General features: G+C 43.4%; 64 protein-coding genes and 1 riboswitch (2 of these 65 cut by a window edge). Of the genes, 53 read left to right on the top strand and 11 right to left on the bottom strand.

Annotation, left to right across the window (positions count from 1 at the left end):
- The 3 genes from ispG to MHZ95_RS14045 all read right to left on the bottom strand — a co-directional run.
- Positions 1–372, bottom strand: partial view of a flavodoxin-dependent (E)-4-hydroxy-3-methylbut-2-enyl-diphosphate synthase gene (ispG, locus tag MHZ95_RS14055; protein WP_370643047.1) — the beginning only. Its footprint begins 750 nt before the window's first position; 372 of the gene's 1,122 nt are visible here — the first part of the coding sequence; the start codon lies at positions 370–372; the stop codon falls past the left edge of the window.
- Positions 373–523: 151 nt separating this feature from the next.
- Entirely contained in the window at positions 524–859 is a 336-nt protein-coding gene (locus MHZ95_RS14050; RefSeq protein WP_239391409.1) for a hypothetical protein, read from the bottom strand.
- A gap of 45 nt (positions 860–904) precedes the next feature.
- Positions 905–1,408: a DUF1189 family protein gene (locus MHZ95_RS14045; protein ID WP_239391408.1), complete on the bottom strand. Its 504-nt coding sequence runs from the start codon at positions 1,406–1,408 to the stop codon at positions 905–907.
- Between the two features lie 195 nt (positions 1,409–1,603).
- Here MHZ95_RS14045 and MHZ95_RS14040 point away from each other — a divergent pair, with 195 nt between their 5' ends.
- The 4 genes from MHZ95_RS14040 to MHZ95_RS14025 all read left to right on the top strand — a co-directional run bounded on the left by MHZ95_RS14040 (position 1,604) and on the right by MHZ95_RS14025 (position 6,703).
- Positions 1,604–3,235 (top strand): Na/Pi cotransporter family protein, encoded by a 1,632-nt coding sequence (locus MHZ95_RS14040; RefSeq protein ID WP_239391407.1) that lies wholly within the window; start codon positions 1,604–1,606, stop codon positions 3,233–3,235.
- A gap of 19 nt (positions 3,236–3,254) precedes the next feature.
- Entirely contained in the window at positions 3,255–3,737 is a 483-nt protein-coding gene (locus MHZ95_RS14035) for a DUF456 domain-containing protein (protein WP_239391406.1), read from the top strand.
- A gap of 108 nt (positions 3,738–3,845) precedes the next feature.
- The gene (gene sodA, locus MHZ95_RS14030; protein WP_239391405.1) at positions 3,846–4,448 is read left to right on the top strand and encodes a superoxide dismutase; all 603 of its coding nucleotides are present in this window, start codon (positions 3,846–3,848) and stop codon (positions 4,446–4,448) included.
- Positions 4,449–4,552: 104 nt separating this feature from the next.
- The gene (locus tag MHZ95_RS14025; RefSeq protein WP_239391404.1) at positions 4,553–6,703 is read left to right on the top strand and encodes a peptidoglycan D,D-transpeptidase FtsI family protein; all 2,151 of its coding nucleotides are present in this window, start codon (positions 4,553–4,555) and stop codon (positions 6,701–6,703) included.
- 47 nt (positions 6,704–6,750) lie between these two features.
- On the opposite strand, the gene MHZ95_RS14020 is transcribed toward MHZ95_RS14025, so the two are convergent.
- Both MHZ95_RS14020 and MHZ95_RS14015 read right to left on the bottom strand, forming a co-directional pair.
- Entirely contained in the window at positions 6,751–7,215 is a 465-nt protein-coding gene (locus MHZ95_RS14020) for a hypothetical protein (protein WP_239391403.1), read from the bottom strand.
- On the bottom strand, positions 7,212–7,574 hold the full coding sequence (locus MHZ95_RS14015) for a hypothetical protein (protein WP_239391402.1): 363 nt from the start codon (positions 7,572–7,574) through the stop codon (positions 7,212–7,214). Before MHZ95_RS14015 ends, MHZ95_RS14020 begins: the two co-directional genes overlap by 4 nt.
- Before the next feature lie 170 nt (positions 7,575–7,744).
- On the opposite strand from MHZ95_RS14015, the gene rpmG reads away from it, so the two are divergent.
- From rpmG to MHZ95_RS13990, 5 genes are all read left to right on the top strand, one after another.
- Entirely contained in the window at positions 7,745–7,894 is a 150-nt protein-coding gene (rpmG, locus tag MHZ95_RS14010) for a 50S ribosomal protein L33 (RefSeq protein ID WP_179391711.1), read from the top strand.
- A 61-nt stretch (positions 7,895–7,955) separates the two neighbouring features.
- Positions 7,956–8,522, top strand: a complete 567-nt coding sequence (locus MHZ95_RS14005; protein WP_239391401.1) for a 5-formyltetrahydrofolate cyclo-ligase — start codon at positions 7,956–7,958, stop codon at positions 8,520–8,522.
- A 13-nt stretch (positions 8,523–8,535) separates the two neighbouring features.
- Positions 8,536–8,724, top strand: coding sequence for a YqgQ family protein (locus tag MHZ95_RS14000; RefSeq protein WP_239391400.1), 189 nt, complete (start codon positions 8,536–8,538; stop codon positions 8,722–8,724).
- A gap of 150 nt (positions 8,725–8,874) precedes the next feature.
- Entirely contained in the window at positions 8,875–10,779 is a 1,905-nt protein-coding gene (locus tag MHZ95_RS13995; RefSeq protein WP_239391399.1) for an LTA synthase family protein, read from the top strand.
- 123 nt (positions 10,780–10,902) lie between these two features.
- Complete coding sequence (locus MHZ95_RS13990) at positions 10,903–12,000, top strand: YqgU-like beta propeller domain-containing protein (RefSeq protein ID WP_239391398.1); 1,098 nt, start codon at positions 10,903–10,905, stop codon at positions 11,998–12,000.
- Between the two features lie 88 nt (positions 12,001–12,088).
- On the opposite strand, the gene MHZ95_RS13985 is transcribed toward MHZ95_RS13990, so the two are convergent.
- Positions 12,089–12,265 (bottom strand): DUF2759 domain-containing protein, encoded by a 177-nt coding sequence (locus MHZ95_RS13985; RefSeq protein WP_239391397.1) that lies wholly within the window; start codon positions 12,263–12,265, stop codon positions 12,089–12,091.
- Between the two features lie 216 nt (positions 12,266–12,481).
- On the opposite strand from MHZ95_RS13985, the gene MHZ95_RS13980 reads away from it, so the two are divergent.
- A complete protein-coding gene (locus MHZ95_RS13980; RefSeq protein ID WP_239391396.1) occupies positions 12,482–13,120 on the top strand; it encodes an MBL fold metallo-hydrolase in 639 nt (212 codons plus the stop codon).
- A 65-nt stretch (positions 13,121–13,185) separates the two neighbouring features.
- Here MHZ95_RS13980 and MHZ95_RS13975 read toward each other — a convergent pair whose 3' ends face one another.
- On the bottom strand, positions 13,186–13,428 hold the full coding sequence (locus MHZ95_RS13975; protein ID WP_239391395.1) for a DUF2626 domain-containing protein: 243 nt from the start codon (positions 13,426–13,428) through the stop codon (positions 13,186–13,188).
- A 360-nt stretch (positions 13,429–13,788) separates the two neighbouring features.
- On the opposite strand from MHZ95_RS13975, the gene comGA reads away from it, so the two are divergent.
- The 12 genes from comGA (at position 13,789) to aroD (ending at position 23,897) form a co-directional block, all read left to right on the top strand.
- The gene (gene comGA / locus MHZ95_RS13970) at positions 13,789–14,793 is read left to right on the top strand and encodes a competence type IV pilus ATPase ComGA (protein WP_239391394.1); all 1,005 of its coding nucleotides are present in this window, start codon (positions 13,789–13,791) and stop codon (positions 14,791–14,793) included.
- Positions 14,786–15,841: a competence type IV pilus assembly protein ComGB gene (gene comGB / locus MHZ95_RS13965; protein ID WP_239391393.1), complete on the top strand. Its 1,056-nt coding sequence runs from the start codon at positions 14,786–14,788 to the stop codon at positions 15,839–15,841. The genes comGA and comGB overlap by 8 nt, the downstream gene beginning before the upstream one ends.
- A 15-nt stretch (positions 15,842–15,856) precedes the next feature.
- Positions 15,857–16,168, top strand: a complete 312-nt coding sequence (gene comGC / locus MHZ95_RS13960) for a competence type IV pilus major pilin ComGC (RefSeq protein ID WP_239391392.1) — start codon at positions 15,857–15,859, stop codon at positions 16,166–16,168.
- Position 16,169: 1 nt separating this feature from the next.
- Complete coding sequence (locus MHZ95_RS13955) at positions 16,170–16,604, top strand: prepilin-type N-terminal cleavage/methylation domain-containing protein (RefSeq protein ID WP_239391391.1); 435 nt, start codon at positions 16,170–16,172, stop codon at positions 16,602–16,604.
- Entirely contained in the window at positions 16,597–16,893 is a 297-nt protein-coding gene (locus MHZ95_RS13950; protein ID WP_239391390.1) for a hypothetical protein, read from the top strand. The genes MHZ95_RS13955 and MHZ95_RS13950 overlap by 8 nt, the downstream gene beginning before the upstream one ends.
- Positions 16,890–17,324 carry a competence type IV pilus minor pilin ComGF gene (gene comGF / locus MHZ95_RS13945; protein ID WP_239391389.1) on the top strand — a complete coding sequence of 145 codons (435 nt, stop codon included), beginning with the start codon at positions 16,890–16,892 and terminating at the stop codon, positions 17,322–17,324. The genes MHZ95_RS13950 and comGF overlap by 4 nt, the downstream gene beginning before the upstream one ends.
- Positions 17,325–17,515: 191 nt before the next feature.
- A complete protein-coding gene (locus MHZ95_RS13940; protein WP_239391388.1) occupies positions 17,516–18,031 on the top strand; it encodes a shikimate kinase in 516 nt (171 codons plus the stop codon).
- 226 nt (positions 18,032–18,257) lie between these two features.
- Positions 18,258–18,349, top strand: a riboswitch (glycine riboswitch).
- Positions 18,350–18,488: 139 nt separating this feature from the next.
- A complete protein-coding gene (gene gcvT, locus MHZ95_RS13935; protein WP_239391387.1) occupies positions 18,489–19,586 on the top strand; it encodes a glycine cleavage system aminomethyltransferase GcvT in 1,098 nt (365 codons plus the stop codon).
- Positions 19,587–19,614: 28 nt separating this feature from the next.
- On the top strand, positions 19,615–20,961 hold the full coding sequence (gene gcvPA, locus MHZ95_RS13930) for an aminomethyl-transferring glycine dehydrogenase subunit GcvPA (RefSeq protein WP_239391386.1): 1,347 nt from the start codon (positions 19,615–19,617) through the stop codon (positions 20,959–20,961).
- Positions 20,954–22,411 (top strand): aminomethyl-transferring glycine dehydrogenase subunit GcvPB, encoded by a 1,458-nt coding sequence (gcvPB, locus tag MHZ95_RS13925; RefSeq protein WP_239391385.1) that lies wholly within the window; start codon positions 20,954–20,956, stop codon positions 22,409–22,411. The genes gcvPA and gcvPB overlap by 8 nt, the downstream gene beginning before the upstream one ends.
- Positions 22,412–22,592: 181 nt before the next feature.
- Positions 22,593–23,003, top strand: a complete 411-nt coding sequence (locus MHZ95_RS13920) for a hypothetical protein (protein WP_239391384.1) — start codon at positions 22,593–22,595, stop codon at positions 23,001–23,003.
- A gap of 138 nt (positions 23,004–23,141) precedes the next feature.
- A complete protein-coding gene (aroD, locus tag MHZ95_RS13915) occupies positions 23,142–23,897 on the top strand; it encodes a type I 3-dehydroquinate dehydratase (RefSeq protein WP_239391383.1) in 756 nt (251 codons plus the stop codon).
- A 95-nt stretch (positions 23,898–23,992) separates the two neighbouring features.
- Here aroD and MHZ95_RS13910 read toward each other — a convergent pair whose 3' ends face one another.
- A complete protein-coding gene (locus tag MHZ95_RS13910) occupies positions 23,993–24,547 on the bottom strand; it encodes a shikimate kinase (RefSeq protein WP_239391382.1) in 555 nt (184 codons plus the stop codon).
- 146 nt (positions 24,548–24,693) lie between these two features.
- Between MHZ95_RS13910 and MHZ95_RS13905 the strand changes: the two genes are divergently transcribed.
- On the top strand, positions 24,694–25,956 hold the full coding sequence (locus MHZ95_RS13905) for an MFS transporter (RefSeq protein WP_370643043.1): 1,263 nt from the start codon (positions 24,694–24,696) through the stop codon (positions 25,954–25,956).
- Between the two features lie 43 nt (positions 25,957–25,999).
- Here MHZ95_RS13905 and MHZ95_RS13900 read toward each other — a convergent pair whose 3' ends face one another.
- Entirely contained in the window at positions 26,000–26,329 is a 330-nt protein-coding gene (locus tag MHZ95_RS13900; protein ID WP_239391489.1) for a rhodanese-like domain-containing protein, read from the bottom strand.
- A 378-nt stretch (positions 26,330–26,707) separates the two neighbouring features.
- On the opposite strand from MHZ95_RS13900, the gene MHZ95_RS13895 reads away from it, so the two are divergent.
- Entirely contained in the window at positions 26,708–27,544 is an 837-nt protein-coding gene (locus MHZ95_RS13895) for a lipoate--protein ligase family protein (RefSeq protein ID WP_239391381.1), read from the top strand.
- Between the two features lie 90 nt (positions 27,545–27,634).
- Here the strand turns inward: MHZ95_RS13895 and MHZ95_RS13890 are convergent, their stop codons facing one another.
- The gene (locus MHZ95_RS13890; RefSeq protein WP_239391380.1) at positions 27,635–28,612 is read right to left on the bottom strand and encodes a DUF1385 domain-containing protein; all 978 of its coding nucleotides are present in this window, start codon (positions 28,610–28,612) and stop codon (positions 27,635–27,637) included.
- 129 nt (positions 28,613–28,741) lie between these two features.
- Between MHZ95_RS13890 and MHZ95_RS13885 the strand changes: the two genes are divergently transcribed.
- The 23 genes from MHZ95_RS13885 to MHZ95_RS13775 all read left to right on the top strand — a co-directional run bounded on the left by MHZ95_RS13885 (position 28,742) and on the right by MHZ95_RS13775 (position 49,729).
- The gene (locus MHZ95_RS13885) at positions 28,742–29,170 is read left to right on the top strand and encodes a hypothetical protein (protein ID WP_239391379.1); all 429 of its coding nucleotides are present in this window, start codon (positions 28,742–28,744) and stop codon (positions 29,168–29,170) included.
- A 98-nt stretch (positions 29,171–29,268) separates the two neighbouring features.
- On the top strand, positions 29,269–30,327 hold the full coding sequence (locus MHZ95_RS13880) for a M24 family metallopeptidase (RefSeq protein WP_239391378.1): 1,059 nt from the start codon (positions 29,269–29,271) through the stop codon (positions 30,325–30,327).
- Between the two features lie 25 nt (positions 30,328–30,352).
- Entirely contained in the window at positions 30,353–30,910 is a 558-nt protein-coding gene (gene efp / locus MHZ95_RS13875; protein WP_239391377.1) for an elongation factor P, read from the top strand.
- A gap of 275 nt (positions 30,911–31,185) precedes the next feature.
- Complete coding sequence (locus MHZ95_RS13870; RefSeq protein WP_239391376.1) at positions 31,186–31,395, top strand: SpoIIIAC/SpoIIIAD family protein; 210 nt, start codon at positions 31,186–31,188, stop codon at positions 31,393–31,395.
- Positions 31,374–31,772 (top strand): hypothetical protein, encoded by a 399-nt coding sequence (locus MHZ95_RS13865; RefSeq protein ID WP_239391375.1) that lies wholly within the window; start codon positions 31,374–31,376, stop codon positions 31,770–31,772. Before MHZ95_RS13870 ends, MHZ95_RS13865 begins: the two co-directional genes overlap by 22 nt.
- Before the next feature lie 15 nt (positions 31,773–31,787).
- The gene (locus MHZ95_RS13860) at positions 31,788–32,687 is read left to right on the top strand and encodes a stage III sporulation protein AE (protein WP_239391374.1); all 900 of its coding nucleotides are present in this window, start codon (positions 31,788–31,790) and stop codon (positions 32,685–32,687) included.
- A 243-nt stretch (positions 32,688–32,930) separates the two neighbouring features.
- Positions 32,931–33,353: a hypothetical protein gene (locus MHZ95_RS13855; protein ID WP_239391373.1), complete on the top strand. Its 423-nt coding sequence runs from the start codon at positions 32,931–32,933 to the stop codon at positions 33,351–33,353.
- Entirely contained in the window at positions 33,340–33,891 is a 552-nt protein-coding gene (locus tag MHZ95_RS13850) for a SpoIIIAH-like family protein (protein WP_239391372.1), read from the top strand. The genes MHZ95_RS13855 and MHZ95_RS13850 overlap by 14 nt, the downstream gene beginning before the upstream one ends.
- Before the next feature lie 176 nt (positions 33,892–34,067).
- Positions 34,068–34,577: an acetyl-CoA carboxylase biotin carboxyl carrier protein gene (gene accB / locus MHZ95_RS13845; RefSeq protein WP_239391371.1), complete on the top strand. Its 510-nt coding sequence runs from the start codon at positions 34,068–34,070 to the stop codon at positions 34,575–34,577.
- 13 nt (positions 34,578–34,590) lie between these two features.
- Positions 34,591–35,937, top strand: a complete 1,347-nt coding sequence (gene accC, locus MHZ95_RS13840; protein WP_239391370.1) for an acetyl-CoA carboxylase biotin carboxylase subunit — start codon at positions 34,591–34,593, stop codon at positions 35,935–35,937.
- A 16-nt stretch (positions 35,938–35,953) separates the two neighbouring features.
- On the top strand, positions 35,954–36,349 hold the full coding sequence (locus MHZ95_RS13835; RefSeq protein ID WP_239391369.1) for an Asp23/Gls24 family envelope stress response protein: 396 nt from the start codon (positions 35,954–35,956) through the stop codon (positions 36,347–36,349).
- 114 nt (positions 36,350–36,463) lie between these two features.
- Positions 36,464–36,871, top strand: a complete 408-nt coding sequence (nusB, locus tag MHZ95_RS13830) for a transcription antitermination factor NusB (protein WP_239391368.1) — start codon at positions 36,464–36,466, stop codon at positions 36,869–36,871.
- A complete protein-coding gene (gene folD / locus MHZ95_RS13825; protein WP_239391367.1) occupies positions 36,868–37,740 on the top strand; it encodes a bifunctional methylenetetrahydrofolate dehydrogenase/methenyltetrahydrofolate cyclohydrolase FolD in 873 nt (290 codons plus the stop codon). Before nusB ends, folD begins: the two co-directional genes overlap by 4 nt.
- Before the next feature lie 453 nt (positions 37,741–38,193).
- Positions 38,194–39,549, top strand: a complete 1,356-nt coding sequence (gene xseA / locus MHZ95_RS13820) for an exodeoxyribonuclease VII large subunit (protein WP_239391366.1) — start codon at positions 38,194–38,196, stop codon at positions 39,547–39,549.
- Entirely contained in the window at positions 39,550–39,792 is a 243-nt protein-coding gene (locus MHZ95_RS13815; protein WP_370643041.1) for an exodeoxyribonuclease VII small subunit, read from the top strand.
- Positions 39,785–40,669, top strand: coding sequence for a polyprenyl synthetase family protein (locus tag MHZ95_RS13810; protein WP_239391365.1), 885 nt, complete (start codon positions 39,785–39,787; stop codon positions 40,667–40,669). The genes MHZ95_RS13815 and MHZ95_RS13810 overlap by 8 nt, the downstream gene beginning before the upstream one ends.
- 95 nt (positions 40,670–40,764) lie before the next feature.
- The gene (dxs, locus tag MHZ95_RS13805) at positions 40,765–42,666 is read left to right on the top strand and encodes a 1-deoxy-D-xylulose-5-phosphate synthase (RefSeq protein WP_239391364.1); all 1,902 of its coding nucleotides are present in this window, start codon (positions 40,765–40,767) and stop codon (positions 42,664–42,666) included.
- Positions 42,663–43,484, top strand: a complete 822-nt coding sequence (locus tag MHZ95_RS13800) for a TlyA family RNA methyltransferase (RefSeq protein WP_239391363.1) — start codon at positions 42,663–42,665, stop codon at positions 43,482–43,484. The genes dxs and MHZ95_RS13800 overlap by 4 nt, the downstream gene beginning before the upstream one ends.
- Before the next feature lie 84 nt (positions 43,485–43,568).
- Positions 43,569–44,018, top strand: coding sequence for a transcriptional regulator AhrC/ArgR (ahrC, locus tag MHZ95_RS13795; protein ID WP_239391362.1), 450 nt, complete (start codon positions 43,569–43,571; stop codon positions 44,016–44,018).
- Between the two features lie 15 nt (positions 44,019–44,033).
- A complete protein-coding gene (gene recN / locus MHZ95_RS13790; RefSeq protein WP_239391361.1) occupies positions 44,034–45,731 on the top strand; it encodes a DNA repair protein RecN in 1,698 nt (565 codons plus the stop codon).
- Positions 45,732–45,868: 137 nt separating this feature from the next.
- Positions 45,869–46,837, top strand: a complete 969-nt coding sequence (locus tag MHZ95_RS13785; RefSeq protein ID WP_239391360.1) for a SpoIVB peptidase S55 domain-containing protein — start codon at positions 45,869–45,871, stop codon at positions 46,835–46,837.
- 262 nt (positions 46,838–47,099) lie between these two features.
- Positions 47,100–47,891 (top strand): sporulation transcription factor Spo0A, encoded by a 792-nt coding sequence (gene spo0A, locus MHZ95_RS13780; RefSeq protein WP_239391359.1) that lies wholly within the window; start codon positions 47,100–47,102, stop codon positions 47,889–47,891.
- A 275-nt stretch (positions 47,892–48,166) separates the two neighbouring features.
- Complete coding sequence (locus MHZ95_RS13775) at positions 48,167–49,729, top strand: flagellar assembly protein A (RefSeq protein ID WP_239391358.1); 1,563 nt, start codon at positions 48,167–48,169, stop codon at positions 49,727–49,729.
- Between the two features lie 62 nt (positions 49,730–49,791).
- Here the strand turns inward: MHZ95_RS13775 and MHZ95_RS13770 are convergent, their stop codons facing one another.
- On the bottom strand, positions 49,792–50,028 hold the full coding sequence (locus tag MHZ95_RS13770) for a DUF2627 domain-containing protein (RefSeq protein ID WP_239391357.1): 237 nt from the start codon (positions 50,026–50,028) through the stop codon (positions 49,792–49,794).
- A gap of 127 nt (positions 50,029–50,155) precedes the next feature.
- Here MHZ95_RS13770 and MHZ95_RS13765 point away from each other — a divergent pair, with 127 nt between their 5' ends.
- The 6 genes from MHZ95_RS13765 to MHZ95_RS13740 form a co-directional block, all read left to right on the top strand.
- Complete coding sequence (locus MHZ95_RS13765; RefSeq protein WP_239391356.1) at positions 50,156–51,868, top strand: sigma 54-interacting transcriptional regulator; 1,713 nt, start codon at positions 50,156–50,158, stop codon at positions 51,866–51,868.
- 28 nt (positions 51,869–51,896) lie between these two features.
- Positions 51,897–52,802 (top strand): phosphate butyryltransferase, encoded by a 906-nt coding sequence (yqiS, locus tag MHZ95_RS13760; RefSeq protein ID WP_239391355.1) that lies wholly within the window; start codon positions 51,897–51,899, stop codon positions 52,800–52,802.
- A 31-nt stretch (positions 52,803–52,833) separates the two neighbouring features.
- Entirely contained in the window at positions 52,834–53,928 is a 1,095-nt protein-coding gene (locus MHZ95_RS13755) for a Leu/Phe/Val dehydrogenase (protein ID WP_239391354.1), read from the top strand.
- A gap of 226 nt (positions 53,929–54,154) precedes the next feature.
- A complete protein-coding gene (gene lpdA / locus MHZ95_RS13750) occupies positions 54,155–55,582 on the top strand; it encodes a dihydrolipoyl dehydrogenase (RefSeq protein WP_239391353.1) in 1,428 nt (475 codons plus the stop codon).
- A gap of 18 nt (positions 55,583–55,600) precedes the next feature.
- Positions 55,601–56,608 carry a thiamine pyrophosphate-dependent dehydrogenase E1 component subunit alpha gene (locus tag MHZ95_RS13745; RefSeq protein ID WP_239391352.1) on the top strand — a complete coding sequence of 336 codons (1,008 nt, stop codon included), beginning with the start codon at positions 55,601–55,603 and terminating at the stop codon, positions 56,606–56,608.
- Positions 56,608–57,152 carry the 5' portion of an alpha-ketoacid dehydrogenase subunit beta gene (locus MHZ95_RS13740; RefSeq protein ID WP_239391351.1) on the top strand. It continues 439 nt past the right edge of the window, so 545 of the gene's 984 nt are visible here — the first part of the coding sequence; it begins with the start codon at positions 56,608–56,610; the stop codon falls past the right edge of the window. Before MHZ95_RS13745 ends, MHZ95_RS13740 begins: the two co-directional genes overlap by 1 nt.

The following is a 57,152-nucleotide window of genomic DNA, read 5'->3' as shown; positions in this document are numbered from 1 at the left end:
TTTTGCAGCATTGACGACTGCTTCCACTTTAGCTTGTCTTCCTATATTTCCTGGATTGATGCGGATTTTATCTGCGCCTTGCTCAATGGCAATTAACGCTAATTTATAGTCAAAATGAATATCGACGACAAGCGGGATATTGATTCGCTTCTTAATCTCGCCGATCGAATAAGCAGCACGTTCATCAGGACATGCAACCCGGACAATTTGGCATCCGGCCTCTTCTAAGCGTAAAATCTCTTCAACTGTCGCTTCCACGTCATGGGTTTTCGTTGTTGTCATACTTTGGATGAATAGTTCGTCGCTACCCCCAATTGTCAAATTACCGACACGGACAGGACGTGTTTTCGATCTGTGAATCATTTCAGTCATTTCTTTCTCTCCTTAAGTGGCGATAGCCTAATAACTATATCTATTTTAGCAATCAATCGTGTGTAAATACAAGGGACACCCCTTCAATATCTGGAGGAGGCATTTTCCAACCACATCGTGTGAGGGTAGGAAAATATTATTTCAGACTTCTTCATTCGTTCGCACATGAATTGTCATTTGGCTGTGAAAGGGGCAATTTTACTTTCTCACCGCCTATCAATGCCTGGTTTTGAAGATGCGGATTTAAGGAATAGAAAGAAGACAATCTTTCTATAAAGCTCGTAGAAGGATCCGGATAGAGGGCGAAAAGAGACTCGATCGTATCTCCTTCTACTGTCGTAACCGGGATAATTGCAATGTCCGTTTGTTCGACACAAGATTGTTTTTCGTTCGAGAACGAGGCGAGTGGTATAGTGCCTTCCACCAAATCCATTCTTAGGAAGTGAAATGTTACGAATAATAGAACTGCGAGTAGTAGTATTCTCATGGAAATCCCTCCTTCCGACACTATATGTGCGGAAAGAGGAAATATTCATTTCGGCAATTTGGGGTAATATTTAACCGCCGCTGCAATATAGGCTATATGTACTCCGGAAGTGAGCCATGTACTATAGCTATCCCAAGAAGGGAAAAAGTCCAAACAGATGGTCAGTAAAATAGGCACCGTCATCGCGATGGCGGAGGTTCGCCACATATGGCGATATTCGCCACGCCTTTTCATGATTTTCAATAGGAGAATACCGACGTATGCAAAAATACTAACACGTACAAAAATATAAAACGTGCTAATGACCAATTGAAGAATAAAAGCAATTGGATGAATGATCCAACCAATCGTTTCCCCATGCTTCAATAGTTCCGGTGTGGATTCAAACAGCACCGTATCCAAGGCGAGATAACGGATGAAGGAAATAACGGTGAATAAGGCTATAAAGAAGAAAGTATAGCGAAAGACTTTTCCGATTGATAATAACCGAAAAGCAGCCATTTTTTTCGGTTCATGGAATGCCGCTTTGAAAATTTGGTGAAACTCCAAGATATGACCTCCTTCGTCAAGTAATAGTTTATCATTTTCCGATTGGGGAGAGCGATCATTCTTGACGGAATGATGACTTTTTACATGTTAGTTGTTACAGGAGTGTAAAGATTTACGTGTTTCTATTTACAAAAGCAATACAATATCGACATAATTGAAGCGCTATACATAAAGATGTTGGAGGTTGACAATTAAATGGAAGTTAACTGGCAGGAAATGTTGTTCCAGTTTCTTGGCGGGCTTGGTATATTCTTGTTCGCAATCAAGTACATGGGGGACGGTTTACAAAAAGCGGCAGGTGATCGTCTTCGTTCTATCCTAGACCGCTTTACGACAAATCCATTCATGGGCGTCCTTGTCGGTATCATCGTGACAGTTTTGATCCAATCGAGTTCAGGAACAACAGTCATTACGGTAGGACTTGTTAGTGCCGGCTTCATGACGCTACGTCAAGCAATCGGTGTGATCATGGGAGCAAACATCGGAACGACTGTCACTGCTTTTATCATCGGCCTTGATGTAGGTGCTTATGCCCTGCCGATCATGGCGGTCGGTGCATTCCTTATTTTCTTCATTCGAAAAAGCAGTGTAAAGAATTTCGGGGAAGTTATCTTCGGTTTCGGGGGTCTATTCCTGGGGCTTGAACTGATGAGTGGCGGAATGAAACCGCTGCGAGAGCTAGAGGCATTTACGGATCTTACAATTTCAATGAGTGATCAACCGTTGCTCGGTGTAGTGGTTGGGACAGTCTTTACTTTGATTGTCCAAAGTTCAAGTGCGACAGTAGGGATTTTACAAGGGCTTTATGCTGAAAATCTGGTTGATCTGCAGGCGTCCCTTCCAATTCTTTTCGGTGATAATATCGGAACGACTATTACTGCAATTCTTGCTTCAATCGGAGCATCAGTTGCTGCAAAACGTGCAGCGGCTACGCATGTATTATTCAATGTTGTCGGCACCGTTATTTTCACACTCTTATTAATTCCTTTCACGGCGTATGTCGAATGGATTTCGGGTATCCTGGCACTTGAAAATAAAATGCAAATTGCCTTTGCGCATGGTTCGTTCAACGTGGCCAATACGATTATCCAGTTTCCGTTGATCGGTGTCTGGGCATGGTTAGTAACAAAACTGATTCCAGGTGAGGACGTCACAATCGAATATAAGCCAAAGCATTTGGACAGGCACTTCATCGATCAATCACCTGCAGTTGCAATCGGCCAAGCAAAAGAGGAAATAGTTCGCATGGGCGAATTCGGTGTGCAAGGTTTGCAAGAGTCATTCGAATATTTGAAAACAGGTAATAAAAAACATGCGGAAACAGCTTATCAAATCGAAGACGCGATTAATAACTTAGATCGAAAAATTACAGATTATCTTGTAGAGATTTCTTCAGTCAGCATTTCACCGGTTGAATCTGCACGTCACGTGATGCTAATGGATTCAGTACGTGATATCGAACGAATCGGAGATCATTTCGAAAATATTGTCGAATTGCTTGACACTAAAGAGACGAATCGTGTGAAATTGACAGACGGTGCAGTGGAAGATTTGACCCAAATGTTCACATTAACGATTGAAACTGTCCAGAAAGCAGTGGACGCACTCAATCAGAATGATATGGAACTGGCGAGAGTCGTAGCTGAAAAAGAAGTGTTAATCGATAAGTTGGAACGTAAATTCAGGAAGAATCATATTTTGCGATTAAATGAAGGACGCTGTACTGCCCAATCAGGAATGATCTTCGTCGATATCGTGTCGAATTTGGAGCGGGTAGGCGACCATGCGGTAAACATAGCGGAAGCGATCCTCGGTAACAGGGCATAAAACGAAAGGGGAAATTACGATGGAAGTGGTTGGCTGGATTGTTGCTGTTGTCATGTTTATCATTGCTTTTGCCGGACTTATCTATCCAATTATCCCATCGGCTCTTTTCATCTTAGGAGGATTTCTTCTTTATGGTTGGATTGATACCTTTAGCGGGATGAATGGCTGGTTTTGGACGATCCAAATCCTGTTCATCATTTTGCTGTTCGGTGCGGATACATTGTCGAATCTTGTCGGGGTCAAAAATTTCGGCGGCTCTAAAGCGGGAATGTGGGGAAGCACAATTGGTCTTCTTTTAGGGCCTTTTGTCATCCCGGTTGCCGGGATATTGATCGGTCCTTTTCTTGGAGCGATAATTGCAGAGCTGGTCGTTTCCCGAGCAGGGGTGAAGCAGGCATTAAAAACCGGGCTCGGTTCTCTGGTTGGATTTCTCACTTCTGTCGTCACAAAGGGGATAGTGATGGCTGTGATGATCTTCGTCTTTTTCTTTTTCGTCAAGTGACCCTTTTCAACTTCATTGATAATAGTCCATTTTATTTGAACGTTTTTAGCAATTTTGATAATGTTAAAGACGTATCATATTTATGAATCTTCGAGGAGGAAAAAGACAATGGCTTACGAACTACCGGAATTACCATATGCATACGATGCATTGGAACCACATTTTGACAAAGAAACGATGAATATCCACCACACAAAACACCACAACACGTATGTAACAAACTTGAACAATGCACTAGCAGGCAACGAAGAGTTGCTTAGCAAATCAGTTGAAGATCTAATTGCGGATTTAGATGCTGTTCCAGAATCAGCTCGTACAGCAGTTCGCAATAACGGTGGCGGCCATGCTAACCATTCCCTATTCTGGCAATTGCTATCCCCTAATGGTGGCGGACAACCTTCCGGAGCTCTTGCTGAAGCGATCGATAAGAAATTTGGAAGCTTCGATGCATTCAAAGAAGAGTTCGCAAAAGCAGGCGCAACTCGCTTCGGTTCAGGCTGGGCTTGGCTGGTATTGAATAACGGTGAACTTGAAATCACTTCAACACCTAACCAAGATTCCCCAATTATGGAAGGGAAAAAGCCACTTCTTGGCTTGGACGTTTGGGAGCATGCATACTACTTGCATTACCAAAACCGTCGCCCTGATTATATTGCAGCATTCTGGAATGTTGTCAACTGGGAAGAAGTCGCAAAACGCTTCGCTGAATAATTTCATAAATAAGGAACAAAGCACATACTTTGTACGTCAAAGTATGTGCTTTTGCGTTATGGGATGTTATAATTCTACATGTTGAATGGAGAAGGGAGGAAACGATGAAAAAACAAATGCATAAAGCAGATCAGGCAAAAATAAAACAGCGGAAACATATTGCATTCCGGATGAACTTTCTGTTTTTTGTCATTTTCATTCTCTTTTCTACGTTGATTCTTCGCCTCGGTTACTTGCAGATCGTTAAGGGGGAGGAATACGTCCTCCTATTGGAACGAACGGAGGAAGTCGCTGTGAATACGAGCGTCCCGAGAGGGCGTCTATTTGATCGGACAGGACGGGTACTCGTAGACAATGAACCTAAGAATGCTATTACATATACAAAGACAACATCGACATCCTCAAAAGAAATGCTGGAAATCGCCCAAAAGCTAGCGGAATTGATCGAGCAAGATACGAAACGCATCACAATCGGGGATAAACGAGATTTTTGGATATTGACGCATGCTGAGGAAGCGAAGGAGAAGGTAACTGCAGAAGAGATTTCGGAAATCAAAAGTGACGGTTCTTTATCGAATAAAGAAAAGGAAAGAAAAATCAATCAACTCACAAGAGAAAGAGTGACGGAAGAAGAACTCAATTCGTTTACAGCCGATGAACTCGAAGTGCTCGCAATCTATCGGGAGATGATGTCGGGTTATGCATATTCCCCACAAATCGTGAAAAGTGGCGATGTGACGGAAGAGGAATTTGCAGCTGTATCTGAACGATTGAGCGAATTGCCGGGCGTTGATACAACGACCGATTGGGAACGCGTCAAACTATCGACGAACACGATTTTAGGATCAACGACAAGCCCGACAGAAGGTATTCCAAAGTCCCATCTCAATTATTATTTGGCAAGGGATTATTCGAGAAATGATCGTGTCGGAAGAAGCTATATCGAACAATACTATGAAGAATTGCTTAAAGGGCAAAAAACGATCATGAAGAATATCAAAGACCGGAGCGGTCGGGTCGTTGAAACGAAAGTGGTCCGGGAGGGGGAACCCGGGAAGGACCTTGTATTGACCCTTGATATGGAATTGCAAGAAGCACTCGAAGACATGGTGACAGAAAAACTGTTGGCATTGAAAGCGGGTCCTAATTCTTCTGAGCTTGATAGGGCTTTTCTTGTGATGATGAATCCGAATAACGGAGAAGTGCTGGCACTTGTCGGTAAACAGCTCGTCAGAAATAGAGAGACTGGTAAACTTGAAGTATGGGATTACGCCTATGGAACTTTCACCGCATTGCATGAAGCCGGTTCGGTTGTGAAAATGGCAACGGTATTAACGGGTTATAAAGAAAATGCCATACGTATCGGTGAAGTGAAAATTGACGAACCGCTCAAAATCGGGTCGCAATTTAAAAGATCATTGTTTAACCAACATTCGAGAGTAGCGATTACTGATATCGAAGCACTCGGCAGATCTTCAAACGTTTATATGTGGAAGATTGCGATGACCATTGCCAATGCCAATTACAGATATGGAGAGGCATTGAGTATTGATAAAAGCGCATTTGATACATTCCGGCAATCTTTTGCGTCATTTGGCTTAGGGACGAAAACAGGCATCGATTTGCCGAGCGAATCGCCAGGACTGATCGGGACAGATACGTTAACAGGTTTTTTACTGGATTTAACAGTCGGACAGTATGACACGTATACAACGCTTCAACTTGCACAATATGTATCTACGATTGCCAATGGCGGGTATCGGATTGCACCTAAAGTGCTAAAGGAAATCCGTGAACCTTCCGAGGATGGTGAAATCCTCGGTCCGTTGATCGAAGAAACAGACGTGAAGATTTTGAATCGTATTCAAAACACACAAGCGGAAATTGAACAGGTGAAACGCGGTATGCATTATGTCTATTACGGGGCCAGAGGGACTGCAAGAAATCTCTTCGCTGGAAGGGAATTTGAAGCAGCTGGAAAAACCGGAACAGCACAGGCATTCAGTTCTGGTAAAGCGACAATCAATCTATCACATGTCGGCTTTGCGCCTTATGAAAACCCGGAAATTGCCTATGCAATTATCATCCCGAACATCTCCACTAATCCAAGAAAATATCCATATGCTCAAAATGAGATTATTCAAGGTGCAGTGGATAAGTACTTTGAGTTGAAGAAGAAGAGGGCTCAAGAGGAGAACACTTCTGCTGTAACACAACCGATTCAACATGTAGAAGAAACAGAAGACAATCAATAAAAAAACAGCATCAAACGACAAGTCAATCGTCGTTTTGATGCTGTTTTTTATTTTGGTTTCGTAATTTTTCTTGCGATGGCGGAATGATCCATTGATGAGTCGATCTCATGGTCGCCGATTTGAATCTTATTGGCCAATCCGTTTCGGGTTAGATAAGCATTAAATTCATCTGCATTTTCTACCATTCCCGCTCTTTCCAATGCCGCTGCCACAACTGTTGAGTTGGCACCAGGCTCGATTGTCAGGACATAATGGCTGGATGATGATGCCGGGTCTTCACTGGGTAAGCTGCCATTCGCTTCTCTTTTTTGTTTTGTATCAACGGATGAGGTGGTTTGTGCGACAGCTAGCTCTTGTTTTGCAGTCGCCAGCTCACTTTGAAGTTGGGCAATCTGCTCTTTCATTTGCCTGACATCCGTGCCAGCACTCTCTTCATCGCTAGTTGTCATATACAAAATTCCGCCTGCAAGAAGGCAACCGATACCGATTGCTCGCAATAGATTTCGAATCATCCACTAACACCTCTCGATTGAAGGACTGCAATGACCTCTGCCTCCGATAAAGATGAGCGCTTGGCGATATCGCGGGTGGAATAGCCTTGCGCATGCAAGGAGAGAATCTGATTGACAATGATTTCGTGAACAGGTTTTGTCGGATTTTTACTTTTAATGGGGATTGTTGTCGGTTGAACGCCGATCATCAATTCTTCTTCTACCACTTTTAATCTTTTTTTCAGGCCGCTTGTTTCCTGATGAAGACTAATCGAAACTTTTTCCAATTCCTCTTCGTATTTTTTGGAAGGATTTCCTGCAAAAAAAGAGGCTATTACGCATATAAGTCCAATAATGAGGAGGATTATCGAAATATCCATGTCACCACTCCTTAGAAAAAATCAATACATATCCATTTTATCACACATAAATTAGGAAAGAAATTTCAATGTTACTACTGGACATCTAGTGTTGATATGGTACAATTGAAAAGTCGTATAAATCATGCTCATAATACATTTACTATTCCTGATGAGTGGGAGGGACAATCATGCGCGTAAACATTACACTTGCTTGCACAGAATGCGGTGAGCGCAACTATATTTCAAAGAAAAACAAGCGTAACAATCCAGAACGTATTGAGATGAAAAAATATTGCTCACGTGAAAAGAAACAAACTTTGCACCGTGAAACGAAATAATCGCTCAGGCCAAAACCATCATTGGTTTTGGTTTTTTCATTTCGAGATGGAGGGATAAAGGGTGGATAAAGATTTTTTTAGGAATCAAGTGTTGGATACGTTGAATAGTATGGAGCGAGCCCAGCATGAGAAATGGTCGACTTGTATCGCCGAGAGAGTCGTTGCGTCGGAAGAATTCCGCAGCGCTGAAACGATAGGCATTACGCTATCGCGTTTTCCTGAAATTGAGACCCGCAACATTATCGAATCCGCATGGCAAGCAGGAAAGCGAGTTGCAGTTCCGAAATGCATCCATTCTACGCGTGAAATGGATTTTCGCCTCATTCAAACTTATGAACAACTGGAAACCGTCTATTTAGATCTATTGGAGCCGATTGTCGGAGAAACGGCAGCTATCAAGAAAGAGTCGATTGACTTACAAATCGTCCCAGGGGTTGTTTTTTCAAATGAAGGCTATCGGATCGGTTTTGGCGGAGGGTATTATGACCGTTATTTACGAGATTACAAAGGCGACACGCTGTCATTGGCATTTGAATGCCAGACAGGATATGAGGTTCCGATTGAAATACATGACATTCCTGTAAGGAAGATTTACACTGAACAAAGGGAAATTCTTTGTGTTAAATAGGGGGTCCCATGTTATGAATGATTATTTTGATGTCCTTCAATTGTTGAAGCGTTTTGGTATTTATATTTATACTGGAAATCGAAAGGCGGATATTGAAATGATTCAAACTGAAGTGAAGGATCTATATGATACTGGTTTATTGATGCAGGAGGATTATTTACGGGCAATAGCGGTTTTACGAAAAGAATTGTCAAAGCTGTGAGAAAAGGCCCTTTTTAGGTACTTCAAAAGTCCCTTTTCCCTCATTTTTGAAACTTTTTAGGACTAAGTCCGTCTATACTAGAGGACGGTAAGAAGTGGGAGCCGTCTATTCATAGAAATACATGAATTGAATTTGAAAGGAAGAGATGGGATGAAGAAAGCAACTTGGCCAAAACATTCCGTACTCGTCATTGCAATTGTCGCAACCTGGTTGACAACCTATGTAGGGTATAAAACAAGTTTCAGTATGAAAATCGATAATCTGATGCAGGAATTCATACTTTTTTTGAATCCGCTCAGTTTCCTATTATTTGTTTATGGTGTTGCGCTATTCATGAAGAGTACGAAAAAACGGAATATCTATTTCATGATGATTTCGCTTATCACGTCAATCATCATGTTTAGTAATGCAGTATTTTACCGGTTTTTTAATGATTTCATTACATTGCCGGTTTTATTCCAGACAAGTAATTTCGGAGATCTATCGTCTTCGATTACCGCGAATTTACATGTAACGGATATTTTCTTTTTTACGGATGTTTTGATCATATATTTAGCGATCCGATTCATACCGGAACGTGAAGGATCAGAACAGCCTAAAAAAATTGCACGGAAGCTCTATTTTGTCATGACAGCTGCAGTGATGATGGTCAATCTTAGCTTGGCTGAAATACAAAGACCTCAATTATTAACACGCAGTTTTGATAGAGAACTTCTCGTTAAGAACATTGGGACGTATAATTACCATATTTACGATTTGTTCATTCAATCGAAATCCCACGCACAGCGGGCACTTGCGGATGGCAGTGAACTTGTCGAAGTCGGCAACTATATCAATGCCAACTATGCTGCTCCCGATCCGACTAAATACGGAATTGCGAAAGGCCGCAATATTATTGCGATCTCTTTGGAGTCATTGCAGTCCTTTGTGATCAATCAGGAAATGGACGGTCATGTCATAACGCCGTTTCTCAATGAATTGACGAAGGATCCTGACACTTTTTACTTCACTAATTTTTATCATCAAACGGGGCTTGGAAAAACATCGGATTCAGAATTCATCCTTGAGAATTCATTGTTCCCGAGAAACGGCAGTGCGGTGTTCTTCACGCATAGCGGAAACACTTATCAGTCCATGGCAAGCAAATTAGGTGATGCAGGTTATTTCACAAATGTCATGCATGCGAACAATCGAAGTTTCTGGAACCGTGATATCATGTACGGTGCTCTTGGAATCGATAAGTTTTACGACCTCGAAAGTTATGAAGTAGGGGAAGGCCAAGCGGTTAACTGGGGTATGAAAGACATTCCGTTTTTTGACCAATCAGTCGAGTTGATGAAAGAAATGCCACAACCGTTTTATTCTAGATTGATTACCTTGACGAATCATCATCCGTTCGATCTGGATGAGGAAGATAAGCTAATTCCGGCGTACAATTCCAATTCAAATACGTTGAATAAGTATTTCCAATCGGTGAGATACATGGATGAAGCGATAAAAGTCCTTTTTGAGGATTTGAAAGAGAGCGGGCTGTACGATAATTCGATTATCATCATGTACGGAGATCATTACGGCATTTCAGAAAATCATAATAAAGCGATGGGTATGTATTTGGATAAGAAAATCACCCCTTATGACAATGCGAAATTGCAAAGGGTACCTCTATTCATCCACATCCCGGGATATGGTCAAGGTGAGACGATTGACGAAGTTGCAGGTCAAATCGATTTAAGACCGACAATCCTTCACTTAATGGGAATTGATACGAAAGACGATATGCAACTTGGAGCAGATTTATTTTCTCCGGATCATGAACCTTTCGTTATCTTCCGAGATGGCCGTTTTGTAACGGATAAGGCCGTCTACACAACAGATGTCTGCTATGATACTGAAACGGGCGAGGAAATCGATGCGGAAGTTTGTCAACCGTTTATCGAACGTTCGATGACAAGTCTGGATTATTCAGATATGATTATTAACGGGGATCTACTAAGGTTCAAAGAAGAACAAGAACAAGAACAGAAACCCGGATCCAATGAGCAATTGAAAAAATGAGAACGGTCTGCACGGATTTTTTCCGTGCAGCCTTTTTTACGAATGATTGAACCAAAATGAATTGATGCAATACAATCCCAGCAGTCCAACGCATGACATAATAATGGGAAAGGAGGAGGAGCGGTGAGAAAGAAACTATTCGCCTTCAGTGTAGCAGCTCTTTTGTTGACGGGTTGTACAGAGAAGCCGAATGATTTGACTGAAAAACCTGTCGACTTTGACAAGGAGACACCTCGTGAACCAATCGTTAAAAAAAGGGATGAAACGTTCGTGGCCGATCCCGCAACATTCCATTTCACAGCGGATTGGTTGTCGGACTCTGCAATTTTATTTGTTGAAAAGGATGAAGATCGTTACCTGGTGAAAAGTTTTGACTTTAACACTGGTAAAACGGAAACACTTCACGAAGAGTCAGCGATTATCATCGAGCTCCTCATCCACCCCTCAAAAAAATTTATTTTACTACATACGAGTGATAATCCCGCTTCGGCCAAGGTGAAAATATTGACAACGGATGGCGTCTTGCAAAATGAAATCGAAGTTGCATCTACCGAACTGGCGATCGAATGGAATGATTTAGATCCCTCGCTTGTCCTACTGACGGCATTCCATCAAGATTGGACGTACGATTTGTTCTTATTCAACGGGGAAGAAGGGGACTTTGGATTACTTGAAATCGAAGATCCATTTCCTAAATGGTATGGAGACAAACAAATTGCCATTGGTGATGTTGAAAATCATATTTTAGATGGCGGGCAAATCCGTACATATCAACCCTTGAACGGAGCTTGGGATAGACTTGATCTCGAAGGAGTCATTTATTTTGATACATTTGAGGATTCCTTATTGACAATGCAAATGGCTGACGGTGAAACAGCTGTTTATCGTATTTGGGACTTGGAAGGCCGTTTGCGTTCTGAATGGACCCTTCCTGCCATTAGCAACTACTCTGAGTGGGTCATTCCTCAAATGGAATGGCTTTCCGACAACTCCCTTGTTCTTTTTGCACCGACACAGGCTGGGCAATTGGATGAGTTGACTGCACCGATTCGTCTTGTGAAAGTGGTCGATGGTACAATCGAAGAGATTGATGCAAATCATGAGCCGGGCTTTATACGATGCTCACCGTCGGGTCAAGCTTGTCTGACGGGTATATCGCTAGAAACGATCGTAGATATGAAGGAAGGTAAGAAGAACAACTGGCTCCGTTTCCCTGAATAAGAGCCGACGTATGCGATTTGGCAAAAATAAAACAACCTTTGTGCGCAATGACACAAAGGTTGTTTTGATTCAGGCTTGTAGTCTTGACTTAAAGACTTGGTGGATACCCTTGGAAAACGATTGTTGCAATGGTAAAGCCTCCAAAAACGACTGCAGCTCCAAGGTTGAATATGATACTAACAATATTTCGCTCTTTGAATGCTTGGACTGTACCTACTACGGCTAAAATTGCAACAAGTCCGAAGATGACCATCAATAAGTTCATTGAGAATACACTCCTTTCAGAGGTTTGTCCAAAAAAGTCGGTGGTGCCATGCATAAGCGAAGCGCATTTAGCTAGATGACCTACTTCTTTGTCCGATGATTTAGCAATATTCCTCTTCTATTGTACTGTTAACCATCTGCTTTGTCGAGGTATATTCATGACGATTATTTGAATTTGTTCGGTATATTGCGTAAACTGTTCGTAGGAGGTGGAGGTATGCTAACAATTCATACATATCCGCTCGGACCGATCCAGACCAATTGTTACATTGTGAACGATCATGAAGGAAATTGTCTGATCTTTGATCCGGGCGACGAGGCTGAACGTATTATTCGTCATATCGACGAGAAGGAGTTGCGTCCTGTCGCGATTTTACTGACACATGCTCATTTTGATCATATCGGAGCAGTGGATGGTGTGCGAGATCAATTTGGCATTCCTGTCTATATTCATGAGAAAGAGCGTGAATGGCTGTCGAATCCGGCATTGAACGGTTCGGCAAAATATGCCGGATTGCCGAATATTCAAAATCGAGAAGCCGATTTTAATCTGCGGCAAGAAGGAAAGATGACAATCGGATCTTTTGAGTTTGAAGTGCGCCATACGCCAGGACATTCGCCAGGAAGTGTGTCCTATATTTTTGAAGATTCGGGATTTGCGGTTGTGGGCGATACATTATTTAAACAAAGTGTTGGAAGAACCGATTTACAAGGCGGCAATACGTCTGTCCTTTTGTCATCGATTCATGATAAATTGCTGATGTTGAATGATGAAACGATCATCTACCCTGGTCATGGACCTGCAACGACAGTAGAAGATGAAAAAGACGCAAATCCGTTTTTAAATGGATTTTGATCTCAACATATAAGGCATACAAAAAAACAGCCCGTTAACAGGCTGTTTTTTTGTATGTACGCTTATTAATGGCCAGCACCCGGAACGTGTATAAACGTCGTGTAGTAGCTGAATCCGACCATGAAGATCATCAGATACGCTCCAAATAAGTACATATACATACGTTCTGTAAGATTCAGATATCCGAGTAGTAGGAAGAAAACTGTGTTAGCGACAAAAAGAATAGCCGCCGGCAACATATCCCCAATGTAAAACATTACCGCGAATATGCCTGTCCAGAAGCCCATCAGCTTGAACATGTTATCCATGTGTCCATCCCTCCTTAATTAAAACATTACAATAAGCTCCCATTCATTATAATAGATAACAACTCAAGATGTAAACTCCAATCGCGTTTTCATTGTGACAAAGCGGTGTATATGATGGAATCTTCTTTCAAAAATGAAATTTGACTGCAAATTGCAAGGTATATGCGGAATATGACGCTTTTTTACGAAAGAACAATTCGGCTTTGAGGAAAAGTATTCCAATTGGTTTCCTCAAGCCGTATACTTTGTCCTAAGACGAGGGCAAACCCATTTATTCGCAATGGATGGAAAGCGGTCTTCCATCGATGGTGCAAAATAATGATTGCCATCTGTCCTTATAGAAAAGAGGGATGTTGAGTGATGAGCACTGAAAATATGATTGAACGTAAAAGTTTTCAGTTATTGGAAAAAGCGATCCTGCAAGAAGCGACGGATATTCATCTTGTGCCCTTAGCGGAAAGCTACGAAGTATCCTTTAAAAAAGAGTCCAAGCTTGAACGGTCCGGAACACTCCCCCCACAGTTAGCGGGCCGTATGATTTCCTTTTACAAATATTTATCCTCCCTAGACATCAGCGACCGACGTAAACCCCAAAGCGGTTCTTTTCACAAACAAATGCATGGCCAAAACTATTCCTTCCGTGTCTCGACGATTCCTTCTATCCATATGAGAGAAAGTGTGGTCATCCGATTGCAAAGGCATGATCGGATTATTTCACTCGATGAACTTTCCATCGAAAAAAGATGGGCTGAAGATTTGCGTCGAGCAGCATCTGAGCAACAAGGACTCGTTTTATTGACAGGTCCAACTGGATGTGGGAAAACCACAACGATTTATGCTCTGACGGCGCATTGTGCCCATCATCTTGAGCGGCATGTCATAACATTGGAAGACCCTGTTGAAAACAACCATTCTCATCTATTGCAAATACAAGTGAATGAACAAGCGGGAATCTCTTATTCAGCAGGTTTAAAAGCTATTTTACGGCATTCACCTGATGTTATCATGATCGGGGAAATTCGGGATCGGGAAACCGCCCAGACCGCTGTGCAAGCGTCGCTGACCGGACATCTAGTTTTTTCCACAGTGCATTCAAAGGATCCGATTGGCTGCATTTATCGGATGATGGATTTCGGGATTTCACCGGAGGAACTGCGTCAAACAATTGTTTGTATTTCAGCGCAACGTTTGATCCGTACAGCGAGTGGAAAAATGGGAGCAGTCTTTGAAATTATGCAAGGAGAAAAACTCGATCAAATGATGGAAGCAATTATTCAAGGAGAGCGGATTGAAATTCCGACAGAAGATAAGGTGGAAGCGCTTGTTCGTAAATACTGTTTAGCTCATGTGATGCACGATGAATAGTCTATTCCGCAAATTTTACGAACGTAAAGCATCAACACTGCAAAATAAGCCCGTTTTTTTGGAACGATTAGCTGAACTTTTGCAGGAAGGTTACACATTCAATGAAGGAATGACACTGTTATTACCTCATCATATCAACAAATTCAAGCCCGTTTTACTGGCGGTTGAAGACGATTTGAAAAGTGGCTTTGGTGTGACAGCTATACTCCGGCGGTTAGGGTTTTCAGACCAATCGCTATTACCGGTAGCAATTGCGGAAGTCGATGGCCAGCTTGTCCGTGCATTGAAAGGAATGGCAGATCGTTTAAAAAAGAAAGAAGCGAAGCAAAAAAAACTGAAAAAATTGCTCATTTATCCTACCATTCTATTTCTTTTCATTTTAACCTTGTTACTCGCCTTTCGTTCGTTCTTTTTACCACATATGGAGATGCTAACTGCCTCCAGAATGGAAAGCACAACAGGCTTTGCGAAGATGCTTCCCGCGCTGGTGACGAAAATACCGGATTTTTCGCTAGCTGTTATTTTTTTCGGTGTTTGTACTTTCGTTATGGGCAATATCATTCTTAAAAAGTTGAAGCCGGCAGAAAAAGTCAGGTTGTTGCTTTTAATCCCTGTTGTCAGAACAATGTACATTTTATGCATCACCCGCGATTTTTCGGGAGAATTAGGGAGCTTACTGGATTCGGGACTCTCCATGCAAAATGCACTTGCTGTGTTGATAAATCAACAAGTGGATGGGGTCCTCACTGAGATCGCCAGCAATGTAAAGACCCACGTCGTATTCGGTGAACCGTTTCATATAGCGACCCAGTTGACTGTTGGATTGACAGAACAATTGTCGGCATTTGCCAAGCATGGGGAGGATAGCGGTCACTTAGCAAAAGAACTTCTGATCTATAGTCGACATCTCGAACAGACAATCGATGAAAAATTGAACAAAGGACTGGCGATGTTACAGCCGATGTTATTCTGCATCATCGCTATCTGCATTTTGGCAGCATACTTAGCTTTATTACTGCCTGTATACGGCTTGATGGACAATCTATGAAGGAGGAGAATCCGGATGAAATGGATAAAAAATGCTAATGGATTTACACTGATCGAAATGATGATCGTTTTGTTGATTATTTCCATATTAATTCTCATCGCAATTCCAAATGTGACCAAACATTCCAAATCAATTGATGAAAAAGGCTGTTCCGCTTATGTGAAAATGGTTCAAGGACAAGTGGAGGCTTATAAAATGGACGAAAAACGTTTGCCGACGAACGTCGATGAATTATCGGAAGCAGGCTATTTGCCAGAGGAAGCAAGATGTCCAAATGGAAGTGAGCTATCTATTGATTCTGACGGAACTGTCACGGCGGATGAATAAGGTGAGAAGGAAAGAAGGTGGATTCACATTTCTGGAGTTGTTGATGGTATTAGCCGTTATTGTGATTATGACTGCGATCATTTTACCATTCAGTGACAAGTGGATTCGCACGACTTCCGAAAAGGATGCGATTCAGGCACTGATCGCATCCATCCAAAATTTACAGGCTTATTCAATGGCTAATCATGTTGTGACAAAATTGGAGTTTCAACATTCGGGATCTGAATATTTTACGTCGGTCATCGGGAAACCCGAGTTTTCCAGAACCCGCTTTCCTGATGGAATGCGATTGGCATCGTCGAGTCGTTTGAAGTCGGTCGAATTTCATGCCAACGGCGATATCATTCATTCCGGGACGCTTACCCTTTTGACCAGCACAGGACAGACGGAAATCCGTTTACAATTTCAGCGTGGAAGGATGATTATTTATGAATGAAGAGGGGTATTCCTGGCCGGAAGCGATCCTCACTTTATCGGTGATCATGATGGTCTTTTATACACTGTTGCCGCTCGCTACAGCAATGACGATAAGGCTCCATTTGAACAAATTGGAGATGTATGCAGCTGAAACTGCGCTGCAAGGTGCGATTTCCTTTCATGCATATGGTTTGATAGAAGGGAGCCGACAATTCGAAGAGGTGGATTATCAGTGGGTAATCGAAGGGCAGGCCGTCTGTGTTTCCTATCTCGTGAACGAAGAAAAAAAGATGAAATGCGTACAATGAGAAAATTGAAAGATCATGGCTATACATTTATGGAAAGCATATTTCAATTACTCCTATTAACTGTATTTGTTCATTTTTTGTTGCTTTTTTTCAGTTGGAAAGGAGCAATAGAAGAACAGTATTCGGATTATACTACGAGGGAATGGGAATTGTTTTCGGCGGAATTACAGCAAATGCTCACTGAAGTAAGTGAAATCCATTTACCGTTTAGTAGTTCGATGAAATTTAAAAATGAACGAGGAATCATTACAATTGAAAAAAGTGGAACAGTTATCCGAAAAAGAGTTGGCGGGGAAGGACATGTACCTCTTTTGACAAATGTCCGCTCGGCATCTTTTACATTTGATGGCGTAGAGCTGACGGTCGCCGTGACCTTTGTGGATCACTCTGTAAAAAGAAGGGGGTTTGTAGTTGGGCTTTATCCGATGTGAACAGGGCGTTATGCTTATTGCAGCGATTATTTTATTATTTTTTGTCAGTCTCTTTCTTTTCACCCTCGTTTCATGGCATGATAGTCTACAAAGAAACTACGATTCGCTTGCAACGTATTACGAAAATGAAACGGTGAGAATAATGAAACGGGACAGGTGAAAAATGCTTGTCCTGCCAGATGGGTGATGACATGAAGAAAGTATATTTAATCGGTTTTATGGGATGTGGTAAAAGCGCAATCGGTAAACGGCTTAGTTTCGCAACGAAGATGCCCTATTATGATATGGATCATGAAATCGAAAAAAAAATGGGGATGACGATATCGGAAATCTTCGCAACCTACGGGGAGGAAGCTTTTCGGGAAATGGAGACGGAATTTCTGCGGACATTCCGCGATGAGTATTGTATTATTGCGACGGGCGGCGGAGTGCCTATGCGGAAAGAAAACAGGGAAATTATGCGAAGAACCGGTCTCGTCTTTTTCCTCAATGCTCCATTCCGTGATGTTTGGAGACGCATTGCGACATTAAAAAAACGGCCGATTGTCCAAGCGTCGACTCGTGCACAACTCGAAAAACTGTTTTATGTACGAAAACCGCTTTATCTGTATTGTGCCCATTTCAAGGTGGAAACGGAAAAAAGGTCTATACATGACATTACGGATTATATTGCGTTCCAAATCAACAGGTTTAAAGGAGGAAAATAACCTGATATGAAAAACTGTTGTTGAATTTCCACTTAGAACAACTATCTACCCAGGTTGTATAATTACATTGAAACACGAACGATGATCACATTTTTATTAATAACATTCGTGAAAACAACAATCAATTAAAAGGTATTGCGCTTGTTGAAATGAAATGTTAAGATATAAGCGAAAGGGCATTATTTATTCGAATCTTACTTAAATTCATTTCAATTGAATAGCGCGGATGATTGTATGGGGAGAGCACGCACTGGCGTCGCCGAAGGAGCAAGTAACAACAGTTATGAATCTCTCAGGCAAAAAGACTCATACATGACGCATCTCTGGAGAGTGTCATTCAAAATGGCCACCAACGAGGAAAGCCGTAAGGTAAACTTTCAGGTACAAGGACAGAGGTTCTCGATTTTAAAGGGGGCCGTTGTCTTTTTTTTATTGACAAATGAAGGGAGAAAGTCTAATGACTGAAAATTTGAAACGTACGGTACTATTTGACAGTTATGCGAAGTATGGCGGGAAAACAATTGATTTTGGAGGATGGGATCTACCTGTCCAATTTTCAAGCATTAAAGCAGAACATGAAGCAGTTCGTACAAAAGCAGGCTTGTTTGATGTATCCCACATGGGAGAAGTAGTTGTAAGTGGAGAAGGTGCGCTTGCTTACTTGCAAAAGCTTGTGACGAATGATGTATCCAAGCTGAAGGACGGGCAAGCCCAATATACGGCAATGTGCTATGAAGATGGTGGTACGGTTGATGACCTTCTCATTTATAAACGTGGGGATAACGATTATTTGCTAGTTGTCAACGCATCAAATATTGAGAAAGACCTTGAATGGATGCATCAGCATAAAACGGCAGACGTCAAGATTGAAGATCAATCTTCAGATTATGCCCTGCTTGCATTACAAGGACCTGCGGCACAAGAAATCCTTCAAAAGCTGACAGCAGAACTACTTGCGGAGATCAAGTTCTTCCGTTTCAAAGAAAACGTCGAGGTCAGTGGACATCATGTACTCATTTCACGTACGGGTTATACAGGTGAGGACGGTTTTGAAATTTACGGTTCACCTGAGGCAATCACTGCCCTTTGGCCGGCAATTCTTGAAGCAGGTGAAAACGAGGGGATCGTGCCGGCAGGTCTTGGTGCACGTGATACACTGCGTTTTGAAGCGGGTTTACCACTATACGGCCAAGAATTATCACAAGCGATTTCACCACTTGAAGCAGGTCTCGGCTTTGTTGTTAAGTTAAATAAAGAAGAGGATTTCCTAGGGAAAGAAGCACTTGCTGCCCAAAAAGAAAATGGCATCCCTCGTAAATTGGTCGGTATCGAGATGATCGACAAAGGGATTCCGCGCACAGGCTATAAAGTGTTCCTTGATGACGAGGAAATCGGTGAAGTGACAACAGGTACACAATCTCCGACATTGAAAAAGAATATCGGTTTTGCTCTCCTGAAAAGTGAACATACTGCGCAAGGAACTGAAGTGGAAATCGAAATTCGCAATAAGCGGTTAAAAGCAGTAATCGTCGCAACACCATTTTACAAACGATAATTAAATGAGGAAAAGGGGATAAGTGGACATGAGGCATCGTTACATTCCAATGACTGAAACCGATCAAGCCGAAATGATGAAAACAATCGGAATTTCATCCATCGATGAACTTTTTGCGGATATTCCTGAAAAAGTTCGGTTTAAAGGTGAATACAATATTAAAAAAGCGAAGTCTGAAACTTCTTTAGTAAAGGAACTTTCAAAACTGGCAGCGAAAAATGCGGATGCACGTACATATGCGTCATTCCTTGGCGCTGGTGTGTATGATCATTATAAGCCGATCATCGTTGACCACGTCATTTCACGTTCTGAGTTCTATACGGCTTATACACCGTATCAGCCGGAAATTTCACAAGGTGAATTACAGGCGATTTTTGAATTCCAAACGATGATTTGTGAATTGACAGGCATGGATCTTGCAAACTCATCCATGTATGATGGCGGGACAGCACTTGCGGAGGCAGGTACACTTTCAGCTGGTCACACACGCCGCAAAAAATTGCTCGTTTCTGAGACGGTGCATCCAGAATCCCGTGACGTTGTCCTATCTTATGCTGCCGGCCAAGCGATTGAAGTTGTAACGATTCCTCAAAAAGATGGCGTTACAGATATTGCGAAGCTGGAAGAATTGATGGACGAAGATACGGCGGCGGTTCTTGTCCAATATCCGAATTTCTTCGGTCAAATTGAAGATATCAAAAAAATCAGTGAAATCGCACATGATAATGGAGGACTTTTCGTAGTTTCTTCCAATCCACTCGCTTTAGGGGTGCTTACACCTCCAGGAAAGCTTGGCGCAGATATCACAGTTGGTGATGCACAGCCATTCGGTATTCCAGAAGCTTTCGGCGGACCGCATTGTGGGTATTTCGCTGTGACGAAAAAATTGATGCGTAAAGTACCGGGACGACTGGTCGGCGAGACGACAGACGATGAAGGACGCCGCGGTTATGTGTTGACATTGCAAGCGCGCGAACAACATATCCGCCGGGATAAAGCGACATCCAACATCTGTTCGAACCAAGCGTTGAATGCTCTTGCCGCTTCTGTTGCAATGACAGCACTTGGGAAAGTCGGAACGCAAGAAATCGCGTATCAAAATATCGTGAAAACCCGTTATGCGAAGGAAGCTTTTGAAAAAGCGGGCTTTGACGTGAAGTTTGGTAGCGCTCATTTTAATGAAATCGTGGTCGATTGTAAGAAACCTGTAAAAGAAGTGAATGATCAGCTTTTCGCAAAAGGGATCATCGGCGGTTATGACCTTAGCCTGACGTATCCTGAACTTGCGAATCATGCGCTTATCGCTGTGACAGAACAACGTACAAAAGAGGAAATCGATGCACTTGTGCAGGAAATGGAGGCCCTTCATGCATAAAGATAATCAGCCACTCATTTTTGAACTGACAAGAGAAGGACGGATCGGCTATAGCCTTCCTGACTTGGATGTTCCTGACTTGGAACTTTCTAGCTTGTTGCCAGACGGTTTTATCCGTGAAGAAGCTGCGGAACTTCCGGAAGTTTCTGAGCTTGATATTATGCGTCATTATACGGCCCTTTCGAACCGTAACCATGGGATTGACTCTGGATTTTATCCACTTGGATCTTGTACGATGAAATATAATCCGAAAATCAACGAATCGGTTGCACGCTACCCTGGCTTTGCAAATATCCATCCGTTGCAGGATGAATCAACTGTCCAAGGTGCAATGGAAGTCATGTATGATTTACAGGAACATCTTGTTGAAATTACAGGGATGGACGAAGTGACACTACAACCTGCTGCGGGAGCGCATGGCGAGTGGACAGCTTTGATGATGATTCGTGCGTTCCATGAAGCAAATGGTGACTTTAATCGTACGAAAGTGCTTGTGCCGGACTCTGCACATGGAACAAACCCAGCATCCGCAACGGTTGCAGGTTTCGATACGGTTACAGTTAAATCAGGAGAAAATGGTCTCGTTGATCTGGAAGACTTGAAAAAGCAAGTTGGACCGGATACAGCTGCCTTGATGCTGACGAACCCGAATACACTTGGTCTTTTCGAAGAAGAAATTCTTGAAATGGCAGCCATTGTCCACGAAGCAGGCGGCAAGCTGTACTATGATGGCGCGAACTTGAACGCGGTAATGTCAAAAGCGCGTCCTGGCGATATGGGCTTTGATGCGGTGCATTTGAACTTGCACAAAACTTTTACAGGTCCGCACGGTGGCGGTGGACCAGGTTCTGGTCCGGTTGGAGTGAAAAAGGATCTTGTTCCATTCCTTCCAAAACCGGTTCTTGTGAAAGAAGAGGATACGTACACGTTTGAATACGATCGTCCACAATCCATCGGTCGTGTTAAACCGTTCTACGGAAACTTCGGTATTTACTTACGCGCTTACACATATATTCGCTCAATGGGGCCAGATGGCTTGAAAGCTGTTACGGAAAATGCTGTCCTCAATGCCAATTATATGATGCGTAGATTGGAGCCTTATTTCGATCTGCCGTACAACCGTCATTGTAAACATGAATTCGTTCTTTCGGGCCGCCGTCAAAAGAAACTTGGCGTCCGTACACTTGATATGGCTAAACGTTTGCTTGATTTCGGGTATCATCCACCGACAATCTACTTCCCGCTTAACGTTGAGGAAGGGATGATGATCGAGCCTACGGAAACTGAGTCGAAAGAAACACTGGATGCATTTTGCGATGCGCTGATTCAAATTGCGAAAGAAGCAGAAGAGAATCCGGAAATTGTACAAAATGCTCCACATACGACGGTTGTCAATCGTTTGGACGAAACAAAAGCAGCACGTCAACCGGTTCTTCGTTATACGAAATAATTAAAAAGTACATCGCTATCAAAGCGATGTACTTTTTCCTACTATCGTTTGACGAAAAATTAGGTATTATAGGAAAATGAGTAGTTTTCTAAGGTATAGAAATCTTTACTTGTGCAAACTTTTAATGGAAGTGACTTTTTCCTTTCTTTCATACATATGATGAAAGAAAAGGAGTGGAAAAATGAAACAATCAAAAATATCCTTACTTATTTTGTGCATTGTCGGCATTTTTCTATTCGTGTACGGTACAGCTGGGGTTTTACGTCTTCTACTGGGCAAATTCTTATTGGGAGGAGGATTTGCCGATGTAAACTACGCGACACTTGCGCTCTTATGTGCAGTGCCATTCATCCTCTATATTGTAGTCACAAGCAATACGCTTGAAACGATGAGAGAGCTGATTTTAACGAGCGGTGCATTTTTCGTCATCATTTTTATTTATGTCAATGCGATGCTTGTGAATTCGTTGATAGAGATGCATCCTGAAATGGTCACACGCTTGCTAACGGTATTTCCAGCGGCTTCCTTCCTCCTCGTTTTCGTCTTAAGTTTTTCCCAAAAAAGAAATATATGGTGGAAAGAAAAGAAGTGATCTGAGAGGTTTAACAATGAGCAGCGCATTGCTTCATTATCTGAAAAGCAATGCGCTTTTTCATTATTTCAATACATTGCAAGATTCTTCTATGATACAATTTATTTAAGATTGAAATGATTGAAGGAGTTGTCGGAAATGGTCACGGAGCTATTCAAAGATAAAAAGGCACCTTATATTTGTACACCGTTAGTTGGAAAAAATCGAGAAGCATTATTACATGAACTTGAAATGATACTCCCGAAAAAACCGGATCTCATCGAATGGCGGGCGGATTTTTATGAAGATATTGCAGACACACATTCGGTTTTGTTAACGGCAAAAGCGATTGGTGAAGCGATAGAGCTTCCGTTTCTTTTTACGATCCGATCTGAAAAAGAAGGCGGTGAGCGAATTTCATTGACTGAAGAGGATATAGTGGATTTGCTTTGTGAAATTTGCCGAAATAGCGATGTTGATTTGATTGATTTTGAAGTGTCCAATGAACCTGGATATATTCGAACATTACGGAAAATAGCGTCTGAAAATGGAAAAAAACTGATTCTTTCTTATCATAACTTTGAATGTACGCCCCATCATACAGAAATTATGAAGCGGCTCATTATGGCAGAAGTATACGGAGCAGATTTTGCAAAGGCGGCCGTCATGCCGAAAAATAAAGAAGATGTTCTACGGTTATTGACGTTAACAAAAGAAATGGATGATCGCTTGCAGATTCCGATCATTACGATGTCAATGGGGAGTCTCGGTGCTTTGAGCAGGGTGAACGGCTGGATGTATGGATCGGTTATGACATTCGGGGTAGGGGGACAAAGTTCGGCCCCTGGACAAATTCCAATCGAAAAACTGAAGCAGCTGATTGACTTGTCTCAAGAAACACTGGTTGACTGGTAATTAGATCTTTTCATACATAAGCAATCTAAACTGTATTTTCTATTTCATATAGAAGACGAAAAATGTACCGGATAGGCTTCCGGTACATTCTAAAATCATTGCGGTTCGTAGATATCCCAAGCTAGTTTAAGCGATTCGACGATATGGTCGGCAATCTGTTCGGGGGACTGATCATTCACCGATAAGGTTGAGTGATTCAGCGAATAAGCCCCCTGTCTTTCATAGAAAAGTTTTTCAATTTCAGCCAGATCCCGATTTTGTAAGATCGGACGACTATCGATTAAAATATCGAGTCGCTCTTTCCATTGTTCCCACGATACATCGAGATAAAAGACGGTGCAATTTGCGAGACAGGCTTCCCGTACTTCGGGCTGCATGAACGCCCCGCCACCGATCGAGATGATTTTTAGTTTTTGTTCGCAATAAGATTGGATTAAATTTTTTTCATGCTCACGAAAGACGGTTTCACCATGGACTTTAAAAATATCAGTCGTCGGCATGCCGAATTCTTTTTCAATCTCTTCGTCAATGTCAACGAAGCTTCGGTATAACTTTTGGGCGACAAGGCTACCGATCGTCGTTTTCCCAACGCCCATAAATCCCATTAGGACAATGCTCTGTTGCCTCACCGGCACTTCTCTAAGTCTCACATTAAACACTCTTTCTAAGGTAATAGTATTTAAAGTATAGTTCAGTTTCAGAATCTTGTAAACACTATTTAGAAAGGCTTGTTTTTGTTTAACGCGGATGACAGGTTCAGTGAAAAGTGAGGGGTATATTCTTAAAAAAGGAAATCATGTTTTGCACCTTAGAAGGAGGTTCCACTGTGTACAGTAAAGCCACATCGGTCATTTATACGAATTTTTTCCTGCTTGGTATGGTCAATGTCATCCTCATTTCGAATATGGGTTCATTAACCAATCAATGGAGTACAGATAGCGCAGGAATTAGTTATATCATTTCGGCAATTGGTATCGGAAAATTGCTCACTTATGCTTATTTAGGTCGCTTGTCCGATCGGATCGGAAGAAAGCCGTTAATTATTTTTGCATCATTTACGCTGGGAATTTTTCTTGTTGGCATCCCGCTAGCACCGAGTTTTCAAGTTGCGTTTATCCTTGCCCTTCTAGCTGGTGTGGGGAACTCGGCATTGGATGCGGGGGCTTATCCGGCTTTGGCTGAAGCTTACCCAAAGGCGACAGGGTCTGCAAGCATTCTTGTTAAAGCCTTCATGGCGACGGGTACGGCAATTTTGCCTTTGATGATTTTATTTATCGCAAAACAGGAATTGTTTTACGGGACTACTTTTTTTGTTCTGGCTGCCGTTTATTTTCTTGCGACATTTTTGCTCATTCCAGCTTCCTTTCCAAATCATCGGATGAAACGCCCTGCTAAGATGGACGATGACCAAGAAGAGGGAAAGAAGTTTGTTTCTGAACCGCAGTTCAATAAAGAAGGACTAGCTCTCGTCTTGATTGGCTTTACATCTACCGCTTTGTTTACGGTGGCGCAAATCTGGTTGCCCTCCTACGGTGAAGAGGTCCTTGGGATGTCGACGGAAAGTGCCATTAAATTATTAAGTTATTACAGTGTCGGTGGAATAGTTTCCGTATTGACATTAGCGGTGCTAATGAAAAAGTTTTTACGACCAGTCACCATTATTGTCATCTATCCCATCATCACGTTTTTTGCGATCTTGACGATTTTAACGGTTAAGATTGAAAGTGTCACCATCGTTGCAGCGTTTTTCATCGGACTTTCAACTGCAGGAATCTTCCAGCTAGCAATCGCTATTGCGGCCGAATTATTTTGGTTGAAGAAAGGAAGGGTGACGGGACTCATTGCGACGGCAGCTGGGCTTGCTTCTGTTGTCATGCCGCTTGCGACAGGGTTGCTTTCTAAAACGGGCAATATTTCGAATATTTTTATATTTGATGCGTTTATAGCAGTTACTGGATTTTTCGCTGCTTGTTATGTGTTTGTTCGATATGGAAAAATCATTGGGAAGCATACTGATCGTTTGATTCAGCCGAAATCTTCCACATCTATTGAGAAATGAAAAAAGTTCTTCCTTCTGATCAAATCAGAGGGAAGAACTTTTTTCATTTGCTTTTCACTTTACCTGTCCAGAGACGGAAACCGCCTTGTAGGTGGAATAGTTGATCATATCCTTTTTTTCTTAAGAACAGTGCTGCACGCGCACTTTTTCCGCCGTTTTGGTCATACAAGTAAACAGGCTTGTCCGGCCGGATTTCCTTGAAACGTTGGCGGAATTGGGAGTAAGGAATGTTTCGTGCCCCTAGAATATGACCGGCATCAAAATCTTTCGGTTCACGCACGTCAACGAGCTGCGCTTTCCGATACCCTTCGATAAATTGCGCTTGTGTCAAGTTAGTGACCGCTTTTCGTAAACGTAACATTGTAACGACCATGTATACAATCAGTATAAGTATAATGGCTCCTAAAACATAGTAATTCGAACTCAAAACGACTTTCCCCTTTCTCTCTACTCACCCATTATATAAGATTGGATAGCAGTTGTTCAATACGAAACCCTCTACAATCATCGAAATGGACGATAAAGGGATACGAAGCATAACCTAGCAAAGTTCTATTGAAGAATGATAAAATGAAGTGCATGGATAAAGTGAAACTTCAATCAGTGGGGGTTTTCCCATCCCCCACTGATTGTTAGTTGAACCAATCGGGCTTTTACGGGCAGTTGATCTCCCACCTATCCTTATCGTTTTACCTAAGTCTTGAGGTGGGAGTCTTACTGCCCGTTAATGCGGGAAAAAGGAGGAGTTTGAATGAGTAAAACGGTCTGGCATTTCATCAACTCTGGGAAATGCAGCGCTTCGTTTAATATGGCGTTGGATGAAGCCTTACTCGAGTGGCATAGTCAAGGGGAAATTGGACCGGTTTTGCGGTTCTATGAATGGGAGCCGGCGACACTCTCCATCGGTTACTTTCAAAGTGTTGAAAAAGAGATCGATATGGATGTTGTGAAGCAGCTTGGACTCGGTTTCGTCAGACGACCGACAGGAGGAAGAGGCGTTCTCCATGAGCATGAACTTACATATAGCGTCATCGTTAGCGAAGAGTATCCGGATATGCCGGAAACGGTCACAGAAGCGTATCGGGTCATATCGGGTGGTCTCTTGGAAGGTTTCCGTAATCTTGGATTGAATGCAGAATTTTCCGTCCCGGAAACCGTAAAACAAAATGCGGATTTGAGAAATCCGAAATCGGGCGTCTGTTTTGATGCGCCGAGCTGGTATGAACTTGTCGTTGAAGGGAAGAAAGTGGCAGGAAGTGCCCAGACACGGCAAAAAGGCGTTATTTTGCAACACGGGGCTATTTTGTTAAGCCTTGATGAGGACAAGCTTGTTTCATTATTTAAATTCAAGTCGGAGAGACTGCGCGAACGAACGCGTTTAGCCTTGCCTAAGAAGGCGGTAGCCATTGATCGGCTCACGGATAGGGCGATTTCAATTGCCGAATGTGCAGATGCTTTTGCAAAAGGCTTCGAGGACGCGCTCGATATGCAATTGGAACCTTTAACATTAACAAAAGAACAACTTGAGAAGGTTAAAGAAATTGAAGAGCGGAAATATGCTAATGACGAGTGGACGTTCAGAAAATAATTTCTAATACTTCTGATTGCTTACAGAATGACCGGAAGGAAAATCCGGAGATGGAAAACGGAAGGCACCGTATCTGGCGCCTTCCGTTTTTTAATTGACGGGGACGGATTCAGGATCCGTTTCTGTTTTTTCGATGACCGGCATCACTTCAACGCCGTACTTTTCAATTTCCAATAGCTTTTCAAAAGAAGCGATGGCTACTTCAACTTGTTTATCATCCGGCTCTTTCGTGGTCAGAAGTTGCAACCATAACCCCGGATAGCCTAAATATTTTAGTACAGGGATGTTCCGCAGTGAGTTCGTCAATTGCAGTACTTCAAACGAGACGCCTAAGACGACCGGAATGAGAAGAATACGGTTCACGATACGTAGCCAAAATGGATCAGTAGGGACTAGAAAATAAATGAACATCCCGACGATAACCGTGAAGAGGATGAAACTGCTACCACAACGGTAATGGAGCCGTGATTGCGATTGGACATTTTCAACTGTCATCGGCAAACCGTTCTCGTATGCATTGATCACTTTATGCTCGGCCCCATGATATTGGAAAACACGTTTAATGAGCGGAGTCATCGAAATGAGTGAAATATAGGTCAATAACAAAATGAGTTTGAATAGACTTTCCAGTAAAATTTGACCTGTCTTTCCAGGGACGATAAATTGAAGTGCACCGGCAAGAAAGACGGGTACGAGGGTGAAGATGAATTTGCCAAAAAGAAAAGAAAGGACACCGACCACAGCAACACCAAGAATCATAGCTAATTTGGAGGTCTCTTCCGTTTCCTCTTTCTTCTCTTCGCCGGGCTCTACATCGTAGCGGTCACTTGAAAACGTTAAATGGCGAGATCCGATGCCAGCCGATTCGATTAAAGCGACAATCCCCCTAACGAAAGGAATCTTTTTCAACTTTGCTCGGGTTTTATTCTTTTCTTTTGGAAGATGAAAATAATCAATTGAATCATCTTTTCGGCGAATCGCCGTAACTGTATGCTCTTTTCCGCCGAACATGACCCCTTCGACAAGCGCTTGTCCTCCGTATGTAGGAGGTTGTTGTCTTTTTTGCATATTGTTACCCACACTTTCTTTTCTGTCAGCTAAAATCGTATCCCCATTATACTAAAAAACAGCAATTCGCTCCACTAAGATGTTTAAAATGATTGGAAACGCCCGACACTGCCAGCAGGAGGGGTTTTTATGTTCAAGAGCACATTGTTTTGGACTGCAATTTGTAGTTCCTTATTTACGACATTGTCGTTGAAATTCTTTCACATATTTAATTTTATAGAGTGGTCACCCGTCGGATGGGCGGAAAAATGGCGATCGTTTGCCCATTTGCATGTTTTCATCCAATGGTTGTTGCTGTTCGTGGGCCTTACTTTGTTATATGCACTGATTTATATTGGGGTGTCGTTCACAACGTCCATACCGCCGTCTGTCACTGCGCTCATCATTGCCATCATTGGTGTGTTGGCGATCGAATGGTCGATCCATTCACCGTCGACTCCATCTGCAGCGATCGGGTCTGTGTCGATGCCGTTGCTCGCATTGCTCGCCATTGTATTGAGGTTTATAACCGGGACAGCGGTTTATATGAGGAAAAATTCGGTTGAAGCGATAAAATGAGTTGCGACAATGGACCGATATGATAAAATAGGAAAGAAAACAGTGCTGGCAAGATGCGGTTGTGAAGTTCCTTCTTCATAGAAAAGGGGTATGAGACTATGAAACTGAAAAAAATTCGTAAACTGTTGCTAGAGAAAGAGATCGATGCACTTCTTATTTCAAACCCATTCAATCGTCGCTATATGACAGGTTTTACGGGGACAGCGGGCCTTGTCCTTATTTCGTCCGATGATGCTGTTTTTATCACGGACTTCCGTTATGTAGAACAAGCTGAAAAGGAGATTGATGGGTTCCGCATTGTCCAGCATACGAAAACAATTATTGAAGAAGTCGCGGAACAAGCAAAAAGCATGGGGCTCAAAACGATCGGTTTTGAAAAAGACGATATGACATACGGTCATTATGAACTGTATCGGAAACAACTGGAAGCTGAACTGAAACCGGTATCTGGCATCGTTGAGAAATTGCGGATGGTGAAAACGGAAGAGGAACTAACTGTTTTGAAGCAGGCCGCAAAAATTGCAGATGATGCCTTTGCCCATATTTGTACGTTTATCAGACCGGGTGTCACTGAACTTCAAGTGTCGAACGAATTGGAAATGTATATGCGCAGTCAAGGGGCAACGTCCTCATCCTTTTCGACGATTGTTGCATCTGGTTTACGGGGAGGGCTTCCGCACGGTGTCGCTACGAACAAAGTGATCGAAACAGGAGAACTCGTCACGCTCGATTTCGGGGCGTTATATAATGGCTATATTTCGGACATTACACGCACGGTCGCTGTTGGGCAACCTTCGGCGAAATTGAGAGAAATTTACGAAGTGACACTGGCTGCACAAAAACTTGCATTAAAAGAGATTAAACCGGGTATGACAGGTATAGAAGCAGATGCTATAGCTCGTGATTACATTCTATCCAAAGGCTACGGCGATGCGTTCGGTCACTCGACAGGACATGGAATCGGTTTGGAAGTACATGAAGGTCCCGCCCTTTCTTTCCGTTCGGAAACCGTTCTTGAACCGAATATGGTTGTTACGGTCGAACCAGGGATCTATCTCGCTGAAATCGGTGGCGTGCGCATTGAAGACGACATTATCATAACAGAAAATGGGAATGAACGTATCACGCATTCACCGAAAGAACTCATTATTTTATAATTTAATTACAATTGGAGGAAACAACATGATTTCAGTGAACGAATTTAAAACAGGCTTAACGATTGAAGTAGATGGTGACATTTGGCGTGTAATGGATTTCCAACACGTTAAGCCAGGAAAAGGGGCTGCGTTTGTCCGCTCTAAACTACGTAATTTACGTTCTGGCAACGTCAATGAAAAAACATTCCGTGCCGGAGAAAAAGTTGCAAAAGCACAAATTGATAATCGCCGCATGCAATACCTTTATGCAAATGGGGACGATCATGTATTTATGGACAATGAATCTTACGAGCAAATCGAACTTTCAGCGAAGCAAATTGAAGATGAACTGATGTATTTGAAAGAAAATATGGAAGTACATATTATGAAATACGGTGAGGAAGTTCTCGGAGTGGAATTGCCGGTAACTGTAACGTTAGAAGTGGCTGAAACGGAGCCAGGTATTAAAGGCGATACGGCTAGCGGTGGTTCAAAACCTGCAAAAATGGAAACAGGGCTCGTCGTCCAAGTACCTTTCTTCGTTAATACGGGTGATAAACTCATCATCAATACAGAAGAAGGCGAATACGTATCACGGGCTTAATAATAAGAACAGATCTGTAGAAAATACGATAGAAATTTTTAGAACCTTACTACCCTAATCGGGGTGGTAAGGTTTTTTTCATTACTTAACTTGATTCAAGTTAAGCCTCCGGCGGATGTCACAGATTTTGGAGGGAGTTAATTGCGCTTATCTAAGTGCCTTAATTTCTGCAAAAAGCGCAGAAATACGGCAAATCGAACCCTTCGCTGTTCGATTCGCTTTTGTTCTATAGACTCTCATTGGGACATAGGATATCTCAATGGGGGGAGTACCGGATGGAATTGAATGATCTATTGCGAATTGCCGGTATCGGATTAGTCATTGGTTTACTGCATATTTTCTTTGAGCAAACCGGCAAAAAAGAGTTTTCGTTTTTCCTGTTTTTTATCGCTTATATTTACATCACTGCTGAAATGCTTCGATTTCTGAAAATATTTTTTACGGAAATCGCAGAATTTTTCCAATGGTTGTCAATGACAGTCTAATGGTGTTGCTGCTACAGATGGTTGTCGTCTTTCTTATTCTCCTCATCATCACATTTGCAGTACCCAAATTGCAGCCGTTATTGTATGTCGCTATTTTTTTCTTTGTTTTATTTCAATTGCTGAGTATGGTTGTCTTCCCTTTTACGAGGACAATCATCGGCCTATTTGAAGCACTTCCGGATCCGTTTGCCAAACTGCTAATTGGCAGTGCAATCCTATTCTTTATTTCCGAATTGATTGCCAAACATATAGAAGAGGCCGGTTTTGCTTCATTGGCGGCAATGTCTCATTTTATCGTGAAGATTGCTATTTTAGGTTTATGGCTTCATCAGACAGCAGCATTGATCGAAATCTTATCCTCACTCATTACAAAATGATCGGATGGAACCTCCATGATTTCTTTTATTGAAATGGTCCTTGGTACTGTATTATCCAGTTTTGTCGTTGTCATCCTTTCAACATTCCTGGCACTGCTCGTCGATTTTCTTTTTCCTTCGTTTTCAAAGTGGACGAGAATGATGTTAATCTTCATCGTCATCGCAGTCGTCTTACAACCGGCATTTACACAATTGACGCTGATTCGGGATATCGCAAATCAGATTTCACTGTCGTTCGTATCCATTTATCCAATCTTGACGGCTGCGATGATTGCGGCGGGTGGTGCATTCGGGATGTTGAATTTTCAGCCGGCGATGCTATTGTTTGCCAACGGTGCAATTGTTCTAACGGAAAGCTTGCTGATCCCGCTATTGACCGCCGCCCTTATTTTTGATTTGGTTTCTAGAATTCTACCTGCCGTCCCATTCACCAAAATGGCGGATTTAATAAGGACAGCCCTTCTCGGAACAGTTTCAGCTGTTGTCGCCGCCTATTCCATTTTCATAACGGTGGGAGGGACGATGTCTTGGGCTCTTTCTGGTTTGGCAAGTGAACCGATCAAAGAATTGATCCGCCAAAACGTGCCGCTCATCGGTTCTTTTATGACGGACAGCATGGGTACGTTAGGTCGTTATTCGTCCGGAGCAGGCGTTTTTGCGGGGGGATGGATGATTACGACCATTTGGACGGTGGCACTCGTCCCTTCTTTAAAAACATTGTTAACCGCTTTTTTCTATAGATGGACTGCGGCGCTTATTGAACCATTCGCGGATAAAGATATTACAGGCATTATCGATGATATTGGTAAAACGCTGTTTGTGTTATGTGCCATATCGTTTTTGATCGCCTTTGCATTTATATACACAGCCTTGTTTTCAATCATTCTGATTAAGCTAATTACGACGATGAAGTGAGGGATACGTATGGAATCTTTCTAATGGGAGTCATATTGATCACTTTATTATCATCCACGATGCTATTGCTGTTCCCTGATCGTACGGAGGAGAATTTATTGCCTTTGATCAAACTTGCCGTGGGAATCTGGATTATCAAATCGATTTACACTTTTTTTGGTCATAGCCTCTTTTGACGCTGCATAAAATGAATCATTGATGACAGGTCATTCAACCGGCTCAATAAACGGAAATGGTGATGAGATGCAAAAACCAACGAAGAAAATTCAAATGATCCTTCTCGGTACAATTACAGTCATGGTCATCATTTTCATCAATTCCAGTCTTGGCGGTATCGGGGGCGAGAAGGGGGAAAAGGAGGAAAACGGCGAATTTGTAGCACTGGAAGAAGCGCTGATGGAAATTGAGGGGATCGGGGATGTTACGTTGTATTTCCACTATGATAATGGGAATGCCGGAAATCCGTTATCCGATTATTTCTCGATGTCCACTTCTTCACCAAAGAAAGGCAATGAGTTGCAAGGGGTCCTTGTCATAGCGGAGGGCGCGGAAAATCTTGAGATGAAAAGTAAACTATTAAGAATCTTATCTACTGTTCTCCAGTTGCCCGAACATCGGATCGTCGTCGAAATGAAGAAAAGGGGGAGTACGAATGAAAACGAATAAGCGTACAGTCTGGTTTCTAACATTACTAAGTCTCGTTGCAGTGATTTCTATTTACTACATTAAGGAAAAAGCTCCGATGCCTTTTGATGGGATCAATATTTTTAAAGATTCACCGGAGTCCATTCAATTAACCGAAAATATTTCGGATGCGGATAAGACGACACCTGTTTTTGCAGATGCTTATCTTTTTGAGGAAATGCGTATGCAGGTTCGTGACGAGCGGAGTAAGCTGAAAGAGCAACTTACGGCGAAAGTGCTTTCGTCTGACTATACATCTGAGGAAAAGAATTCAGCGTACGAGGAAATGGAGCGGCTGACTAAACTTGATTCTGCCGAAGCGCTGATGGAAATGCAAATCATCGCATTAGGGTATCCGGAAGCGTTTGTACGGACAGAGGATGGAACAGTGAAAGTGACAGTTTTATCGACGGAAGGCCATTCCAAACAAATGGCGGATGAAATTATACGTTATGTGAAGACGAATTGGGAAGATCCTAAAGCGTTAGTTAGTGTCGATTTCAAAGGAGGCACCGAATAAACGGAAGCTGAAATGGACAAAAGAATGGATTTTACCTTAAAAAAGGCCCTAAACTGGGGTCTTTTTTTGATTAATAAGATGGAATTATGAACAATTCTTCATTTACTATTTCATTATCCATGGAAAACGTCTAAAATGGGTAAGAGTATAACTATAAATGGTTAGGAGAATTGGTTATGTTGAAAATTCAGGAAATCCGTGAAATCATTAAACTTATCGATCAATCTTCAATTGAAGAGTTCAGCTATGAATCCGAAGGTTCAAAAATTGAGTTGAAAAAAGGAAATGCGGAGAAAGTCATCATCGATGCTGTTACACAGCCTGCCGCTGTCGTACAACGGGAAGTGCCGGTTATGCAGCCGAAAGCGGTGGAAACGATCGAACAGGCTCCTCAAGTGGAGGCACCTAGCGCCCAAGCGGAAACACCGCAAGTGGAAGACACAACTTTGCATAAAATCACTTCGCCGATGGTGGGGACATTTTATGCGGCTTCATCACCAGATGTACCAGCTTATGTACAATCTGGCGATAAAGTGAAAGAGGACTCGATCGTATGTATCGTTGAAGCGATGAAATTATTCAACGAAATTGAAGCGGAAGTTTCAGGGGAAATTGTCGAGATACTTGTCAAAGATGGTCAACTCGTTGAATTCGGACAGCCCCTTTTCCTTGTAAAAGTGAATTGAGGGGGTATGCCAAATGGAAAAAGTGTTAATTGCTAACCGTGGTGAAATCGCGGTGCGAATCATCAGGGCGTGTAAAGAACTTGACATTAAAACCGTCGCTGTCTATTCAGAAGCGGATCGGGAAGCGTTGCATGTCGAACTTGCAGACGAGGCTTATTGTATCGGACCTCGATTATCAAAGGACAGCTACCTCAACTTTTCGAATGTCATCAGTATTGCCAAGCTGACGGGTTGTGACGGGATTCATCCTGGTTATGGCTTTTTGGCGGAGAATGCGAGCTTTGCAGAGCTTTGTGAGGAAGTCAACATCGAATTTATCGGACCGACTGCGGATGCGATTTCGCGGATGGGGACAAAGGATGTCGCCCGCGAAACAATGAAAAATGCAGGCGTTCCAATTGTTCCAGGATCGAGTGGAATCGTTGCGGACGAGCAAGAAGCGTTGCAAATTGCTGAAGAAATCGGTTTTCCGGTCATCATCAAAGCGACTGCTGGAGGCGGAGGAAAGGGTATCCGCGTAGCAAGGGACCAAGATGAATTGATCAAAGGGATTAAGATTACCCAAAAAGAAGCGGCAGCCGCTTTTGGGAATCCGGGTGTCTATCTTGAAAAGTTCATCGAAGTATTCCGACACGTGGAAGTGCAAGTCCTCGCCGATAAATACGGAAATACCATCCATCTAGGAGAGCGTGACTGTTCCATCCAGCGCAGAATGCAAAAGCTTGTGGAAGAAGCGCCATCCCCAGCACTCACCCCTGAACTGCGTCATGAAATGGGAGAGGCGGCGGTAAAAGCGGCAAAAGCCGTCAATTATCGCGGAGCAGGAACAGTGGAATTCATCTTCGACCACGTAAATCAAAAATTCTACTTCATGGAAATGAATACACGCATCCAAGTGGAACATACGATTACGGAAATGATCACGGGTATCGATTTAGTGCAACAGCAATTGAAAGTTGCAGCAGGTGAAGAACTGGCCTATCGCCAGGAGGATATCCAGCTCAATGGCTGGGCGATCGAATGCCGCATCAATGCTGAAAACCCAGCAAAGAATTTCATGCCATCCCCTGGGCTGGTTTCCATGTATATGCCACCAGGTGGTTTTGGGGTACGCGTAGACTCCGCCATGTATCCAGGCTATACAATTCCTCCATTTTATGATTCGATGGTGGCCAAACTGATTGTCCATGCAGATTCACGGGAGGAAGCGATCGCGCGCATGAAGCGGGCGCTTGATGAATTCGTCATCGACGGCGTTGAAACGACTGTACCATTCCATTCGAATTTAATGGATCATGAGGTGTTTAAATCAGGCGATTTCGATACGAAGTTTCTTGAGAAATATAATGTCATGAACTGACAAGGAGGGATTTGGAATGCCAGAGAAGTCGGTTCCTTCATTCGTTGGAATGACTCCCTCAGGGGACGTCGAGCTTGGCCGTGTCCAGCTTGCCCCTGAAGTTCTTGAAGTGATCATTGGCATTGCGACAAACGAAGTGAAGGGAGTTGCGAGTACCCAAGGGAACTTTGCAACCGGCGTGGCGGAGAAATTCGGCAAAGTCGTTCACGGAAAAGGGGTCAAGACGGAATGGTCTGAAGATGGTTTGACAATCGATGTCTACTGTACCATTGAATATGGCTATCCCGTTCCCAGCGTTGCTATGGAAATCCAAAAACAGGTTCGTCATGCTGTGTATCATATGACGTCATTGGAAACGAAAGAAGTCAATGTTCATATTACAGGCATTCAGTTTGAAACGGAAACGGTATAAACTGGAAAGCATCGTCCTTTTGGATGGTGCTTTTCAACTTGTATTGCTGTATTCAAGTACTCTGAATGTGCTATGATAAATCCTTAGAGATACAGCAGTGGAGGAGAAGGATAAATGAAACGACGTGAAGCACGTGAGAAGGCGGTACAGACCCTTTTTCAGCTTGATAATACAGAAATGACAGTAGAAGAAGCGATCGCTTATATTGTCGACAAACCGGTGAATCGGTTCTATGATCGGCTTGTTCGTGGAACACTGGAGAATAAAACAGCGATTGATGCAGTCTTAGTTCAAAAGTTGGAAAACTGGTCGCTTGACCGCCTTCCAAAAATTGAGCGGACTGTCCTTCGACTTGCAGTTTTTGAACTCCTCTTCAATGACGATGTCCCGCATAGAGTTGTGCTGAACGAGGCGATTGATCTTTGTAAAACATTCAGTGACGAAAAATCAGGTCGGTTTGTGAATGGCGTGCTGTCAAAATTTGATGAAAATAATGAAGAAGGCATGGAGGAATCAGAGTGACTGGAAAACTAATTGATGGAAAAGCGATTGGACAAGAAATCCGTGAAGAAATTAAACAAAGAGTGGATGCATTGAAAGAAAAAGGGATGCAACCAGGTTTAGCCGTCATCCTTGTAGGCGACAATCAAGCATCTCGTACATATGTTAGAAATAAAGAGAAGTCCAGTATTGAAGCGGGTATGAAATCTGTGTTAATCGAACTTCCAGAAACGGTGTCCGAAGAAGAGTTGCTTGCCCAAGTTGCAGAATTGAACAAAGATGATTCGATCCATGGTATTCTTGTCCAATTGCCGTTACCCAAACATATCGATGAAGATCTTGTCATCCAAGCAATCGATCCGGACAAGGATGTAGATGGTTTCCATCCGATCAATGTCGGAAAAATGATCATCGGGCAACGTGCATTTTTATCGTGTACGCCATACGGTATCATCAAACTGCTTGAACGGACAGGCACCGAGATCCGCGGCAAACATGCTGTCATTGTCGGCCGCAGTAATATCGTTGGAAAACCGATGGGGCAATTATTATTACAGCGCGATGCTACTGTAACGTATTGCCATTCCAAAACGGAACATTTAGCGGAATTTACAAAACAGGCAGATATTCTGATCGTTGCGATCGGAAGAGCCAAATTTATCACAGCTGAACATGTTAAAGACGGAGCGGTCGTCATCGATGTAGGGATGAATCGTGATGAGAACGGGAAGCTTTGTGGAGATGTCGAGTTTGAAACGGCAAAAGAAAAAGCTTCTGCCATTACACCGGTGCCAGGCGGTGTCGGACCAATGACAATTACAATGTTGTTGAAAAACACGCTTCACAGTGCAGAAAAAACCTTCTCGAAAGGAACAAGTGCACACGAATAATAAGGTGACGGACGGACGCTGTTTTTCATCAGAAAGACAGCGTTCATCTTCATTCAGCGGATGTTAAAACTCCCGCTGAATGAATAGCGGGAGGCAACCTAAGTCCGCCGCGTCCTGCGGCAACGGTTGCATGACCTACATCCTGTAGGCCCGCGGATGTCACAGATTTTGAAAGGAGTTAATTCTCCAAAAGCGTAGGGCGCCTGCCTAGGGGCGACAGGCATAAGGTGAAGATGCGGCGTGGCGCCTTTTGCCACAGAGCAACTTTGCCTTATGACCCGAGCCCCTGGCGCCCGAAGACTAGACGTGAGCTTATCTAAGTGCCTTAATTTCTGCAAAAAGCGCAGAAATACGGCAAATCGAACCCTTCGCTGTTCGATTCTCAATTCAAAATCTGGACGCAATTACGCCGAGGCGTAATTGATATAAGTCATGAATCGGGAGGTGGACCGGTTGGCGGGAAATCCTTACTTATCCGTACAGGCATTAACGAAGTATATTAAACGCAAATTTGACGCAGACCCTCATTTAAGGAATGTCTATGTCAAAGGGGAGCTTTCGAATGTCAAGTTGCACCCGAGCGGCCATATTTATTTTACATTGAAAGATGAAAGAAGCCGTATCCAATCTGCGATGTTTCGCTCAAGTGCATCGGCATTGAAGTTTAAACCGGAAAATGGCATGAATGTCCTGATCACTGGCGATGTGACCGTTTATGAGGCAAGCGGCAACTATCAATTATATGTACAAACCATGCAACCCGACGGCATCGGCGCGCTCTATCTTGCTTATGAACAATTGAAAGAAAACCTTGCAAAGGAAGGGCTTTTCGATACACGATGGAAACTTCCGCTTCCTATTTTTCCTCAAAAAGTCGGTGTTGTGACAGCCCAATCCGGGGCGGCGATTCAAGATATCTGTTCAACAATCGAAAGGCGATATCCTCTTGCTGAAATCATTTTATTTCCTGCAATCGTCCAAGGGCCGCAAGCAGCTCCGTCGATCATTCGGTCGATCGAACAGGCGCAAGACTTCGGTTCGATCGATGTATTGATTGTTGGACGGGGGGGAGGCTCGATCGAGGATTTATGGGCTTTCAATGAAGAAGCGGTGGCACGCGCCATCTTTTCGTGCCGTATACCGATCATCAGTGCGGTCGGTCACGAAACAGATACGACCATTGCAGACTTTGTTTCAGATAGAAGGGCGCCTACCCCAACAGCCGCTGCAGAGATGGCCGTCCCTGCCCGGGAAGACTTGGTTGAACGAGTATTGGATCGGAAACGCTCCCTTTATAGTTCGCTATCCAATCAGATTAAAATCGAACGCAAACGACTGACAACGCTACAAACTTCCTACCCCCTTCAATTCCCGGAGCGGTTGTACCGGCCTTATATTGAAAAATTGATCGGATTGGAAGGCAGATTGATACGAAGTGGTCAAGAGATGACTGTGCGCAGACGATCTGAGGTCAATCGATTGAGCGGGATCCTTGCTTCTTATTCGCCTAATCAGCGGATTCGTGAAGGGCATCGTAATCTGGGAGCCTTAACAGAAAGACTTTCCCGAGCCGTCAATCAGGATATCAGCTTAAAACGTAACCGATTTCAATCAACCGTCCGGATGTTGAAAGCACTCAATCCACTTGATGTGATGGAACGAGGGTATTCGATTGTTTATCAAAACGATGAAGTGGCGAAATCCGTCCGCTCGCTGGAAAGCGGGGACAGTATCCAAATTCAGATGCAAGACGGTACGGTAGCGGCGAAAGTTGAAACAGTGACAATACGAGAAGGGGAGGAAGGGTAAGTGGAAATAGAGACGATCCGCTTTGAAGAAGCGATGTTAAAATTGGAAGAAATCGTTCAAAAGCTGGAGACGGGTGATGTCCCTTTGGAGGATGCAATTTCATTGTACAAAAAAGGGATGGAGTTATCCGCATTTTGTCATGGGAAGTTGCAAGATGCAGAGAAACAACTGATTTCCATTATAGACGAAGAGGGCAACAAGACCCCATTCGATCCTACAAAAGGTGTGGATTCAAATGCATAATAAATTAGAGAAGTTCATGACGGAAAAAATCACGATTATTGACGAGCGACTCCATCAACTACTTTCACCGATTGATGTATCCACAACATTGAAGTCTGCTATGACCTATTCAGTCGATGCTGGCGGAAAACGGATTCGACCATTGCTCGTTCTGGCAACGCTTGAAGATCTAGGAGTGGAATCAGTGGATGCTGTAACCGTCGCTTGTGCAGTCGAACTCATTCATACATATTCTTTGATCCATGATGATTTACCGTCCATGGATGATGATGATTTTAGACGAGGCAAGCCGACGAATCACAAAGTATACGGTGAGGCGGTTGCCGTTTTGGCAGGAGATGCGTTGCAAGCACTTGCGTTTGACGGTTTAACGAGACTTAAATCGACACCGGCTGAACAGGTCGTGCGAATCATCCAGTTATTGACGGAAGCGGCAGGCGCCCAAGGCATGGTAGGCGGGCAAATGCTCGATATGGAAGGGGAAGCGAAACCATTGACGCTCACGGAGATGGAGACGGTTCATGTTCATAAAACGGGAGCACTTCTTTCCTTCAGTATCGAAGCTGCCGCGATCTTGGCGAATCTGAACGAGGAGAAAACGCAAAAGTTAAAAGAATACGCATGGAATATCGGGCTAGCATTCCAGATCAAAGACGATATTTTGGACATTACAGCGACAACTGAAGAACTTGGAAAGACAGCAGGAAGTGATTCGCTTAGTGATAAATCGACTTATCCTTCTCTTCTAGGTTTGGACGGAGCGGAGGAACGTCTAGCGGCACATCATCAGCGCGCGATCGATTCCCTTGAGTTCTTGGGCACAAACGATTCACTCCTCGCCCTATTCGCTGATTATATCGTACATCGGAAATCGTAAAGGAACGTAAAAGTTGTACTGGACGTCCTACTTGATATAATATACTAAGCGCAGAAATAACCGAGGCAATCATTCGAAGAAGGTGTGTGATAATGATGGATCTAACAACAATAGACAATCCATCTTTTTTAAAAAAGCTCGATAAAGAACAGATGCTGGAACTTGCCAAGTGTATCCGGGCGTTCCTGATTGAAAAATTGTCTGTAACCGGCGGGCATATCGGACCCAATCTCGGAGTTGTTGAATTGACTATGGCTTTGCATCGCCATTTCGACAGTCCGGATGATAAAATCATTTGGGATGTCGGACATCAGGCTTATGTTCATAAAATATTGACGGGGCGAGCCGGTGATTTTGACTCGCTCAGGCAATACAAAGGGCTATGTGGATTTCCTAAAATGATTGAAAGCGAGCACGATGTTTGGGAAACGGGACATAGTTCCACTTCCTTATCCGCTGCCATGGGAATGGCGGCTGCCCGGGATATAAAAGGCGATTCGAACTATGTCATTCCGGTGATTGGCGACGGCGCACTTACGGGTGGTATGGCTCTGGAAGCTTTGAATCATATCGGTGATGCAAAAACAGATATGATTGTCATATTAAATGATAATGAAATGTCGATTGCACCAAACGTTGGTGCACTTCATACAGTTCTCGGTAAATTGAGAACCGCTGGTAAATACAATTCAGCTAAAGATGAACTTGAGTACATTTTGAAAAAAATACCTGCGATTGGCGGAAAAGTGGCTTCTGCCGCGGAACGTGTCAAAGCGAGTCTAAAATATTTGCTCGTATCCGGTGTTTTCTTTGAAGAGCTGGGCTTCACTTATCTCGGTCCGATCGATGGCCATGATTTCAATGACTTGGAACGGAATATCCAATATGCCAAAAAAGTAGATGGACCGGTTTTACTTCATGTCATTACGAAAAAAGGAAAAGGGTATCGTCCGGCTGAAAACGATAAAATTGGAACATGGCATGGAACAGGTCCTTATAAGATTGAAACGGGTGATTTTGTCAAGTCTCCGTCTGTCGCACCTTCATGGAGTGGCCTTGTAGCGGAAACCGTTCGTGATATTGCGCGTGATGATCGCCGTGTTGTTGCAATCACACCTGCTATGCCGGTCGGATCTAAACTGGAGTCCTTTGCTACTGAATTTCCAGATCGATTCTTTGACGTTGGTATTGCCGAGCAGCATGCGACGACAATGGCTGCGGGATTGGCTACACAAGGGATGAAGCCGTTTCTTGCCATTTACTCGACATTTTTACAACGTGCATATGATCAAGTGCTTCATGACATTTCCAGACAGAATTTGAATGTTATCATTGGCATCGACCGTGCGGGTCTTGTCGGGGCAGACGGAGAAACCCATCAAGGCGTTTTTGATATCGCCTTTCTTAGACATATGCCCAATATGGTCATCATGATGCCAAAAGACGAAAATGAAGGGCAGCATATGGTGAAAACGGCAATTGAGTATAATGACGGTCCAATCGCTTTGCGTTATCCTAGAGGGAATGGTCTCGGTGTTCCGATGGATGACCGTTTGTCGACGATTCCAATCGGGTCGTGGGAAGTGCTTCGTGAAGGGAAAGATGCAGCAATCCTGACATTTGGTACAACCATTCCGATGGCCCTCGAAGCAGCGGAAGCTTTGTCGCAAAAAGGATTGCAAGTGAAAGTCATCAATGCTCGATTCATCAAGCCACTCGATACAAAAATGTTGGATGGGCTTTTTGCTACCGGTATGCCGATTTTAACGGTCGAAGAAGCGGTGCTTGCAGGCGGGTTCGGAAGTGCTGTTCTTGAATATGCACAAGACAGCGGTCACTTGGATATTCCTATCCATCGAATGGGTATCCCCGATTATTTCATCGAGCATGGCAGTGTGACTGAACTGCTTGTAGAAATCGGTATGACAGCGGGCCATATTGTTGATCATTTGGAAACGGTTGTTAAAGAGCATACCGTGGAAAGGGAACAAGTATGACAAATCGTATTCCGAAGGAGCGGGTGGATGTCCTGCTTGTTTCCCGTGGCTTGGCGGAGACAAGAGAGCAGGCTAAACGTTCCATTATGGCAGGCATCGTTTATTCCGCTGAAACAAGGCTGGATAAGCCAGGCGAAAAAATTCCGATGGATGCTCCGCTTACCATCAAAGGACCGACGCTGAAATACGTTAGCCGCGGGGGACTGAAACTTGAAAAAGCCCTCGCTCAGTTCGACGTGGACGTGAACGATAAAATCGTGTTGGATATCGGAGCGTCAACGGGCGGATTTACGGATTGCGCCCTCCAAAATGGCGCATCTCATTGTTATGCCCTTGATGTTGGCTATAATCAGCTAGCTTGGAAAATTCGACAAGATCCCCGTGTTACGGTAATGGAAAGAACAAATTTCAGACATGCAACACCAGATCTTTTTACGGCGGGTCTTCCACAGTTTGCCACAATCGATGTCTCCTTTATCTCTTTGACGCTCATCTTACCCGCACTAAAAAAGATTTTGATGGAAAATGGGGACGTCATCGCCCTCGTCAAGCCTCAATTCGAAGCCGGAAAAGGAAAAGTCGGGAAAAAAGGGGTCGTAAAAGAGAAATCGGTCCATCTTGAAGTATTGCAAAAAATAGCAGATGCCTCCTTACAAGAAGGGTACAGTTTGCGAGGAATTTCTTATTCACCTGTCACCGGCGGAGAAGGGAATATCGAATTTCTATTCCATTTAACTTCTGACAACCATCCGGAATCTGCATTTGATGTGGATGATTTCCAGGGACTGATTGAAGAAGCATATGGAGAATTACTATAGCGCGCAATGATTTGCGCGTTTTTGTTGTCGGACGTAATCTGTAGATAGGGTAATAACTCAATATCGTCTATTGGAGTGATTGGTATGAATAAAGGACAACGCCATATTCGCATTCGGGATATTATTTCAAATTTTGAAATTGAAACACAAGACCAGCTTGTCGACACGTTAAAGGCTTCGGGAGTCGCTGTGACACAGGCAACGGTATCCCGGGATATAAAAGAAATGCATTTGATCAAAGTTCCGCTAGCTGATGGGCGTTATAAGTATAGCCTTCCACAAGTACAGAAGTACAACACGGAACAGAAGCTACATCGCATGATGACAGATGCATTTGTCAGTATCGATAGTGCCGCACACTTCATCATTTTAAAAACACTTCCTGGCAACGCGCATGCTGTCGGATCACTCATAGATAATTTAGGGTGGATTGAAATTTTAGGCACAATTTGTGGGGATGATACTTGTTTAATCATCTGTCGGGAAGAATCGCAGACAAATGAGGTCAAAGATAAATTACTCGCGATGCTTTGAAGGGGGTGACGGCAAGTGTTAAGTGAAATCTCCATTAAGAATTTCGCAATCATTGAAGAACTTGATGTGACTTTCGATGAAGGTCTCACGGTGTTAACCGGTGAAACCGGTGCAGGTAAATCGATTATTATCGACGCTGTTCAACTTTTAGCAGGCGGAAGAGGTTCCACGGAATTTATCCGACATGGATCGAAGAAAGCCGAATTGGAAGGATTGTTCACCATCGATGATCCATCGCATCCTCTCCTTTCGAAATTGGAAGAATTAGGGATAGAGTGTGACGAAGGAACAGTCATCTTGCGACGAGATTTGAATTTGAACGGTAAAACGGTCTGCAGAATCAACGGTAAGTTGGTAACGATTGCAATTTTAAGGGAAATCGGTTCGCATTTGATTGATATCCACGGTCAGCATGAAAATCAGGAATTGATGCATGAAAAAAGGCATATCCATCTACTGGATCATTTTGCTGGTCCTGAGCTTATTCAGGCATATGAGAATTATGCAGATCTATATGGGCAATATCGGAAATTGAAACAGAAAATTGAAGCTGCCGACGAAAATGAGCAACAGGTTGCACAGCGGATCGATCTGTATACATTCCAACTGAAAGAGATCGATGCCGCTGCACTCGTCATCGGTGAGGAAGAAGCACTTGAGGAAGAAAAACGGAAATTGCTGAATTTCACCCGGCTATATGAACGTTTAAACACAGCTTATGTTTCTATCAGCGGGGATACACATGCACTAGATTGGGTGGGAGCTGCGATGAGTGATATGGAGGATGCGGCGTCAGTTGATAGTACTTTAAAACCGCATGCTGAATCCGTTGCTACAAGCTTCTATACATTGCAGGAAACCGCGCATGAATTAAAAAGCATTTTGGATGATATGGAATTTGATCCGACCCGGCTGGAATTTGTTGAAAATCGCCTTGCTTTACATACTTCTCTCCAAAGAAAATATGGAAAAACAATTGAAGATATTTTAATTTATCGGGATAAGATCGCAGATGAGTTGGAAAGCTTGGTGAGTCGGGACGAGCGACTGTCAGTTGCCCAGGAAAAACTGGATCATCTTTATCAGGATCTTCAACTTGAGGCTGCGGAATTATCGATTATTCGACAAACGGCCGCTAGCCGATTGGAGCAGGCGATCATGGAACAATTGGAGCAACTTCATATGGGAAAAGCTACATTCAAAGTCGAAATCAAGCCAAAACCGGCAGGACTGTTTGATGCGAATGGCTTTGATGATGTATCTTTTCAAATTTCTACAAATGTAGGCGAACCGCTGAAACCGCTTGTGAAAGTCGCTTCTGGAGGAGAGCTTTCCAGGATTATGATAGCGTTAAAAACAATCTTTTCAAAGCATCAGGGCATCACATCCATTATTTTTGATGAAGTGGATACCGGTGTCAGCGGACGCGTTGCACAAGCGATTGCCGAGAAGATTGCGATGATTGCCACCAATTCACAAGTATTATGTATTTCCCATTTACCGCAAGTCGCAGCAATGGCGGATCAGCATTATTTAATTAAAAAAGATGTAGAAGATGACAGAACGAGAACATCCATCCAGGATGTCATCAACTCGGAGCGGATTGAAGAATTATCCAGAATGTTATCGGGTGCTGAAATCACGCCATTGACATTAAAACATGCCGATGAATTATTGACATTGGCGTCGGAACGAAAAAAAGTATTTCGATAAGTGCTGAACGTGCATAACATTTATGCACGTTTTTTCTGATTAGCCGTTTTGTGGGTTCCACTTTTTCATGATTTACCCTTTCATAACATTCCTCTTATCGGACATACCATTAGTAACTTATTTCAGGGAGGTGAAACATGGAATGGAGTAGGCAATTCAAATTAGCCGTTTCGTTTTCTGTGCTTTTACTGGTCATGCCATTTACGTCAAATGCAGCGTCTGCACAAGATGATATGCTTATTCCGATGGGACACTCGATTGGCATTAAAATGGATTTATCCGGTGTCTTCATCACAAGCGATGTCATGATCGGTAAGGATGACTGGTTGAAGGCAGGTGATTTGATCGAGCAAGTGGATGATGTAGCAATCGGAACATTGAAGGAATTCGAGGCTGCCTTGTCCAAGAAGCACGATCAAAAAGAGATTGCCCTGACTGTTGACCGTGACGGAGACACAAACCAAATAAAGTCTGATGGCGAAGCGCTGAAACGTCTCCTACCATTCCTGAAAGACCGGACGGAAGGGACAGGCACCTTGACGTACGTCGATCCGGACAAAGGAACTTATGGTGCGTTAGGGCATCAAATTATTGACAGTACATTAAAAACACCGCCATCGTTTAAAACGGGTGCCATTTATCTTTCCGAAATTGGGCAGATCAAAAAAAGTGCACCGGGCAATCCAGGGTATAAAATATCAACCATCGTTGAAGACGAAGATTTCCTCGGAACGATTCAAATCAATGGAATATATGGGATATTTGGATCGTGGAATCACTCCTACAAGAAAGTGTTGGCAGAACCACTGCAGATTATGCACCCTGCCGACGTGAAAGAAGGAGCTGCAGAAATCTTCACGACGATAAAAGGGACGGAAGTTGAATCATTTACTATTGAAATTACGAAAGTGGAAAGCGAACAATTTCAATTCAACTTGACCGATCCAAAATTATTGGCAGCAACGGGCGGCATTTTACAAGGCATGAGTGGCAGTCCGGTCATTCAGGACGGTAAGTTCGTCGGAGCGGTGACACATATGTATGTGGACGATCCTAAAAAAGGTGCTGCACTTTTTTTAGAAAAGATGCGAAAAGGTGAAAAATGAGAAAACGAAAGAGCCAATCCGTAAAACGGGTTGGCTCTTTCGCTCTAAAATGATAAACTGATGAGGAGACAAGTGAAGAAAATGTGAAAAAAAGAGAATTTGGTCGAAATACATAGAAACTCTATGTCAGAAGGATCATTTTCGATACATAAAAGAGGGATGTACCAAAATTCGTCGAAAATTTCCTTTGTGCAATTTTGGAGAAAGTTGCTATTGTTTCGAAGAATAGATGCAAGACAAATGTTCAAGAGGGGGAATGGGAATGGAAAAGCTGAAAATTGCGATTGCTGATGATAATAAGGAATTGGTGCGGACGATGATTTCGTATTTTGAGAAGCATCCTGAGGTGGAAATTATTTGGACAGCACATAACGGAAAAGTCTGTTTGTCGATGTTGGAGGAACAAAAGCCGGACGTGCTGTTGCTTGATATTATTATGCCGCATCTTGACGGGATTGCAGTGTTGGAGACCTTAAATGCAAATGCACAGACAGCGGACTTGCATATTATCATGCTGACGGCATTCGGACAGGAAGATGTCATGACGCAAGCGGCAAGTCTAGGAGCTTCTTATTTCATGTTAAAGCCGTTTGAATTTGAACGGTTAGCCAATCAGATTTTCCAAGTTGCGGGAACGAGAAAACCGGTTTCGCCGATTGCGAAGCAAACGGAAGCGCTTCCGGCAGAAGGGGTCAGCCAAAAAGTGTTGGATACAACGATTACAGCCATTATTAAAGAGATTGGTGTACCCGCGCATATTAAAGGATACGCATTTCTCCGAGAAGCCATCCAAATGGTTTACACGGATGTTGATCTACTTGGTTCTGTCACGAAAGTTCTCTATCCTGAAATCGCCGAAAAATACAATACAACTTCTTCACGTGTCGAAAGGGCGATTCGTCACGCAATTGAAGTCGCATGGAATCGTGGCAATTACGACGTAATCTCCAAAATGTTCGGTTATACGGTCCATCACTTGAAAAGTAAACCTACAAACAGTGAGTTTATAGCGATGATCGCTGACAAAATCCGCTTGGAGCATATGGCGAGTTAAGTGATGAGAGATGATAGCACTTTAACCAAATGACAAACTGACGAATTTCTGCACTTATCCCTATACGCTATCTCAAATCTTATAAACGCATATTCGAAGCCGATGAATAGTTGCATTCATTGGTTTTTTCTATCGAAAGAAAATGTACGTATGAAAGACATGTATGTGTACAGGAGCTTTATCAATAGATAGGTCTTTTCTCGTGTTATGAAGGATGTACCCTTCAAATTGTCGGGAATGCATTATAATGGGTTCCGTAGGAAGGAGTGAAGATTATGCTAATTCAGAATGATTATTTTGATTTATTCGTTCAGGAAGAAAATGTTATCTTACGATTAAAACAGATTGGCTACCCTTTAAAATCATTTGACGCAATTACTCGTGAGTTTCCACGATTGAAAATTGGCTCGTTTACGGCTTTGCGAGAAGCGCTAACCGAACAGGGGCAAGAGCATAATATAGGAACTTGGTTGCCGCCTATCGAAGTTTCAATTTCAAGCAATCGGATGACTGCACAGCTTTACTTCAATATTACTGAAAAGCATTTTGAGGAAAATAAGCAGCAAATTTTATTAGAAGCTGAGCAATTATTAAATCACATAGGTGTCATACATGGTCGGAAGTCTTTACAAGATATCACGTTGAAATCTCGAGAACCGATTCTCGTAGCTGTTGGAACGGAACCTGTGAAAGGTGCAGATGCGATGATTACCTATATGAATATTCCAGAGCGCAGACCGGTTATTCGAGAAGATGGTTCCGCCAATTATTATGAGATGAATTTTGTGACCCCTGTGTCACAAGGAGATTGGCTTGGTGAGAAAATACCGCCGCAGGAAGGCATAAGCGGAACGGATGTATTGGGCAACCGTATACCTGCCCCTAGAGGTGAGGATGCAAAATTATCATTTGACCGGAAATCGGTCAGTGAAGTGTGGGAAGAGGATCGTTTGGTCCTTCGGGCTTCCCATGGCGGCGCGTTGGAATGGTCGGACGGTCAAATTCGTGTAGGGAAGCAGCTTATCATCGATGGAGATGTAGGTCCCGAGACAGGATCAATTACATTCGATGGAGCGGTAACAGTGTACGGCACGGTTCTTGATAGCTATTCTATCCATGCGACAGGGGATATTGCGATCGAAGGGAACGAAGGAATTACGAATGCGAAGGAAATTCAGTCATTGGAAGGTGACGTATACATAAAAGGAGGCATCTTTGGCGGTGGTGAGACGATTGTCGAGGCAAAAGGCGAGATATACATCAAGCACGCAAATAATTGCAAGTTGTATGGGAAAGAAATTCATGTGGGCTTCTATTTACTTGGAACGGAAATCATTGCAGAGCGCGTTTTGGTTGACCAAAATAGAGGGAAAATCATTGGCGGCAGAATTGAAGCGCTATCTCGCATCGAATGTGCCTACGTAGGCAATCGGCATGAACGAACAACAATTCTTTATACCAAAGGGATCGATAAAGATGCAATCTATAAGGAAATCCAAGCGAAGGCCATTGAGGTGAAGGAACACCAACAGACAATTGCTAAACTGGAACAGCATGCTGCGCAGTTTGCCAAAGTGCTGGTTGGTGGACCAGGGGTGGAAGCGGATACACTGAACAAAACAAAAGAGACGATCAAAGCCTATGAGGAAGAGATCCATAAGCTAGATAAAGAAATTCAACTCGGTCTCCAAAAAATTAAAACAGCCATCCCAGCTGAAATTGAAGTGATGATACAAGCGTATCCGGGAGTGGTCATTCAAATAGGCTCGAAGACGTCTACCCTGCATGAACCGACAAAAGGGCGGTTTGCCTTGGTAGACGGTGTGCTGAATGTCTAGAAAGCTTTGCTTTCGACGTCATCGATTAAAAAAAGGGCTAAGACGAGAAAGTCTTGGCCCTTTTATTTTTGTTTGAATCGTTCTTGTACCCGTTGATTTTTCCGGTCGCGTCTTAATAGAAATCCGGCGAAAAAGCCTAGACCTGCCGCAAACAATAGCAGCCCGACGACGAATTGTAGCCAAATGAATGGAAACGGTTTAAATAAAATTCCGAATATCGAGTCTCTCATCAACTTAATGCCACCTGCGGCAAAAAGTCCCGGTATAAGCAAGACGATAAATGCTGCTAGACGAGCCATATTTGACCACTCCTTACCGAATTTAATTTTACCCATTCGTGTTTTATTGTCAAGACCTCTGCTTTCGTGTATGATGAATTTGTAATTGCAAAACATTGCATGATGTAAAAGAGGAGAATGAATATCCTTGCAAAACGTTCTTATCGTTGGAGCGGGGACAGGCGGATCAATCATTCTGGACCTTCTCCAAAATGTGGATTTTATGAAAGTGAAAGCGATTATTGACGTAGATGAAAATGCACCGGGTATTCAACTTGCCAAAGACCTCGGTGTCAGTCATGGTGCTGAATGGAGAAGTTGGCTAACAGGAGATTTACATATCATTTTCGATGTGACCGGGAATAACTCTGTCTTTACCGAATTGCTGGAAGCAAGACCTGCGCATACAGTTCTCGTGCCGGGGTCTGTCGCAAATCTTCTCATTCAATTATTACAGGAGAATGCTAGACATCTCGAGCGTATCCAAACCGAAATGCATAGGCAGCGGATGATTTTCGACTCCATCGAGGAAGGTATGGTAGGCATCAACGAAAAAGGGTATGTCGATTTCATCAACAAGAGCGCGTGTAAGATGGTCGGCTATCCGATTGATGAGGCATTAGGTAAACCGATAAGAGAAGTCATTCCATCTTCTGAACTTCCACGTGTATTTCGCACGGACCGATCCGAAGTGAACAAGGAATTGGTTCTTGCCAATGGGTTGAAGATTATGACTTCCCGTTTTCCACTTTATAATTCGGAAGGTCAAAAGGTAGGGGCTTTCGCCGTTTTCAAAGATATATCGGAAGTCGTGGCGTTAGCGGAAGAAATTACGGAAATGCGCAGTCTGATTAAGGAACTGGAAAGCGCAAGGATCATTATACGGAAACTGGAAGCGACCTATACATTCGATGACATCATCGGTCATTCAGCTGAAATGGAAATTGCAATCGCCCAGGCGAAAGTCGCCGGTCGGTCTGATATCCCTGTACTCCTTCGCGGCGAATCCGGGACGGGGAAGGAATTATATGCGCATGCGATTCATAGTAGCAGCAAACGCCGCTTTAAGCCTTTCATCCGTGTCAATTGTGCATCGCTTGATCCAATCACTGCAGAAGATCAGTTATTCGGGCAAGCAACCTCAGTACAACCAATAGGATTAATGAAAAGCAAAAAAAGCCTTTTTGAAGAAGCGGATCAAGGCACACTGTTCATTGATGAGGTTGCGGATTTATCGTTTGCTATTCAGCAAAAGCTCCTCCGTTATTTAACGGATGGAATGATCTATCGCAAAGGGGAGAGTCAACCCATCCGACTTTCAGTTCGAGTTATTACCGCAACAAGTAAAAACTTAGAAAAAGCGATGAGCGAAGGGACATTTTTGGAGGAATTGTACTATGTGCTGAACCGCATCGCGATTCAAATTGCACCACTCCGCTCAAGAAAGGGAGATATTCCGTCCATCGTGAGCCATTTGCTTGTCAAATTGAACCGAGAGTTAGGCATGAATATCGTGCAAATCGAAAATGGCGCACTGGAAAGGCTGATGCAATACGATTGGCCGGGAAATGTCAGGGAATTAGAAAATGTACTGGGTCGGGCGATGATCTATATGGATGCAGGCGAAGCGATCATCGGTCTGGAACAAGTGGATAAATCGCTTTCCTCAAGAGACTATAAAGACGTCGAACAGTTGCTTTCTGAAAAAACTACACTCGCGTCCATGATGGAAGAACATGAAAAAGAGATTCTTGAGACTGCTCTTCGTGAAAATAAAGGCAATAAATCATTGACTGCCAATCGACTCGGAATTTCGCTTCGGTCCTTGTATTATAAACTTGAAAAATATAGTCTGATATAGAAGGAATCTTTATGGAGGAGTAGTGTCAATGACCATACTCGATTCACTTGTCGGAAAGGCGTTAAGAACAGAAGATCCTGTTGTCGCGATTGCCTCTGCCGCCGACAGGGAAGTTCTAGAATCCGTCCGTTTGGCTGTTGCTAAAGAGATGGCATCTTTTATGCTTATTGGTGATGAAGAAAAATTATACAAATTACTGGAGACCGAATTCCAATCATTATTGCCAACCGGAAAAGTAACGGTACATCATGCTGAAAATGAAACAGTCGCTGCCGCACTCTCAGTGAAAGCGGTTTCGGACGGGCGGGCGCATGTCCTCATGAAGGGGGATTTAGCCACTTCCACGATTTTAAAAGCTGTCTTGAACAGTGAATACGGCTTACGGACAGGGAAAATTTTATCGCATGTAGCCGCATTTGAAGTTCCCGGCTATGATCGCTTACTTTTTGTTACGGATGCGGCGATGAATATCGCGCCTGATTTGGAAGCAAAGGCACAAATTGTTCGGAATGCAGTCGCGATGGCACATGCCTGCGGGGTTAAAAGGCCGATTGTTTCACCGCTTGCAGCCGTTGAAACGATCAATTCAGCAATGGTTTCGACGACAGATGCCGCCTCTCTTGTTATGATGAATCAACGGGGACAGATTACAGGCTGTTTGATCGATGGTCCGCTTGCGCTTGATATTGCAGTATCCGAACGGGCAGCAGCGCAAAAAGGGATTACCGGTGATACCGCTGGGAAAGCAGATATTTTGCTCGTTCCGGCTATCGAAGCGGGTAATATTTTATACAAATCATTGATGTACTTCGCAAATGCGAAAGTCGGGGCTGTCGTTCAAGGCGCGAAAGCCCCGATCGTCCTGACATCCAGGGCGGATAGTTCCAATAGTAAAGTCTATTCCTTAGCTCTTGCAATCTTAGCTTCACAATAAAAACAACAGACAATCCAAGGAGGATATAAAAATGGAAATTTTTAAATATATGGAGAATCAAGATTATGAGCAACTTGTTATTTGTCAGGACAAAGCATCAGGATTGAAAGCGATCATTGCGATTCACGACACGACACTTGGACCGGCGCTTGGTGGAACGCGTATGTGGACATATGCAAGTGAGGAAGAGGCGATTGAAGATGCGCTTCGCTTAGCGCGTGGGATGACCTACAAAAATGCTGCTGCAGGACTTAATTTAGGTGGCGGAAAAACAGTCATCATCGGTGATCCACGGAAAGATAAAAATGACGAAATGTTCCGTGCGTTCGGACGCTATATCGAGGGATTGAACGGACGCTATATTACGGCGGAAGATGTAGGAACGACAGAAGCGGATATGGATTTGATTCATCTGGAAACAGATTACGTCACGGGCACATCCAGCGGGGCTGGATCATCAGGAAATCCTTCACCTGTTACGGCTTTCGGAATTTATCAAGGTATGAAAGCGGCGGCGAAAGAAGCATTCGGCAATGATTCCCTAGTGGGTAAAACAGTGGCAGTACAAGGGGTCGGTAATGTCGCTTTTGCACTTTGTCAGTATTTACATGATGAAGGAGCAAAACTGATCGTGACCGATATTAGCGAGGAAGCGATTCAGCGTGCAGTCAATGCCTTCGGTGCGACAGCAGTCGGCATTGACGAAATCTATGGGCAAGAAGCGGATATTTTTGCACCTTGTGCCCTAGGGGCCATTATCAATGACGAAACGATTCCTCAACTCAAAGCAAAAGTGATTGCAGGTTCTGCCAATAACCAACTGAAAAATCCGGAACATGGGGACCGCATTCACGAAATGGGCATCGTTTATGCGCCTGATTATGTCATCAATTCAGGTGGGGTCATCAATGTTGCAGACGAATTGGCCGGCTATAATCGTGAACGCGCTATGAAACGTGTCGAAGGCATTTACGACACGATCAGTAAAATATTTGAAATCTCAAAACGTGACAATATTCCATCGTATCTAGCAGCAGACCGTTTGGCCGAAGAACGGATTGCACGTGTGGCGAAATCCCGCAGTCAATTTTTGCAAACTGAAAAAAATGTTTTATCACAGCGTTAGGCAAGCTGCCGTCCTTGAAACGCTCCGAGAAGTGGAAGATGGGCATATGGCAATGAATTCGTGAAAACCATCAGGGCAACGTGGATTGGATTTCGGAAATGGATTGTCTACCTCTCGGTGATGATGAAATGCAAGCACTTGCAGACGGAGCCATCCGCGTCCTATCTGGAAAAAGGCTCGCCAAAATTACCCGTCTTAACGGGGCGTTGGGAAGGAGGCCAATTTATTGGCACGAGAATATGATATTGTAATATTAGGTGGCGGAACCGGTGGCTATGTTGCAGCAATCCGGGCTGCCCAATTAGGATTGAAAACAGCGCTTGTCGAAAAGGGAAAGCTTGGGGGAACATGCTTGCACAAAGGATGTATTCCGAGTAAAGCTCTGCTTAAGAGTGCAGAAGTATTCGATATGGCGAAAAATAAAATGGCGGATTTCGGTGTTGATGCACCAACAGTGACTGTCGATTTCAGACGTGTTCAAGCGCGGAAAGATAAAATTGTCAATCAATTGCATAACGGCGTGACCGCACTGATGAAAAAAGGAAAAATCGATGTGTTTGAAGGAATCGGTAGAATGCTTGGTCCATCCATTTTCTCACCGATGCCGGGCACCATCTCTGTGGAAATGAATAATGGTGCTGAAAATGAAATGCTTGTCTTAAAAAACTTGATCATTGCAACGGGGTCGCGACCGCGTACTTTACCAGGATTGGACATCGATGAAACGCAAGTTCTGTCTTCAGACGGGGCGTTATCGATGGAAACACTACCTCAATCGATCCTCATTGTCGGTGGCGGAGTCATCGGCATCGAATGGGCGTCCATGCTGAATGATTTCGGGGTCGATGTGACCGTGTTGGAATATGCAGATCGGATATTGCCGACAGAAGATGAAGACCTATCCAAAGAAATGAAAAAGCTTTTGACGAAAAAAGGTATTACATTTGCGGTCAATACGAAAGTTCTTCCAGAAACGCTAATGAAAACAGATCGGTCTGTAACGGTAACAGCAGAAGTTGACGGAGTGAACAAGGAATTCGCTGCGGAAAAAATGCTTGTATCGGTCGGCCGCCAAGCAAATATTGAAGGAATCGGTCTGGATAATACAGAAATTGAAATTGAGAATGGTTATCTTAAAACAGGACCGACATATCAAACGAAAGAACAGCATATTTATGCGATCGGTGATGTAATCGGCGGAATGCAATTGGCACATGTTGCCTCGCATGAAGGGATTGCGGCAGTCGAACATATTGCAGGCCTGAAAAATGAACCGTTAGACTATACGAAAATTTCCCGTTGCGTCTATTCGAGTCCCGAAGCTTCAAGCGTGGGTCTTACAGAAAAGCAAGCACAAGAACAAGGCTTTGACGTGAAAGTCGGGAAGTTTCCGTTCAGTGCAATCGGGAAAGCGCTCGTCAATGGCAACTCGGACGGTTTCGTAAAAATCGTTGCTGACCGGCAAACTGAAGATATTCTTGGGGTCCATATGATTGGTGCACAAGTCACTGATTTAATTTCAGAGGCGGGGATTGCCATGGTACTCAACGCAACACCATGGGAAGTGGCGGGCACAATCCATCCGCATCCATCCCTTTCAGAAGTAATAGGGGAAGCTGCTTTAGCTATTGATGGCAAAGCAATCCATATGTGAAAAAGGGGGACTATAGAGATGACTAAGAATCGTCATGAAGCGCTAGGATTGACAAGCGAAGATGTATTGAATATTTATGAAACGATGTTGATGGCTCGTCGGATCGATGAACGGATGTGGCTATTAAACCGTGCAGGGAAGGTGCCTTTTGTCGTCTCCTGCCAAGGACAAGAAGCGGCGCAAGCGGGTGCAGCCTATGCCCTGGACAAAGAGAAAGATTGGATTGCGCCTTACTATCGCGACATGGCGGTTGTGTTGCAATTTGGACTCACTCCGAAGGAATTGATGCTTTCCGTCTTTGCGAAAGCGGAAGATCCAAACTCGGGTGGCCGTCAGATGCCCGGACATTTCGGCAAGCGGGAAAATCGGATCTTAACAGGATCCTCTCCGGTTACGACCCAATTACCTCATGCCGTCGGTGTAGCACTTGCCGCGAAGATGAAAAAAGAGGATTTCATCACCTTCGTGACACTTGGTGAAGGATCATCCAACCAAGGTGATTTCCATGAGGGCATGAATTTCGCAGGCGTCCACAAATTACCGACGGTTGTAATGGTCGAAAACAATAAATATGCCATTTCGGTACCGGTCGAAAAACAACTTGCTTGTGAAAAGGTTTCCGATCGTGCTATCGGTTATGGTATGCCGGGGGTTACAGTGGACGGGACCGATCCACTTGAAGTATATAAAGTCGTGAAAGAAGCGGCAGATCGTGCAAGACGGGGAGAAGGACCGAGCCTCATAGAGACGATTTGTTACCGTTTGACCGCGCATTCATCGGATGATGATCACCGCCTGTACCGGGATGCGGATGAATTGGAAAGCGAAAAGAAAATGGATCCGCTTCCGAAGTTTTCCACTTATTTAAAAGAAGTCGGGGTATTAACAGAGGAAATGGAAAGAGAACTAGAAGAACGTATTATGAAAGAAGTGGATGAAGCGACAGATTACGCTGAAAATGCGCCCTATGCCGAACCGGAATCTGCGCTGCGCTATGTCTATGCTGAAGATGGGGGGAACGAATAATGGCAGTCATTTCTTATATCGATGCGATTACAATGGCGATGAGGGAAGAAATGGAGCGGGACGATCGTGTTTTCGTGCTAGGGGAAGATGTCGGCCTTAAAGGTGGCGTTTTCAAAGCGACGACCGGTCTTTACGAGCAGTTTGGTGAATACCGGGCGCTCGATACGCCACTCGCTGAATCTGCCATCGCAGGTGTGGGAATCGGAGCGGCGATGTATGGACTGCGTCCAATTGCAGAAATGCAATTTGCAGATTTCATCATGCCTGCTGTCAATCAAATCGTTTCAGAAGCGGCTAAGATACGCTATCGTTCCAATAATGACTGGTCTTGTCCGATCGTCATTCGTGCACCATTTGGAGGCGGGATTCATGGTGCTCTTTATCATTCGCAATCCGTGGAATCGATGTTCGCGAGTACACCCGGTTTGAAAGTTGTCATTCCATCGACACCATATGACGCAAAAGGATTATTGAAGGCGGCAATACGTGATGAAGATCCGGTATTGTTCTTTGAACATAAGCGGGCTTATCGTCTCATCAAAGG

It is taken from the genome of Sporosarcina sp. ACRSM (genome assembly GCF_022346545.1).
Classification (GTDB): domain Bacteria; phylum Bacillota; class Bacilli; order Bacillales_A; family Planococcaceae; genus Sporosarcina.
This window is presented reverse-complemented; position numbering and strand designations above follow the sequence as displayed.

What these genes read in the sequence shown, in the direction of transcription:
- MHZ95_RS14050 (WP_239391409.1), bottom strand. Translation starts at nt 859, where the DNA reads ATGAGAATACTACTACTCGCAGTTCTATTATTCGTAACATTTCACTTC.
- MHZ95_RS14040 (WP_239391407.1), top strand. Translation starts at nt 1,604, where the DNA reads ATGGAAGTTAACTGGCAGGAAATGTTGTTCCAGTTTCTTGGCGGGCTT.
- MHZ95_RS14035 (WP_239391406.1), top strand. Translation starts at nt 3,255, where the DNA reads ATGGAAGTGGTTGGCTGGATTGTTGCTGTTGTCATGTTTATCATTGCT.
- sodA (WP_239391405.1), top strand. Translation starts at nt 3,846, where the DNA reads ATGGCTTACGAACTACCGGAATTACCATATGCATACGATGCATTGGAA.
- MHZ95_RS14025 (WP_239391404.1), top strand. Translation starts at nt 4,553, where the DNA reads ATGAAAAAACAAATGCATAAAGCAGATCAGGCAAAAATAAAACAGCGG.
- MHZ95_RS14020 (WP_239391403.1), bottom strand. Translation starts at nt 7,215, where the DNA reads ATGATTCGAAATCTATTGCGAGCAATCGGTATCGGTTGCCTTCTTGCA.
- MHZ95_RS14015 (WP_239391402.1), bottom strand. Translation starts at nt 7,574, where the DNA reads ATGGATATTTCGATAATCCTCCTCATTATTGGACTTATATGCGTAATA.
- rpmG (WP_179391711.1), top strand. Translation starts at nt 7,745, where the DNA reads ATGCGCGTAAACATTACACTTGCTTGCACAGAATGCGGTGAGCGCAAC.
- MHZ95_RS14000 (WP_239391400.1), top strand. Translation starts at nt 8,536, where the DNA reads ATGAATGATTATTTTGATGTCCTTCAATTGTTGAAGCGTTTTGGTATT.
- MHZ95_RS13995 (WP_239391399.1), top strand. Translation starts at nt 8,875, where the DNA reads ATGAAGAAAGCAACTTGGCCAAAACATTCCGTACTCGTCATTGCAATT.
- MHZ95_RS13985 (WP_239391397.1), bottom strand. Translation starts at nt 12,265, where the DNA reads ATGAACTTATTGATGGTCATCTTCGGACTTGTTGCAATTTTAGCCGTA.
- MHZ95_RS13980 (WP_239391396.1), top strand. Translation starts at nt 12,482, where the DNA reads ATGCTAACAATTCATACATATCCGCTCGGACCGATCCAGACCAATTGT.
- MHZ95_RS13975 (WP_239391395.1), bottom strand. Translation starts at nt 13,428, where the DNA reads ATGGATAACATGTTCAAGCTGATGGGCTTCTGGACAGGCATATTCGCG.
- comGA (WP_239391394.1), top strand. Translation starts at nt 13,789, where the DNA reads ATGAGCACTGAAAATATGATTGAACGTAAAAGTTTTCAGTTATTGGAA.
- comGB (WP_239391393.1), top strand. Translation starts at nt 14,786, where the DNA reads ATGAATAGTCTATTCCGCAAATTTTACGAACGTAAAGCATCAACACTG.
- comGC (WP_239391392.1), top strand. Translation starts at nt 15,857, where the DNA reads ATGAAATGGATAAAAAATGCTAATGGATTTACACTGATCGAAATGATG.
- MHZ95_RS13950 (WP_239391390.1), top strand. Translation starts at nt 16,597, where the DNA reads ATGAATGAAGAGGGGTATTCCTGGCCGGAAGCGATCCTCACTTTATCG.
- comGF (WP_239391389.1), top strand. Translation starts at nt 16,890, where the DNA reads ATGAGAAAATTGAAAGATCATGGCTATACATTTATGGAAAGCATATTT.
- MHZ95_RS13940 (WP_239391388.1), top strand. Translation starts at nt 17,516, where the DNA reads ATGAAGAAAGTATATTTAATCGGTTTTATGGGATGTGGTAAAAGCGCA.
- gcvT (WP_239391387.1), top strand. Translation starts at nt 18,489, where the DNA reads ATGACTGAAAATTTGAAACGTACGGTACTATTTGACAGTTATGCGAAG.
- gcvPA (WP_239391386.1), top strand. Translation starts at nt 19,615, where the DNA reads ATGAGGCATCGTTACATTCCAATGACTGAAACCGATCAAGCCGAAATG.
- gcvPB (WP_239391385.1), top strand. Translation starts at nt 20,954, where the DNA reads ATGCATAAAGATAATCAGCCACTCATTTTTGAACTGACAAGAGAAGGA.
- MHZ95_RS13920 (WP_239391384.1), top strand. Translation starts at nt 22,593, where the DNA reads ATGAAACAATCAAAAATATCCTTACTTATTTTGTGCATTGTCGGCATT.
- aroD (WP_239391383.1), top strand. Translation starts at nt 23,142, where the DNA reads ATGGTCACGGAGCTATTCAAAGATAAAAAGGCACCTTATATTTGTACA.
- MHZ95_RS13905 (WP_370643043.1), top strand. Translation starts at nt 24,694, where the DNA reads ATGTTTTGCACCTTAGAAGGAGGTTCCACTGTGTACAGTAAAGCCACA.
- MHZ95_RS13900 (WP_239391489.1), bottom strand. Translation starts at nt 26,329, where the DNA reads ATGGTCGTTACAATGTTACGTTTACGAAAAGCGGTCACTAACTTGACA.
- MHZ95_RS13895 (WP_239391381.1), top strand. Translation starts at nt 26,708, where the DNA reads ATGAGTAAAACGGTCTGGCATTTCATCAACTCTGGGAAATGCAGCGCT.
- MHZ95_RS13890 (WP_239391380.1), bottom strand. Translation starts at nt 28,612, where the DNA reads ATGCAAAAAAGACAACAACCTCCTACATACGGAGGACAAGCGCTTGTC.
- MHZ95_RS13885 (WP_239391379.1), top strand. Translation starts at nt 28,742, where the DNA reads ATGTTCAAGAGCACATTGTTTTGGACTGCAATTTGTAGTTCCTTATTT.
- MHZ95_RS13880 (WP_239391378.1), top strand. Translation starts at nt 29,269, where the DNA reads ATGAAACTGAAAAAAATTCGTAAACTGTTGCTAGAGAAAGAGATCGAT.
- efp (WP_239391377.1), top strand. Translation starts at nt 30,353, where the DNA reads ATGATTTCAGTGAACGAATTTAAAACAGGCTTAACGATTGAAGTAGAT.
- MHZ95_RS13870 (WP_239391376.1), top strand. Translation starts at nt 31,186, where the DNA reads ATGGAATTGAATGATCTATTGCGAATTGCCGGTATCGGATTAGTCATT.
- MHZ95_RS13865 (WP_239391375.1), top strand. Translation starts at nt 31,374, where the DNA reads ATGGTTGTCAATGACAGTCTAATGGTGTTGCTGCTACAGATGGTTGTC.
- MHZ95_RS13860 (WP_239391374.1), top strand. Translation starts at nt 31,788, where the DNA reads ATGATTTCTTTTATTGAAATGGTCCTTGGTACTGTATTATCCAGTTTT.
- MHZ95_RS13855 (WP_239391373.1), top strand. Translation starts at nt 32,931, where the DNA reads ATGCAAAAACCAACGAAGAAAATTCAAATGATCCTTCTCGGTACAATT.
- MHZ95_RS13850 (WP_239391372.1), top strand. Translation starts at nt 33,340, where the DNA reads ATGAAAACGAATAAGCGTACAGTCTGGTTTCTAACATTACTAAGTCTC.
- accB (WP_239391371.1), top strand. Translation starts at nt 34,068, where the DNA reads ATGTTGAAAATTCAGGAAATCCGTGAAATCATTAAACTTATCGATCAA.
- accC (WP_239391370.1), top strand. Translation starts at nt 34,591, where the DNA reads ATGGAAAAAGTGTTAATTGCTAACCGTGGTGAAATCGCGGTGCGAATC.
- MHZ95_RS13835 (WP_239391369.1), top strand. Translation starts at nt 35,954, where the DNA reads ATGCCAGAGAAGTCGGTTCCTTCATTCGTTGGAATGACTCCCTCAGGG.
- nusB (WP_239391368.1), top strand. Translation starts at nt 36,464, where the DNA reads ATGAAACGACGTGAAGCACGTGAGAAGGCGGTACAGACCCTTTTTCAG.
- MHZ95_RS13810 (WP_239391365.1), top strand. Translation starts at nt 39,785, where the DNA reads ATGCATAATAAATTAGAGAAGTTCATGACGGAAAAAATCACGATTATT.
- dxs (WP_239391364.1), top strand. Translation starts at nt 40,765, where the DNA reads ATGGATCTAACAACAATAGACAATCCATCTTTTTTAAAAAAGCTCGAT.
- MHZ95_RS13800 (WP_239391363.1), top strand. Translation starts at nt 42,663, where the DNA reads ATGACAAATCGTATTCCGAAGGAGCGGGTGGATGTCCTGCTTGTTTCC.
- ahrC (WP_239391362.1), top strand. Translation starts at nt 43,569, where the DNA reads ATGAATAAAGGACAACGCCATATTCGCATTCGGGATATTATTTCAAAT.
- MHZ95_RS13785 (WP_239391360.1), top strand. Translation starts at nt 45,869, where the DNA reads ATGGAATGGAGTAGGCAATTCAAATTAGCCGTTTCGTTTTCTGTGCTT.
- spo0A (WP_239391359.1), top strand. Translation starts at nt 47,100, where the DNA reads ATGGAAAAGCTGAAAATTGCGATTGCTGATGATAATAAGGAATTGGTG.
- MHZ95_RS13775 (WP_239391358.1), top strand. Translation starts at nt 48,167, where the DNA reads ATGCTAATTCAGAATGATTATTTTGATTTATTCGTTCAGGAAGAAAAT.
- MHZ95_RS13770 (WP_239391357.1), bottom strand. Translation starts at nt 50,028, where the DNA reads ATGGCTCGTCTAGCAGCATTTATCGTCTTGCTTATACCGGGACTTTTT.
- yqiS (WP_239391355.1), top strand. Translation starts at nt 51,897, where the DNA reads ATGACCATACTCGATTCACTTGTCGGAAAGGCGTTAAGAACAGAAGAT.
- MHZ95_RS13755 (WP_239391354.1), top strand. Translation starts at nt 52,834, where the DNA reads ATGGAAATTTTTAAATATATGGAGAATCAAGATTATGAGCAACTTGTT.
- MHZ95_RS13745 (WP_239391352.1), top strand. Translation starts at nt 55,601, where the DNA reads ATGACTAAGAATCGTCATGAAGCGCTAGGATTGACAAGCGAAGATGTA.